This is a genomic window from Candidatus Magnetobacterium casense, assembly GCF_000714715.1.
Classification (GTDB): Bacteria; Nitrospirota; Thermodesulfovibrionia; order Thermodesulfovibrionales; family Magnetobacteriaceae; genus Magnetobacterium; species Magnetobacterium casense.
The window spans coordinates 1-57,671 of the sequence record NZ_JMFO01000005.1 but is presented as its reverse complement, the minus strand read 5'-3'; the positions used below and the strand labels follow the sequence as shown (position 1 = coordinate 57,671).

At 49.1% G+C, this 57,671-nt stretch carries 55 protein-coding genes, 1 tRNA gene and 1 pseudogene (1 of these 57 running past the window's edge); 48 read left to right on the top strand and 9 right to left on the bottom strand.

The annotated features are described in order from the left end of the window. Nucleotides 1-390 carry the end of an aminotransferase class I/II-fold pyridoxal phosphate-dependent enzyme gene (locus Mcas_RS04155; protein ID WP_052566866.1) on the top strand. The gene continues 810 nt to the left of window position 1, outside the view, so only the last 390 of its 1,200 coding nucleotides appear in the window; its start codon lies off the left edge, out of view; the stop codon is at nucleotides 388-390. 43 nt (nucleotides 391-433) lie between these two features. Here the strand turns inward: Mcas_RS04155 and Mcas_RS04150 are convergent, their stop codons facing one another. Continuing rightward, a complete protein-coding gene (locus tag Mcas_RS04150) occupies nucleotides 434-1,183 on the bottom strand; it encodes a Crp/Fnr family transcriptional regulator (protein ID WP_040334253.1) in 750 nt (249 codons plus the stop codon). 378 nt (nucleotides 1,184-1,561) lie between these two features. Here Mcas_RS04150 and Mcas_RS16240 point away from each other — a divergent pair, with 378 nt between their 5' ends. Further along, a complete protein-coding gene (locus tag Mcas_RS16240) occupies nucleotides 1,562-3,610 on the top strand; it encodes a putative bifunctional diguanylate cyclase/phosphodiesterase (RefSeq protein WP_052566839.1) in 2,049 nt (682 codons plus the stop codon). 247 nt (nucleotides 3,611-3,857) lie between these two features. Here Mcas_RS16240 and Mcas_RS04140 read toward each other — a convergent pair whose 3' ends face one another. Continuing rightward, nucleotides 3,858-5,168 (bottom strand): GGDEF domain-containing response regulator, encoded by a 1,311-nt coding sequence (locus Mcas_RS04140; RefSeq protein ID WP_040334252.1) that lies wholly within the window; start codon nucleotides 5,166-5,168, stop codon nucleotides 3,858-3,860. 49 nt (nucleotides 5,169-5,217) lie between these two features. Beyond that, nucleotides 5,218-7,572: a glycosyltransferase gene (locus Mcas_RS16235; protein WP_052566838.1), complete on the bottom strand. Its 2,355-nt coding sequence runs from the start codon at nucleotides 7,570-7,572 to the stop codon at nucleotides 5,218-5,220. A 166-nt stretch (nucleotides 7,573-7,738) separates the two neighbouring features. Between Mcas_RS16235 and Mcas_RS04130 the strand changes: the two genes are divergently transcribed. The 3 genes from Mcas_RS04130 (at nucleotide 7,739) to Mcas_RS04120 (ending at nucleotide 9,622) form a co-directional block, all read left to right on the top strand. After that, nucleotides 7,739-8,503, top strand: a complete 765-nt coding sequence (locus Mcas_RS04130; protein WP_052566837.1) for an FkbM family methyltransferase — start codon at nucleotides 7,739-7,741, stop codon at nucleotides 8,501-8,503. A gap of 104 nt (nucleotides 8,504-8,607) precedes the next feature. Further along, nucleotides 8,608-9,117 carry an LPS export ABC transporter periplasmic protein LptC gene (lptC, locus tag Mcas_RS04125; RefSeq protein ID WP_040334251.1) on the top strand — a complete coding sequence of 170 codons (510 nt, stop codon included), beginning with the start codon at nucleotides 8,608-8,610 and terminating at the stop codon, nucleotides 9,115-9,117. Beyond that, nucleotides 9,104-9,622: an LptA/OstA family protein gene (locus Mcas_RS04120; RefSeq protein ID WP_162176253.1), complete on the top strand. Its 519-nt coding sequence runs from the start codon at nucleotides 9,104-9,106 to the stop codon at nucleotides 9,620-9,622. The genes lptC and Mcas_RS04120 overlap by 14 nt, the downstream gene beginning before the upstream one ends. A gap of 132 nt (nucleotides 9,623-9,754) precedes the next feature. Here Mcas_RS04120 and Mcas_RS04115 read toward each other — a convergent pair whose 3' ends face one another. Continuing rightward, entirely contained in the window at nucleotides 9,755-10,726 is a 972-nt protein-coding gene (locus Mcas_RS04115) for an RpnC/YadD family protein (protein WP_040334249.1), read from the bottom strand. 156 nt (nucleotides 10,727-10,882) lie between these two features. Here Mcas_RS04115 and Mcas_RS04110 point away from each other — a divergent pair, with 156 nt between their 5' ends. The 20 genes from Mcas_RS04110 (at nucleotide 10,883) to Mcas_RS04015 (ending at nucleotide 31,073) form a co-directional block, all read left to right on the top strand. After that, nucleotides 10,883-11,590, top strand: a complete 708-nt coding sequence (locus Mcas_RS04110; RefSeq protein WP_052566836.1) for a phosphatidylserine decarboxylase family protein — start codon at nucleotides 10,883-10,885, stop codon at nucleotides 11,588-11,590. Beyond that, the gene (pssA, locus tag Mcas_RS04105; RefSeq protein WP_040334248.1) at nucleotides 11,587-12,330 is read left to right on the top strand and encodes a CDP-diacylglycerol--serine O-phosphatidyltransferase; all 744 of its coding nucleotides are present in this window, start codon (nucleotides 11,587-11,589) and stop codon (nucleotides 12,328-12,330) included. Before Mcas_RS04110 ends, pssA begins: the two co-directional genes overlap by 4 nt. After that, nucleotides 12,327-13,859 carry a 2-isopropylmalate synthase gene (locus Mcas_RS04100; protein ID WP_040334247.1) on the top strand — a complete coding sequence of 511 codons (1,533 nt, stop codon included), beginning with the start codon at nucleotides 12,327-12,329 and terminating at the stop codon, nucleotides 13,857-13,859. The genes pssA and Mcas_RS04100 overlap by 4 nt, the downstream gene beginning before the upstream one ends. Nucleotides 13,860-14,175: 316 nt before the next feature. After that, entirely contained in the window at nucleotides 14,176-15,192 is a 1,017-nt protein-coding gene (locus Mcas_RS04095; RefSeq protein WP_040334246.1) for a sigma-54 interaction domain-containing protein, read from the top strand. Nucleotides 15,193-15,213: 21 nt separating this feature from the next. Beyond that, nucleotides 15,214-16,128 (top strand): DNA-methyltransferase, encoded by a 915-nt coding sequence (locus Mcas_RS04090; RefSeq protein ID WP_040334245.1) that lies wholly within the window; start codon nucleotides 15,214-15,216, stop codon nucleotides 16,126-16,128. 212 nt (nucleotides 16,129-16,340) lie between these two features. Then, entirely contained in the window at nucleotides 16,341-18,176 is a 1,836-nt protein-coding gene (locus Mcas_RS04085) for a tetratricopeptide repeat protein (protein ID WP_040334244.1), read from the top strand. Beyond that, complete coding sequence (locus tag Mcas_RS04080) at nucleotides 18,176-19,363, top strand: two-component system sensor histidine kinase NtrB (protein ID WP_040334243.1); 1,188 nt, start codon at nucleotides 18,176-18,178, stop codon at nucleotides 19,361-19,363. The genes Mcas_RS04085 and Mcas_RS04080 overlap by 1 nt, the downstream gene beginning before the upstream one ends. After that, the gene (locus tag Mcas_RS04075) at nucleotides 19,344-20,663 is read left to right on the top strand and encodes a sigma-54-dependent transcriptional regulator (RefSeq protein WP_235203271.1); all 1,320 of its coding nucleotides are present in this window, start codon (nucleotides 19,344-19,346) and stop codon (nucleotides 20,661-20,663) included. The genes Mcas_RS04080 and Mcas_RS04075 overlap by 20 nt, the downstream gene beginning before the upstream one ends. Before the next feature lie 242 nt (nucleotides 20,664-20,905). Then, nucleotides 20,906-21,280 (top strand): flagellar basal body rod protein FlgB, encoded by a 375-nt coding sequence (flgB, locus tag Mcas_RS04070; protein WP_040334241.1) that lies wholly within the window; start codon nucleotides 20,906-20,908, stop codon nucleotides 21,278-21,280. Beyond that, on the top strand, nucleotides 21,280-21,693 hold the full coding sequence (gene flgC / locus Mcas_RS04065; protein WP_040334240.1) for a flagellar basal body rod protein FlgC: 414 nt from the start codon (nucleotides 21,280-21,282) through the stop codon (nucleotides 21,691-21,693). Before flgB ends, flgC begins: the two co-directional genes overlap by 1 nt. Next, the gene (fliE, locus tag Mcas_RS04060; RefSeq protein WP_040334239.1) at nucleotides 21,693-21,983 is read left to right on the top strand and encodes a flagellar hook-basal body complex protein FliE; all 291 of its coding nucleotides are present in this window, start codon (nucleotides 21,693-21,695) and stop codon (nucleotides 21,981-21,983) included. The genes flgC and fliE overlap by 1 nt, the downstream gene beginning before the upstream one ends. Before the next feature lie 258 nt (nucleotides 21,984-22,241). Continuing rightward, nucleotides 22,242-23,855 carry a flagellar basal-body MS-ring/collar protein FliF gene (gene fliF / locus Mcas_RS04055; RefSeq protein ID WP_052566835.1) on the top strand — a complete coding sequence of 538 codons (1,614 nt, stop codon included), beginning with the start codon at nucleotides 22,242-22,244 and terminating at the stop codon, nucleotides 23,853-23,855. Between the two features lies 1 nt (nucleotide 23,856). Next, a complete protein-coding gene (gene fliG / locus Mcas_RS04050) occupies nucleotides 23,857-24,840 on the top strand; it encodes a flagellar motor switch protein FliG (RefSeq protein WP_040334238.1) in 984 nt (327 codons plus the stop codon). Continuing rightward, nucleotides 24,833-25,600 (top strand): FliH/SctL family protein, encoded by a 768-nt coding sequence (locus Mcas_RS04045; protein WP_040334237.1) that lies wholly within the window; start codon nucleotides 24,833-24,835, stop codon nucleotides 25,598-25,600. The genes fliG and Mcas_RS04045 overlap by 8 nt, the downstream gene beginning before the upstream one ends. Beyond that, complete coding sequence (locus Mcas_RS04040; protein WP_040334236.1) at nucleotides 25,587-26,903, top strand: FliI/YscN family ATPase; 1,317 nt, start codon at nucleotides 25,587-25,589, stop codon at nucleotides 26,901-26,903. Before Mcas_RS04045 ends, Mcas_RS04040 begins: the two co-directional genes overlap by 14 nt. A 4-nt stretch (nucleotides 26,904-26,907) precedes the next feature. After that, entirely contained in the window at nucleotides 26,908-27,348 is a 441-nt protein-coding gene (gene fliJ / locus Mcas_RS04035; protein ID WP_156033114.1) for a flagellar export protein FliJ, read from the top strand. Continuing rightward, nucleotides 27,317-27,889, top strand: coding sequence for a MotE family protein (locus Mcas_RS04030; protein WP_156033112.1), 573 nt, complete (start codon nucleotides 27,317-27,319; stop codon nucleotides 27,887-27,889). Before fliJ ends, Mcas_RS04030 begins: the two co-directional genes overlap by 32 nt. 215 nt (nucleotides 27,890-28,104) lie before the next feature. Then, the gene (locus Mcas_RS04025) at nucleotides 28,105-29,286 is read left to right on the top strand and encodes a flagellar hook-length control protein FliK (RefSeq protein WP_040334233.1); all 1,182 of its coding nucleotides are present in this window, start codon (nucleotides 28,105-28,107) and stop codon (nucleotides 29,284-29,286) included. A gap of 15 nt (nucleotides 29,287-29,301) precedes the next feature. Beyond that, nucleotides 29,302-29,733 (top strand): flagellar hook capping FlgD N-terminal domain-containing protein, encoded by a 432-nt coding sequence (locus tag Mcas_RS04020; RefSeq protein WP_040334232.1) that lies wholly within the window; start codon nucleotides 29,302-29,304, stop codon nucleotides 29,731-29,733. A gap of 26 nt (nucleotides 29,734-29,759) precedes the next feature. Further along, a complete protein-coding gene (locus Mcas_RS04015; protein ID WP_040334231.1) occupies nucleotides 29,760-31,073 on the top strand; it encodes a flagellar hook protein FlgE in 1,314 nt (437 codons plus the stop codon). A gap of 123 nt (nucleotides 31,074-31,196) precedes the next feature. Here Mcas_RS04015 and Mcas_RS04010 read toward each other — a convergent pair whose 3' ends face one another. Next, nucleotides 31,197-31,490, bottom strand: coding sequence for a nucleotidyltransferase family protein (locus Mcas_RS04010; RefSeq protein ID WP_040334230.1), 294 nt, complete (start codon nucleotides 31,488-31,490; stop codon nucleotides 31,197-31,199). 115 nt (nucleotides 31,491-31,605) lie between these two features. Here Mcas_RS04010 and Mcas_RS04005 point away from each other — a divergent pair, with 115 nt between their 5' ends. Next, nucleotides 31,606-32,361 (top strand): YdcF family protein, encoded by a 756-nt coding sequence (locus tag Mcas_RS04005; RefSeq protein ID WP_081853593.1) that lies wholly within the window; start codon nucleotides 31,606-31,608, stop codon nucleotides 32,359-32,361. A 170-nt stretch (nucleotides 32,362-32,531) separates the two neighbouring features. After that, a complete protein-coding gene (locus Mcas_RS04000; protein ID WP_040334228.1) occupies nucleotides 32,532-33,566 on the top strand; it encodes a glycosyltransferase family 2 protein in 1,035 nt (344 codons plus the stop codon). On the opposite strand, the gene Mcas_RS03995 is transcribed toward Mcas_RS04000, so the two are convergent. Continuing rightward, on the bottom strand, nucleotides 33,567-34,232 hold the full coding sequence (locus Mcas_RS03995) for a hypothetical protein (RefSeq protein ID WP_040334227.1): 666 nt from the start codon (nucleotides 34,230-34,232) through the stop codon (nucleotides 33,567-33,569). A 92-nt stretch (nucleotides 34,233-34,324) separates the two neighbouring features. Then, entirely contained in the window at nucleotides 34,325-35,338 is a 1,014-nt protein-coding gene (locus Mcas_RS03990) for an Rpn family recombination-promoting nuclease/putative transposase (RefSeq protein WP_052566834.1), read from the bottom strand. Between the two features lie 269 nt (nucleotides 35,339-35,607). On the opposite strand from Mcas_RS03990, the gene Mcas_RS03985 reads away from it, so the two are divergent. The 10 genes from Mcas_RS03985 to proB all read left to right on the top strand — a co-directional run bounded on the left by Mcas_RS03985 (nucleotide 35,608) and on the right by proB (nucleotide 48,198). Further along, complete coding sequence (locus tag Mcas_RS03985; RefSeq protein WP_040334226.1) at nucleotides 35,608-36,894, top strand: thiolase family protein; 1,287 nt, start codon at nucleotides 35,608-35,610, stop codon at nucleotides 36,892-36,894. Between the two features lie 220 nt (nucleotides 36,895-37,114). Continuing rightward, nucleotides 37,115-37,438: a hypothetical protein gene (locus Mcas_RS03980; RefSeq protein WP_162176252.1), complete on the top strand. Its 324-nt coding sequence runs from the start codon at nucleotides 37,115-37,117 to the stop codon at nucleotides 37,436-37,438. A gap of 155 nt (nucleotides 37,439-37,593) precedes the next feature. After that, the gene (locus Mcas_RS16230) at nucleotides 37,594-39,186 is read left to right on the top strand and encodes a lytic transglycosylase domain-containing protein (protein ID WP_081853592.1); all 1,593 of its coding nucleotides are present in this window, start codon (nucleotides 37,594-37,596) and stop codon (nucleotides 39,184-39,186) included. Between the two features lie 14 nt (nucleotides 39,187-39,200). Continuing rightward, nucleotides 39,201-40,625, top strand: a complete 1,425-nt coding sequence (locus tag Mcas_RS03970) for a hypothetical protein (RefSeq protein ID WP_040334224.1) — start codon at nucleotides 39,201-39,203, stop codon at nucleotides 40,623-40,625. 95 nt (nucleotides 40,626-40,720) lie between these two features. Continuing rightward, on the top strand, nucleotides 40,721-43,042 hold the full coding sequence (locus tag Mcas_RS03965) for an acetate/propionate family kinase (RefSeq protein ID WP_040334223.1): 2,322 nt from the start codon (nucleotides 40,721-40,723) through the stop codon (nucleotides 43,040-43,042). A 191-nt stretch (nucleotides 43,043-43,233) separates the two neighbouring features. Continuing rightward, nucleotides 43,234-43,887, top strand: a complete 654-nt coding sequence (locus tag Mcas_RS03960; protein ID WP_156033110.1) for a cobalamin B12-binding domain-containing protein — start codon at nucleotides 43,234-43,236, stop codon at nucleotides 43,885-43,887. Nucleotides 43,888-43,907: 20 nt separating this feature from the next. Continuing rightward, nucleotides 43,908-44,948, top strand: coding sequence for a uroporphyrinogen decarboxylase family protein (locus Mcas_RS03955; protein WP_200873625.1), 1,041 nt, complete (start codon nucleotides 43,908-43,910; stop codon nucleotides 44,946-44,948). A 42-nt stretch (nucleotides 44,949-44,990) separates the two neighbouring features. Then, a complete protein-coding gene (locus Mcas_RS16225; protein ID WP_235203275.1) occupies nucleotides 44,991-46,652 on the top strand; it encodes a sensor histidine kinase in 1,662 nt (553 codons plus the stop codon). Nucleotides 46,653-46,810: 158 nt separating this feature from the next. Further along, complete coding sequence (locus Mcas_RS03945; protein WP_040334222.1) at nucleotides 46,811-47,041, top strand: DUF2442 domain-containing protein; 231 nt, start codon at nucleotides 46,811-46,813, stop codon at nucleotides 47,039-47,041. Between the two features lie 62 nt (nucleotides 47,042-47,103). Next, nucleotides 47,104-48,198 (top strand): glutamate 5-kinase, encoded by a 1,095-nt coding sequence (gene proB / locus Mcas_RS03940; protein ID WP_235203270.1) that lies wholly within the window; start codon nucleotides 47,104-47,106, stop codon nucleotides 48,196-48,198. Here proB and exbB read toward each other — a convergent pair. Beyond that, on the bottom strand, nucleotides 48,188-48,628 hold the full coding sequence (exbB, locus tag Mcas_RS03935) for a TonB-system energizer ExbB (RefSeq protein WP_040334220.1): 441 nt from the start codon (nucleotides 48,626-48,628) through the stop codon (nucleotides 48,188-48,190). The genes proB and exbB overlap by 11 nt on opposite strands. 446 nt (nucleotides 48,629-49,074) lie before the next feature. On the opposite strand from exbB, the gene tig reads away from it, so the two are divergent. From tig to Mcas_RS17390, 10 genes are all read left to right on the top strand, one after another. Beyond that, entirely contained in the window at nucleotides 49,075-50,322 is a 1,248-nt protein-coding gene (tig, locus tag Mcas_RS03925; protein WP_040334218.1) for a trigger factor, read from the top strand. Between the two features lie 3 nt (nucleotides 50,323-50,325). After that, a complete protein-coding gene (gene clpP, locus Mcas_RS03920) occupies nucleotides 50,326-50,922 on the top strand; it encodes an ATP-dependent Clp endopeptidase proteolytic subunit ClpP (RefSeq protein ID WP_040334217.1) in 597 nt (198 codons plus the stop codon). A gap of 73 nt (nucleotides 50,923-50,995) precedes the next feature. Next, on the top strand, nucleotides 50,996-52,231 hold the full coding sequence (gene clpX, locus Mcas_RS03915) for an ATP-dependent Clp protease ATP-binding subunit ClpX (RefSeq protein ID WP_040334216.1): 1,236 nt from the start codon (nucleotides 50,996-50,998) through the stop codon (nucleotides 52,229-52,231). Between the two features lie 26 nt (nucleotides 52,232-52,257). Next, nucleotides 52,258-52,752: a type II secretion system protein gene (locus Mcas_RS03910; protein WP_162176251.1), complete on the top strand. Its 495-nt coding sequence runs from the start codon at nucleotides 52,258-52,260 to the stop codon at nucleotides 52,750-52,752. A gap of 14 nt (nucleotides 52,753-52,766) precedes the next feature. Continuing rightward, a complete protein-coding gene (locus Mcas_RS03905) occupies nucleotides 52,767-53,444 on the top strand; it encodes a hypothetical protein (RefSeq protein ID WP_040334214.1) in 678 nt (225 codons plus the stop codon). Then, on the top strand, nucleotides 53,441-53,971 hold the full coding sequence (locus Mcas_RS03900) for a Uma2 family endonuclease (protein ID WP_162176250.1): 531 nt from the start codon (nucleotides 53,441-53,443) through the stop codon (nucleotides 53,969-53,971). The genes Mcas_RS03905 and Mcas_RS03900 overlap by 4 nt, the downstream gene beginning before the upstream one ends. Nucleotides 53,972-54,002: 31 nt before the next feature. Then, on the top strand, nucleotides 54,003-54,647 hold the full coding sequence (locus Mcas_RS03895; protein ID WP_040334212.1) for a hypothetical protein: 645 nt from the start codon (nucleotides 54,003-54,005) through the stop codon (nucleotides 54,645-54,647). Continuing rightward, on the top strand, nucleotides 54,648-55,883 hold the full coding sequence (locus tag Mcas_RS03890) for an MFS transporter (RefSeq protein ID WP_040334211.1): 1,236 nt from the start codon (nucleotides 54,648-54,650) through the stop codon (nucleotides 55,881-55,883). Nucleotides 55,884-55,982: 99 nt separating this feature from the next. Next, nucleotides 55,983-56,070 (top strand) — tRNA-Leu (locus Mcas_RS03885). 30 nt (nucleotides 56,071-56,100) lie between these two features. Beyond that, nucleotides 56,101-56,238 (top strand): hypothetical protein, encoded by a 138-nt coding sequence (locus Mcas_RS17390; protein ID WP_156033108.1) that lies wholly within the window; start codon nucleotides 56,101-56,103, stop codon nucleotides 56,236-56,238. A gap of 384 nt (nucleotides 56,239-56,622) precedes the next feature. Here Mcas_RS17390 and Mcas_RS03875 read toward each other — a convergent pair whose 3' ends face one another. Continuing rightward, entirely contained in the window at nucleotides 56,623-57,132 is a 510-nt protein-coding gene (locus Mcas_RS03875; RefSeq protein WP_040334209.1) for a DDE-type integrase/transposase/recombinase, read from the bottom strand. A gap of 202 nt (nucleotides 57,133-57,334) precedes the next feature. On the opposite strand from Mcas_RS03875, the pseudogene Mcas_RS03870 reads away from it, so the two are divergent. Then, nucleotides 57,335-57,671, top strand: a pseudogene (locus Mcas_RS03870) (ISAzo13 family transposase); the annotation flags it as partial.

Below are 57,671 nucleotides of genomic sequence, written 5' to 3'. Positions count from 1 at the left end.
AGGGCACTCATATTCAGCGCCAGCCCCACACCGTCCTCCGTGGCCTCGGTCATTGCTGCCCTGGATGTCATAGAGAACGAGCCGGAGAGACTCACCGCCCTGCTGAAGAACACACAAAAGATGCTCCACGGCTTCAGGGCTATGGGGTTTAAGACAGGTCCCACGCAGTCGCCAATTATACCGGTCATCGTCGGCAACGACGAGTTGGCATTTAAGATGACAATGATGCTCCACGAAAAGGGGGTCTTTGTCAACGTCGTTGTCAGTCCGGCAGTCCCCCCCGGTAGCGCCATGATCAGGACCAGTTACATGGCCACACACACCGAACAACAACTCGACTTCGTCCTGGATGCCTTCCATCAAACAGGAAAGATGCTCAATATCGTGTAATAACCCCTCACGTGGCTGTGCTCCACACTGAAGGCGTTTAACACTACTTCAGAGCCTCAATAATAAGCTGCTTGTTTACCTTAAATTCTCTCGACGTGGAGTCAAGGACTATGTTCTGCTTCCTTAACCTAGACATCGTCCGCGAAACCACTTCTCGGACAGTCCCTATCATCGAGGCCATCTCCTGATGAGTCAGCGACAGGGTGACAATGTTACTGTCGGGGTCTTTGTCGTTGGCCGCATTGAGCAGGATCATCAGTACCCGCTTGACCACATCCTTAAATGTCAGACTCTCGATAATACCCGACAGATGCTTCACCCGATCGCAAATGGTACTCAACACCCGTGTCCCCATCGGGGTAAGGCCGGCATAGATGTTCTCGTGAAAGGATTCTGTCGGAATCAGCACCAACGAAGTATCTTCAAGGGCTATGGCATTTACCATGTTCTTTCTGTCGGCATATATCGGGGCACAACAAAAATAATCCCCGGCCCTCATTATCCGGATCACTATCTCTCTGCCTTCCTCGGAGGTCTTAAATAGCTTTATGTGGCCCGATTCCACGACAAAAACAAACCTTATCTCATCCCCCTCCCAGAATAAATAGTCATTCCTGCAACAATTTTTCCGTACAGCCTTACTCTCTATCGAGGAAAGCTCATCCGCCGAAAAGGCTGCCAAACACGGTAAACACTGTAAGCTGTTGTCATGGCCTTCTGCCTTTGTACCCTTGCCACGTCTTGTCTTACCGCTAGCGTGGCCCTTAATTTCCTTCGCCGTATCCTTCTGCATGTCGTCAACCTAATCTTGAAGTTTTTTGTTTATAACAATATAATCTTTATAACTCAATACTAAATGCTTTGTCACTATTTTGTCAATGAGATTTTATTAAACGGTGTGGCAGGTATAAAAAATGTCTATGACATCTGTCACATCAAACAGTGTTGCTGATAGTACATTAGGGGCAACGTAAGGATTTTCAGAAAACCGAAAGAGTAAATGTCTTATAGTGCTTCATCAAGAGTCTACTATAAAGATTACATTTGACTTTGCTGTATCGATTATGATATTATACTAGCATCATAGTGAGTTGGTGGATATACTTATAGAAAAGCTACACGGTAAGAGGTATACGGTAAAGATATATTAAGATGGCTTATATACGGGTAAATGACAATTAAGAGATTCATAATAGGCCGACTGTCTATTATTGTTGCCATATATACGCTGTATATATCGTTTAGCATTTTTTATAACTTCCACAGACTGACGATGCAAACCATCAGGGAGAAGTCCCTCGTTACCGCCTCGACGATCAAGGCTGGTCTGACGGCACACATGAACAGCGGTACGATGGACAAGAAGGACTACTTTCTCCAGGAGATCAGCTACCTCAAGGGGATCGACAAGCTGTGGATAACACGGGTGCAAGACATCGGCCTGGGCGACGTGAAAAATGTCTCACTCGATTCTATAGACGAGGTAGCCATTAAGACCAATAAAACACAGTTTATCGATTACAACGTCAATGGCGCTAAACGCTTCAGGGTTGCAGTTCCATACATAGCCTCCAATGCGGGTAATCTCAAGTGCCTCAACTGTCACCACGTCAGGGCAGAGACCACCATAGGCATCCTGAATATGGAGATGGATATCAGTGAGTTCAGGGACAACAACGTCCAATTTATAGTCTTTACGATAGTCTCTTTCCTTGTGGTTGCGATACTGACCACGATGATTCTAATCAGCTCGCTTCAGCGGACGGTGGCAAGACCCCTGCGGGCCCTTATCGGGATGTTTGGAGAAGCGGTCAGGGAGTACAAGGAGATCGACCCCGAGGAGTTTGAACTGCAGGAACACAGGGTTATCATCAAGGAAATGAACCACATCCTGTATGAGATAAAGGACAGAGACGACGACATTCGAACCTTGAACACCTTCCTGGAAAACGCGGTGACACAGCGAACTCAGGAACTGCAACAAAAGGCCATCACTGACAGCCTCACGGGGCTTTACAACAGAAACCGACTCATAGAAGACCTCCAAAAAAATGCGGATGCAGAAAAGTCAGTCCTGCTTATCAACATTGACGATTTTTCGCAGATAAACAACGTCTACGGTATGCGTATCGGCGACATGGTCTTAAAAATGGTGGCTGACATACTCAAGAAACTCACACCCGATAATGCCTCTCTGTACAGGATATCCGGCGATGAGTTTCTCATGATGCTCATCTCTCCACAGGGTAATCAACCACGCCAGTTAGCCAACACATTGAAGGACTACGTCAACAACAACAACATAAACATCGTCGGCGAGGAACTCTACATCAAAATAACCTTCACGATAGGGCTTGATACCAACGTGGATGTGGTGGTGGTAAGGCACGCCACGGTTGCCTTTATGGAGGCCAGGGAGCATGGAAAGAACAGGGTACAGGTTTACTCTCCAGATTCCCTGACAGAACAACGCTACAAGAACAACCTCTACTGGGCCAACGAACTGAAAAAGGCCATCGAACGACAGGACATCATCCCCTACTTCCAGGCCATAATCGATAACTCCACTGGCAAGCCCGGCAAGTTTGAGGCGCTGGTGAGGATGAAGGACAGCACGGGGGCAATTATTTCGCCCATCTATTTCCTCGAACCCGCCAGAAGGACAGGCATCTTTACCAGTATCACCAAGGTCATGATAGACAAGACCTTTGAGTACTTCAAGGACAAGCCATACGAGTTTTCGATAAACATCACCGACTTTGACTTCAAGGAGGGGTTTCTGCTGGACTACATGGAGCAGCGGCTACGGCAGCACAACATACCTCCTAATCGGGTTGTGCTGGAGATACTTGAGGGTATCAGCATGAAGGGTACAAAGGACACGATAGATCAGATAGGCGAACTCTCTGCAATGGGCTTTAAGATCGCCATCGATGACTTTGGCACCGAGTACTCAAACTTCAGTCGCCTCCTGGAGCTTCACGCCGACTACATAAAAATCGACGGCAGCTTCATAAAAGGTCTTGTCAAGGACAAAAACAGCCGCAAGATAGTCAAATCCATAACCGACTTTGCCCACAGCATAGACACCAAGGTCATCGCCGAGTACGTTCACTGCAAGGAGGTCCAGGAGATCGTCCTTGAACTGGGCATCGACTACTCACAGGGCTACTACTTCTCCGAGCCCGTCAGGGATATCACCAGGATTACGACAACATAAAGTATCTTCGTATCCTCTTTAAAAAGCATGGTAAAATTAATTTTACGGCTTAAAGACATGGATTCCAGCTTTCGCTGGAATGACAATTACAGGCGTTTTCCAAGTGTGTCATTCCTGGCTTGACCAGGAATCCAGGATGCGTAAAGGTATAGTTACCATGAAATATAAAGAGGATACGTATCTTCTTATATTGCATGGTAAAGATAAAGAAGGAGGGCGGCGGAGGTTTTACACGTAGACTCTATAGTTAAAAGCAGACCCTGTTTCTGCCGGAGCGTTTGGCCTCATAGAGAAGTGCATCAGCGCGGTTTAAAAACTCTTCTTCTGTTTCGCCCTCTGTATATGTTACTACACCGAAGCTGCTTGTAATTCTTATATCGCATATGAGTTGGCTTTCAATGCTCACTCGCAAACGTTGCGCTACCTTAACAGCGGTATCCAATTTTATATTCGGCATCAGAATCACAAACTCTTCCCCGCCCCATCTTGCCAGTACATCCTGGGTACGAATTTGTTCGGATATGAGTTTGGCAAGTCCCTTTAAGGTGCAGTCTCCCAACAGGTGTCCATACTTATCGTTGACTGCCTTGAAATGATCTATATCAAAAAAAATCAAGGAAACAGGAGACTCACTGCACTGTCTGTTTGTTATGTGCATCGACAATGTGTTGTTAAAGTATCTCTTGTTATACACACCTGTCAACTCATCGGTGATGTTTGTAATCTCAAGCTCTTTTCTCTTGCTTTCATAATTTTCCACGTCGGTTAAGGAAAAGATGTATATTTCACTTTCAGGAATGTGGGCATACTTTAAAATATATGCCCCGGATAAATTGTTACAATCAGCCGTCTTTACGGAAACCATGAGCTCTTCTTCTTTGTGCCCTTTCAGGTAATTGATTAAGCTGATATACTCTGAAGAAGGATTACTGTCAGTATCCACGGCACCGGCATCTATATTTCTGGATAAAATGTCATCGGGATATTTATACTTGTCGGTAAATTCACTTATGGACCCGCAACTCAGAAAAGTAAGGAAGGTAGAGTTTGCAAACTCCACCTTTCCATTTCTTGTCGTAAAGATAAAGTTTGGCAGTGAATTGAGTATAAACCCTATCAGTTTGCTCTTTTCGTATAGCTCTCGTTTTTGCAGAGAAATGTTTACAAGTTTTACCATTATGTCAACGAGTTTGTGTGGGTCTATGGGTTTTTTTATGAAGCTGTCTATGTTGACATCTATGGCCTTAAGAAAAAACTCCTCATCATTAAAAGCGGTGGTGACTATTATCTTGGTATCATCGCGTATTGCTTTAATATGTTTGGCCATCTCAATGCCATCCATCTTAGGCATTCGTATGTCGGTAACTACAATGTCCGGACTTTGCGTTTTAAAAATATCAAGCCCCTGCTGACCATCAAAGGCATTAAATACTATTTTTACACGTTTTCTTAAAAATGCAGAGAGAATCCTGTTTATGTCCTCATTGTCTTCAACATACAGAAGCGTTACATCTTTCAGGATATCTTCGGCATCAGAATCTGTTATTTCAGAACGCATCGAAACATTATAACAGTATGAATTAACCGTGTCAAGTCCGTTTTATGCACTATGCACCCGTTTTTACCGTAAGCCATTTGAGCGCCCAGAACGTGTGTATGTTTCGCCAGAAGTCCTGCCTGTCCTTCAAGCCCAGACTTAGCAGGAAGGGACGTATCTGGTCTGCATACATGGAGGCAATCACAATAAATGGACGCCTGTTGCCCCGGAGCATATCCTGTATGTGTGATGGCTTGTGGATGCGCAATCCGTCGATGGTCTTGCCACACTTGCCCGGGTCGCCGTCTATGAAGCCCTCTGCCGGGATGGCTGAGTTGCGTAGCATGTTCAGAGTCAACTGCCCCGCCTGACCTGCACCCCAGATGTACAGAGGTCGCTTGTTAAAGAGGTTATTGGCCGTAACCGTCTGCTTTAATCTGTTGAGATAGCGTTGTTGGTAATACAGACGTATCTCAAGGTGTTCCTGTGCGGGTAGTTGCCCCTTGCGGGAGAGGGCATCGGGGGTGACCCAGTACAGACCGGTAACCTCGGGTAGGTGGTGTATTTCGTATTTTTCACCCAGACGCAACCAGAAATCCTGGTCTCCAAGTGCCTCGTACCGTGCATCGAAATATCCGATGTCGTCGTGGACGTCCCTGCGCCACATGGGATGCGGGCCTATCATGCAGTTGTACAGGAGGTCTTCGTAGCAGAACTCGGGCCACCTGTAGACGTCATGGCAGTGGTGGACATCAAAGGTCTGGTGGGGCACCTCGGTGAGGTAAGAGTCTCCGTAGACGAGCATACAGTTTGGGGTGTCGTTGAGATAGGCGGCCAAAATCCCAAAGGCGTCACGTCGCAGACGGTCGTTTGTGCTGAAGGTGGTGATGTATTGCCCCCGTGCTATTTGTATTGCCATGTTCCACGCTGCGTAGACGCCGATCCGGCTGCCGGTTCTGATGTATGTGATATTGGTGCAGCGGCGCTGATACTCCTGCACTATTGCCTGCTCGTTCTGCGGGGATGCGGCATCTACGACAATGATCTCCGTGTTGGAGGCGATGCTCTGTCCCTGGAGGTCTTCCAGAGACTCGCACATAAACTCCTCAGAGTTGTACGTGGAAACCAGCACGCTGACAAGCGGAGCAGTTCCTCCTTTAATCCCCCTCCCTTTATGGGAGGGTTGGGATGGGTTGCCGACAGCAGGATAGTTGATAACCTCAACGTTACTCAGTGTAAGGTAGCTGTCCGACCACCTCCACCGTGGCCGGATAAATTGCTCCACGCTGTTGCCATTGCAAGTGAAATCCGTGCCTCGTGCGCTGTCAACGACAATCCCCGGCCCTGGCGTACCTGTCGTGGACAAGGCTATTTTCATGGCATGTACAACGGCCTCCGGCGATATATCGCTGATACAGTAAGTGCGTTGATACTTGCACTGCCAGTTGCACCCGTAGCACTCCAGGGGCAGACACACGGCGGTCGTTAAGGGGCTGTAGGGGATAAAGCGTCCAAAGTGTCCGCCGCCAAGCACTACCACGTTTGTAACCCCCAGGGCAGAGGCCATGTGTGCCCCGGAGGAGTCCGCTCCGAGGTAGATGCGGCTCCTGCCGATTATGGCAGCGCTCTGACGGATTGTTGTCTTACCTGTAAGGTCATGGCAGGAGGGCAATTTTGCTCTTATGGCACCGGCTGCATCGGAGGCGTCCCTGCCCCCGACAATCACGCAGTGGTAGTCAGTAAAGCGCCCAAGTACCTCTGCATAGCCGTTATATATGTTGTGGCGGTTTTGTGCCCAGGGAAAAAGCGCTATAGTCATTTGCGGGTTTAACGAATTTTCCTCAAAGAAGCTACGGGCAAATGCCTCGTCCTCCCGGGAGAGCCACAGGAGCGGTTTGAGGACATCCCCGGTGGTATCAATACCAATCCCTCGTAAGAACTCCCCGTGTCTGTCCATTTCGGTGCGTTGCTGGCAGCAGGAGTAGATCAGCCTTGTGTATAGCGGGTTGTTGGTCTGTCTCAGTTGCAGGGTCATGCCGTTGGCGAAGTCGCCGTTGAAGGCAATACGTTGCGTGGCCATGCTGCCGATGGCGAGTGTGTCGGTAATGGGTTCCCGCGAAAAGACCGGATTCAATGTTATATCTGCTTTAAGAAGGCGCAGTTTTTTGAGCAGGGCGTTTCGATATTCGTCGTTGGTGTAGGCCATCTCCTTGTCAAACGTAATAACGTCGTCGATCTCCGGGCAATGGTCATAGAGTTCGGCAACATGCCCCTGGCAGAGAACTGTTATGGCGTGGTCGGGGAACCTCTTTCTTATTTCGGGCAACATCGACGAGGCAAGGATATTGTCGCCTATGGAGTCCGTTCGTACCCAGAGTAAGGTCATCTTTTTGCCAGCACTGTTGTTTTCTTGCATCATTGTCATATGCTTGTATAAATCCTTCTTACATTGCCTGAACTATGCTTAAGTATGACACATCGTTAGACTCTGGTTCAACATAGAAAAAAATACCGTACTTGACATCAACTGTCTTGCAACTGGTAAAATAGTGTCACCGCAGTTGCGGTAAGCCTACGTTAAAGGAAAAAAGATGGAACACGTACAAAAAATAGATACTAACGCCTCAGAAGATGAATTGAACCAGGCTGTTTTTTTGCTCCACCACGATGATGGTATGTTGCGGATGGAGCGTGACAATCGAAACATGAAAGCGCTCATGGACAATATACTAAGGAACGACTCCAACTGCATTGATGTTGGTGCACACGCCGGTGAGGTCTTAAACTGGATAGTCCAACGCTCTCCTGAAGGGGAGCACTATGCCTTTGAGCCACTGCCACAGTTCATCCCGCAGTTAAAGGCCGGATTTCCACGCGTTAACGTCCACCAGTGCGCCCTGAGTAACAGCGTGGGCACCGGTAAGTTTTGCCACTTCGTTAATATCCCGGGCTGGAGTGGTCTTAAACCACAACCATGCCCGATTGAGCCGGTCTCCGAGCAGATCGAGGTGGAGGTCAACATGCTGGATAACATAATCCCGCAGGCATTACCAATAAGGCTCATTAAAATCGACGTGGAGGGCGGAGAGTACGGCGTCATAGACGGCGCCAAAAAGACGATCAAACGCTGCCGGCCATACATCATCTTTGAACATGCCAAGGTGCACACCTTTGGTTATGGCACAACCCCTCAGATGCTCCACGACCTCATCGTAGGGGAATGCGGACTGGCCATCTTCAGTCTCGATGGCAGCGGCCCCCATTCAAAGGATACATTCGTGTCAAAGTACGAAGAGGCATTTGTAACGAGATACAGGAAACATACCGAAACAAACTTTTTGGCAAGGCCTATATAGGTATCCTCTTCATATTTCATGACAACTATACTGTTACGCATCCTGGATTCCTGGTTAAGCCAAGCAATGATTGCCAATACTTTGGATTCATGATAAAATTAAATATGACCAGGATTTACCTGATACTGTTTTTGATAAGCTCGGTGCTGCTTTTTGTCGTGATAGCGGCGATACAATCCGGCAACCAGGACAAAATCGCACTGTCTTCAACGGACTCATACATGGAGGGTGTGACCGTTGCGCACAGCGTCAACAACTCCGTCAAGTGGCATGCTACCGTCAGAAAGGTGCATTTGACGGAAAACCAAAAAAAAGCTGAAATGCAAGGGATAGCCATCAAACTTACCGACGGGGGTGTTACAATCAACGCACCTGAGGGCCTCTACGACGTTGGCGGCAACAGGGTCAACCTCGGCGGCGAAGTTGTGGCTTTGAGCAAGGATTATGAGATAAAATCCCGCAACGTGACCTGGGATTTTAACAAACAAGCACTGACCTCGGATGCCGGGGTTACACTGAAGGGCAGCCGTGTGACCCTAAAGGCGGCTTCTTTCAGGGCAGACAAAGGAGAATTGATTGAGCTCTATGGTGGAGTCATGGTTGTTATTAATTAGGCGGTTGATTTTTTTAACGATTGTTGCCTGCATAGCCTTGCCGTGTGCAGGCCTGAAAATACAATTGAAGGCAACGGCATTTGCAGAGACAACAACGAAGGACCGACTCATGCAGGGAGATAAAAACGTCCCGCTGATAATCACAAGCAAAAATCTCGTTGCTGATACAAAGAAAAAGACGGCCATCTTTACCGGTTCGGTCAAGGCGGTAAAGGGTGATACCACATTTTACGCCGACAAGATGGTGGTGTACTACGCCGATGGCGAAAAGAAGGTTGACCGTATAGATGCCACCGGCAACATAAAATTGGTCAAGGATGACAGCATCATAACGTCCGAAAGGGCCATCTACTCAGCCGGGGATGAAAGCGTAGTATTCACTGGCAGTCCCGAGGCCAGGGATAGCAAAAACCTTATCACCGGGACAAAGATGACCTACTTTCTGAAAGAGGAATACTCTGTCGTTGAAAACAGCAGCGTCTACATAAAAGACAAGGATAAATGAACACTCAAATAAACAAACAGACAAAAATTTCTATTCTGGAGGATGCGTAGAACAGGGCGTGCCAAGTAACTAGAGCATCTACTAAGGAAGGAAGAGGGGGGAGGGCAGGACGATTTGCCCTCTCCTGCTTCTTTAGAGCAGCCCTTCAATCTCCCTGATGTCCTGCGCAGTTATCAACGCATCAGTTATTGCATATAGCTTCGACTCATCTTTATACATTCTGATCTTCGGCATAAGGGATAAACCTCTTTCGCCAAATTTTCTCCTCAACAAAGTCTCAATCATATTATGCATACCTTCTACCCGACCTTCTACCCGGCCTTCTACCCGGCCTTCTACCCGGCCTTCTACCCGGCCTTCTACCCGGCCTTCTACCCGACCTTCTACCCGGCCTTCTACCCGGCCATTCTCTATGCCCTTCTGCACTCCTTGCATGAACCTTATATCCGTCTCCAGGTCGTATACTATCGGCATTTTATCCACCTCCTCTATTATGATCTTTTGCATGTCCCTCAACTTTGAAAAGACCTCTATTTCCTTTATATACATCGACAGGTCCAGGCCTCCGATGACACTCGCCACCAGCTCCTTTAATATCTCCCTTGCGAATGATCGCTCGCTGCGAGCCCCTCTGTCACACAATATCGAGATCGCTATCTCCTGAGGCACGCCGGAGTATAGAAATCGCTCACAGGAGACAGTCCTGATATCGATCAGTTCGTATTCGTAGTGAACATGGACAACGGGCATATCCAAGACGTTGTTCATAGCCATCTTGTCCTTGCCGATGAAGACAACGTACTGCTTTATTATGACCTCGTGCACCGAATAGAGATGGACAAAGTACCGCAGCATCCTCTTTAGCATCTTCGGATCATTGATACTCTGAATCTCAGCGTGTGCGATAAAGAACGGTTCATCACGGTTTTCCACCTTGATGACAAAATCCGCCTCCCGCTCGTCCGTTAGTTGCGTTATGACGTTGAGCTTGCTGATCTTATCGGCCTTAATCCCCAAGACCTTTTCTATAAGGGGTTGCTCGATCTTTTCAAGCAGCTCCTTCATGAGCTTGTCGTAGCTCCCTGGCCCTGTCGGTGTATCCATAACTTTATTATACTATACGGAGGCTAAAAACTGCTATAATGAAATGACACCCCTGGATATATCCGGGGCAGTTGACAACAGATTCATCCTTGTGATACAGTAAGGTGGTTGTTTGATTTTTTTGATATATATAGCAAAGGGGTGTATGGATAGATTATGAAGTTTGCTCCGGAAGGGATACCGTTTTTCATAGCCGCGTTGATCCTGACGCTGGTTGTGTATTGGTTCACACGACACTGGGTTACGGGTTTGCCGGTGATGATACTGTTTTTTATGTTTTTCTTCTTTCGCGACCCAGACCGTGTCACCCCCTCACAAGCAGACGCCATCATAGCCCCCGCAGACGGCAAGGTCATAGTGATAAAGCAGACATTTGAAAAGGACTACCTCAAGCGAGAGGTGTTGCAGTTTAGCATATTCATGTCGCCGCTGAATGTGCATGTAAATCGCGCCCCCTTTGACGGCACCGTTGTCAGCGTCAAACACACCAGCGGGAGCTTTCACAAGGCGTATCTGGATGAGGCCTCCAGCAATAACGAAAACATAGCCATGGTCATGGCCACGCCCATGGGAGACATCCTGGTCAGACAGGTGGCGGGTTCCGTGGCGCGCAGGGCCGTTTGTCGCGTCAACCCCGGCGACGTCCTCAAAAAAGGACAACGCTTTGGGATCATCAAGTTCAGCTCCAGGGTGGACCTCTATCTGCCTCCGGAGGCACAGATTACGGCACAGGTGGGCGATAAACTCAAGGCCGGTGAGACCGTCATTGGCCGCTACAACGCTGCACCCAACACCACGAAAGACAATCAAGGCCAACCCTCAGACCAAACTCCAGGCCAAACCCCACAACAAACGCCGTCATGAAAAAAGGCGTCTACATCCTGCCAAACGCCCTGACGCTCTGTGGCATGTGCTGTGGCTTCTACGCCATTGTGGCCTCAATGAAGGGACAGTACGTCGATGCCGGAACGGCTATAATCATTGCGAATATATTTGACGGCCTCGATGGCTGGGTCGCCAGACTGACAAACAGTGCGTCGAAGTTTGGCATAGAGCTTGACTCGTTGTCAGACCTCGTGGCATTTGGCGTAGCCCCGGCAGTGGTGGCCTATGACTGGGCACTAAAACCCCTGGGACGGATCGGATGGGCCGTGGCATTTCTCTATGTCTGTTGCGGGGCGCTGAGACTTGCCAGATACAACGTGCAGATGGTCTCAACGGAAAAAAAGTACTTCACCGGTATGCCAATACCTGCCGCCGCTACAATACTGGTAACTTTTATCATCTTCCACGAATACCACTTTGAAAGGGCAAATGTCAACAACATCCTGGTTGCCGTTATTACATTTGTGCTGTCGATCTTTATGATAAGCACGCTCAGATTTCACGGCCTAAAGGAGCTTGACCTCAAAAAGAGAAAGCCGTTTCCGTTTCTGGTGCTGTTGATAATCATGATCACCATTATTATAATGAATCCGCCAGTTACGTTGTTTGTCTTTGGCTTTTTGTATATGGCTGTTGGTATAATAGAGAACATATATCTGCTGTATACCCGTAAGAGTCGGGCAGTGAATCTAACAACGAAAGGTGATAACAGGCAATGAGACACGTCAGAGTCTTTGACACAACCCTCAGGGATGGCGAACAGTCCCCAGGGGCAAGCATGAACTTGAAGCAAAAACTCCAGATTGCCAGACAACTGGCCAATCTCAAGGTCGATATCATAGAGGCTGGTTTCCCCATAACCTCCCAGGGGGACTTTGAGGCCGTCAAGGTCATCGCCGAGGAACTGGACACCGTCACGGTGGCCGGTCTTGCACGGGCACGCATTGAAGACATAGACAGGGTGGCAGAGGCCATCAAAAACGCCAAAAGAACCGGCAGAATACACATAGTCATAGCAACATCGGATATTCACCTCAGGTTTAAACTCAAGATGACTCGTGACGAGGTCCTGGACGCCGCCATCAGGGCCGTAAGACACGCCCGTCAGTACACCGATGACATAGAGTTCTCCGCCGAAGACGCCACGCGCTCAGACTGGGACTTCCTGTGCAGAGTCACCGAGGATGTCATAAATGCTGGCGCTACCACGGTCAATATCCCCGACACGGTGGGCTATACGACCCCCTTTGAGTACGGCGAACTCATCGAGTATCTGATGAACAGCGTCCCAAACATAGATAAATGTACCGTCTCCGTCCACTGCCACAACGACCTGGGCCTGGCCGTGGCCAACTCCCTGGCGGCCATATACAAGGGGGCCGGGCAGGTGGAGTGTACCATAAACGGTATCGGTGAACGGGCCGGCAATGCCTCCCTGGAGGAAATCGTCATGGCCCTCAAGACACGCCCAAAGTTATTCGAAGCCGACACCAATGTCGTCACACGGGAGATTTATAATACCAGCTTGATGGTATCCAAAAACACCGGAATGATCGTTCAACCTAACAAGGCAATAGTTGGAGCCAACGCCTTTGCCCATGAATCCGGCATACATCAGGACGGATTCCTCAAGGAGCGTTCCACGTATGAGATACTCAGACCCGAGGACGTCGGCATCCCGGGCAGCAAGCTCGTCCTGGGCAAACACTCCGGCAGACACGCCTTTAAGGACAGGTTGAGGCAACTGGGCTTCTTTCACCTGACGGATGACGAGCTGAATCAAACCTTTGAACGCTTCAAGGCACTGGCAGACCAAAAAAAGTGCATCTTTGATGAAGACATCGTATCGTTGATCAGCGAAGAAATATCAAAGACAGACCACGTCTACAACCTTGTCTCTTTGCGGATAACTTGTGGCACCGAAGACAAGCCGATTGCGCAGATAACCATAACTAAATTAGGCCAGGAGCTTAAAATCGAAAGCACCGGAGACGGCCCCGTGGACGCAACCTATAATGCAATCATTCAACTGACAGAAACAAAGAGCCAACTGCTCAAATATGAGGTCAAAAGTATCACCGGTGGCACAGATGCCCAGGCAGAGGTCTTCGTGACCCTTGAAGAGGGAGGCAGAACGGTTAGAGGAGCCGGCTCCCATACGGATACCATTGTGGCCTCGGCAAAGGCATACCTGGACGCCATCAATAAACTCGAAGGTAAACACAGAGTCATACGGCAAGGGGTCTGATTTTATCAGGATCGGCAGTCATAATTAACCCCTAAGATAAAGAAAGAAGAAAGGGGTGGCTCCGCTTCTTTTTCGCTCCAGGAGGGGTCAGCGACCCCCGGCTCAATGCACTCCTGGCCCCTTTAGAACCCCCCGCAAGGGGAGGGGCGAGGCGCCCCGGCCAGAAAGAAGTCCCCTTGACCCCTTCTTACCTTGTTGACAGTGATTTGATTATACACAACTTCCAAACTGTCACGTTTAATAAAAAAAACACTAACAGATAAGTCAAGTTATTGACATAAACAAAAAAATATATTTATAATATTCATGAGCAAAAATGGAGCAGACAAAAGACAGGCATTATCTCAATAAACTCCTTGGGCAATCGCCTCAGATGAAACAGTTGCATGCGACTATAGAGAAGGTTACGAACTCGGACTCTACGGTACTCATCTGCGGAGAGAGCGGCACGGGTAAGGAGCTTGTGGCAAAGGCGATTCACTACTGCAGCAACCGTGCGGAGAGTTCGTTTGTCCCTGTAAACTGCGGAGCTATCCCCAGTGAACTGTTGGAGTCCGAGCTGTTTGGCCACGAAAAAGGCGCCTTCACCGGGGCAATCAATACCCGCAAGGGACGCTTTGAACTTGCCGACAGCGGCACTATTCTGCTTGATGAGATCGGGGAACTGCACCCGACCCTCCAGGTGAAACTGTTGCGGATCATCCAGGAGCGTGAGTTCGAGCGGGTGGGCGGGATAAAGACCCTCAAGGTAGACGTCAGAATACTGGCCGCCACAAACAAGAACCTTGAGGTCGCCACCAAAAACGGCGACTTCCGTGAAGACCTCTTCTACCGCCTCAACGTGATCCCTGTCTTTCTGCCGCCACTGCGACAGAGAAAGGAGGACCTCCCACTGCTGATAGAGCACTTTATGACGGGCTTTTGCTGCAAACAATGCAAAGAGCCATTAAAGATATCCCCGGAGGCAATGAACCTCATGATGAAATACCACTGGCCAGGCAATGTCAGGGAACTTGAAACACTCATAGAGCGTTGCGTCATCCTCGACGACACCGGAGTGGTTGAGGTTAAAGACCTGCCTGAGCGATTCCTCCAGTCAAAGCCGCCCCAGACCACCACTGCGGAGTCTCTGATGCAACTGCCCCTGGAGGGCATAGACCTCAACGCGATCCTGGACGAAATCGAAAACAACTTCATCACTCAGGCCCTGCAGCGTGCCGGTGGCGTAAAGAGCAAGGCAGCCGGAATGCTCGGCCTTAACAGAACCACGTTCCTGGAAAAACTCAAAAAGCGCCGAATCGAATTCAAAGACAAAGACCTCTTTAGCGCATAAGCAGCCGGTTTGATTAAATCAATGCCTGAACAGATCGAAACTCCCAAGAAACACAAGCGCATTGGCACGAAGACAAGCTCCTTCGGAATACCAGGGAGGGTGAACCATGATTCTTCGGAGTTCTACGACAGCAAACTGTATGGGGACAAGCAAATCTCTGAACCGGTCAGGGTCATTGAAAATACGATTGCACCAGATAAGCTTGACAAAATATATTGCAAATCAAGCGAAACGATGGATGAAATCCCCGACGGCAGTGTCCACCTGATGGTTACTTCACCACCGTATAATGTGAAAAAAGAATACGATGAAGACCTGTCACTTGAAGAATACAGGGCGTTATTAAAAAAAGTGTTCAGGGAAACATACAAAAAGCTGGTGACAGGCGGCAGGGCATGTATCAATGTTGCCAACCTGGGGAGAAAGCCCTACATTCCCCTGCACTGTTATATCATTGAGGATATGATCGACATCGGTTTCCTGATGAGGGGCGAAATCATCTGGAATAAGGCATCAAGCGCAAGCGCCTCAACGGCCTGGGGAAGTTGGTTGTCTGCCGCTAACCCTGTACTAAGAGACATCCACGAGTATATTTTGATTTTTTCCAAGGAGTCGTTTTCCAGAAAAAAATGGAATAAGGAAAATACAATAATGAAGGAAGAATTCTTAGAGTTGACCAAAAGCCTCTGGACATTCCCCGCCGTCTCTGCAAGGAGCATCGGACACCCGGCCCCATTCCCCGAAGAACTACCACGTAGACTGATGCAACTCTATACCTTCAGCAAAGATGTAGTCCTGGACCCGTTCTGTGGCAGCGGCACTGCCTGTATTGCCGCACTGAAAAATGGCAGACACTATATCGGATACGACATAGAACCGACCTATGTGAATTTAGCAAACCAAAGGATAGGAGCATGTGCAAAAGTCTTGATATAGATGCAGTGTTGAGCATGATGGGGTCAAGGGGGCTGGCCCCCTTGCAGGGGGTTCTAAAGGGGGGCGGAGCCGCCCCTTTTTTTCTCTTAGTGTCAGAGGATTGACGCCTGACGGAAAAATTTTCCCGTTGGCAAGCCGTATAATTGATGCCCGTATGTGGCATAGTTTTTGAATCTAACGAAACGAGATAACTATAAATGAGGATGGCTAAAATGAATAGACACAGACTATTATCGTTGCTTTTAGTGTTGACACTGCTGCTGTCAAACACCGTGGCAGAGGCCCTGAACATCGCCGACATTTTAACGACCGAGGAGCTTAAAAAGGCTTGGGTGCTGCTTGAGATGAAGGAGTACAACTCGGCAGTGGATATGCTCAGTGGCTGCTATGACAACTCAAAGGGTCAGGCAGACCTCGTAGCGTCGTGCAACTTCATATACGCCAAGATACTGGAGGCAAAACAGGAAACGGCCAAGGCCGTCGATCGCTACAGAAAGGCCTACCAATATGCCGCCAACGTCAAGATAAAGGAAGAAGCCCTTATGAGACGCTCCGAGCTTAACCTGCAAAAGAACTTCAACAACGACGCCAAGTTGGGGTTTCAGACGTTCATAAATAACTACCCCAACTCCAGGCAGATTAACAAGGCATACATCGGGCTTGCAAAGAGCCTGTCTGCGCTTGGCAAGCCGGCAGAAGCCCTTGAGGCACTTGACAAGTCCGGCAGCAATAGCAGCGAAGTGCTCTTTGAAAAGGCCAACACACTCCAACGCCTTGGCAGAGTCAAGGAAGCCGGAGACATATACACAACGGCCATGCTCAAGGACCCCGGATATATCAAGAAAAACAACGATGAAACCCTCTACAATTATGCCGAAAACATGCTGGCTTCCGGAGACGCCAAAAAGGCACGTGCGGCATTTGCAACCATCCGGGACCCCGAGTTGCGTGACAAGGCCACGCTTGGATTTGCCAAGGTGGCGCTGAAGGAATCAAAGCCCGATGTGGCTGCGGAGTATCTAAAAAAACTCACCAACAGCAAGGACAAAGAGGTCAGGCAAGAGGCCGTGCTTAACCTGTCCAAGGTTCAGTTGCAGAGTGGCAAGACGGATGAGGTCAAGAAAAACCTCAAGACTCTCAAAGGAATGGGGCTCAGGGAAAACGCCAAAGATGAACTGGCATCACTGCAAATAGACCTCGACGTCAAGGAAAAAAAGTACAAGGATGCGGCAGCCTCCATCAAGAAACTCTACGCCAAGGAACCCGGTTCCAAGACGATGCTTGACAGGATGGAGGGGGTCATGTCCGAGGCCATGCAGGGCGACAACGACCAGTTCGTAGACCTGTGGCTCACCTACGGCGCGATGCTCCTGGATAAGTCGCGGGAGCCGTTTATATTGAAAGCCAAGGATGCCCTCAAAGATACGGGTAAACCCTACGTGGACGTCCTGACGTGGATATCCAAAAACTCCTCAGACACGGAAAGGCACAAGGCCCTGGGTGAACTGACGGAGATATACTCGGACGCCGGCGACAAGGCATCTGCGGTCAGGTCTCTGGCGGAGATGAAAAGCCTCAAGGTTCCAGGCGATGATCTCCTGCGAACCGAGGCACGCATAAACTTTACCAACCGTGACTACGGTGAGGCACTCAAGACCCTCATGCTCATAAAACAGTTCAACAAGGAAGACGTAGAACTTATACGTGACTCTATGCTGATGTCGCCCAAGAACGAAACAGCCGTGCTATCCTACGAAAAGGCCCTCAAGGACTCCGGCGGAGGCACAACCGAAGACTACCTCGCCATTGCCGACGCCTTCTACGACCTTGGCAACACGGAAGGCGCAACCGGCTACTACAAAAAGGCCCTTGCCGCAGAGCCGGCAAACCAATGGGCATCCTATCGACTCGGTGTCATTTTGTCCCCCAAGGAGTCTGAACCCATACTGAAGAACCTCAGCCTTGGCGCCTCCAATATCAGCCGACTCTCCAAGGCAGCCCTGAAGGAACAGCAGATCAACAAGCGCATCGCCGAAGGGAAACTCTGATGGAAGACATCAGTAGCTTAAACGAGGCATTCCAGAGCTTTACGATAGCCTCCAAGAGCCTTGAGCAAATATATGAGAGGCTCCAGGAAAAGGTGCATTACCTCACAATCGAGCTTGAGGATAAGAACAAACAACTGCAACAGGCCCTCTGCGACACCCAGGAGGCCAAGGACAACCTCCGTGGCATACTCGAGAGTCTCCGGGAGGCCATCATAGTGCTGGATACCAATGAACACGTGACGATGTTTAACCGTGCGGCTGAAAAGATGCTCTGCATGAGCACACGGGACGTCGTCGGCAAACCGTTTGATTCCCTGAACCTCGTCATAGAAAAGGATGGCACAGATATCTGGCTCACCGCCGGTGGCAACCGGTACAACGTGGTCATCTCACGCTCCAACATCCTTGACGTCCAGGGGGCTACGCGCGGTGTGGTCATACTGCTGCAGGATATCACCCGGATCAGGGAGCTGGAGTCCCAGCAGGAACGCAACAAAAGACTCATAGCCATGGGCGAAATGGCCGCCCAAATAGTCCACGAAATCCGAAGCCCGCTGTGCAGCATCGAACTCTACGCCAGTATGCTCGAAAACGAACTCGGCGAAACACCCAACTCCAACCTCGCACGGGGTATCTCCATGGGCATCAGGAGCCTCAATAACATCCTGACAAATATGATATTTTTTGCAAAACCACATAAACCAAAATTCTACGAAGTAAATCTAAGCGACGTCATAGATGAATCGCTGTTTATGCTGATGCCGCTGATTGAGTCACGTGGCGTCTCCATTGACAGACACAGCGGAGATGGCGACATGATATCGGGAGATGGCGAGCTGCTCAAACAGGTCTTTATGAACATAATAATAAACGCCGTCCAGGTAACGCCCGACGGAGGCACCGTCAAGGTCATAGAAAGGGCCAACGATACACACGCCTTTGTCGAAATCATTGACGAGGGCGAAGGGATAAAACACGAAAACCTCGAGAGGATATTTGACCCCTTCTTCAGCACCAAGGAAAAGGGCACCGGACTTGGACTGGCCATAGCATCAAAGATACTGCTGGTGCACGATGGCACGATAAAGGTAAAAAGCGAGATTGGCAAGGGCAGTTGTTTCCAGCTCTGTCTGCCACTCTGCGAGCAACGAGATTTAGGAGGTAGCTTTGGAAGCAACGATGGCTAAACCGATACTGTTAGTTGATGATGACCCTCAGATGAGGGATGCGCTCAAGGAGGCAATCCAGCGCCTTGGGCACAGCACGGTGGTCGCCGAAAACGGCCAGGATGCCCTGACCAGGTTGGGCAACACGCCATTTGCCATGGTGGTAACGGACATGCAGATGCCCAAGATGGATGGTCTGTCTTTTCTCAAAGAGCTGAGAAAGCGGGTCGGCAAACTTCCAGTGCTTGTAATAACGGGCTTTGGTACCGTGGAAAATGCCGTCGAAGTCATGAAGGAGGGTGCGACGGACTACCTGATGAAGCCGTTCTCTTTTGACAAACTCACCAGGAAAGTACATACCATCATGGAGGGTCTCACGGGTAGTCGCGAGATCGTCAGCACCAATGCCAAGATGAGACGCATCTTGCAGATAGCCAGTGAGATATCCACCAGCGATACCACAGTGCTGATCTACGGCGAAAGCGGCACGGGTAAAGAACTGATCGCCCGACACATACACAGACACAGCCACAGAAAGGATAAACCCTTTGTTGCCGTAAACTGTGCCGCCATCCCTGACAACCTCATGGAGTCCGAACTCTTCGGACACGAAAAAGGCTCCTTCACCGGGGCAACCGAACGAAAGATCGGAAAGTTCGAGCTGGCCAACGACGGCACCATACTCCTGGATGAGATCGGTGAGATGTCCATGGGGTTGCAGGCCAAGCTCCTGAGGGTGCTGCAGGAGAAGGAGATCGACAGGGTCGGGGGCCGACACACCATCCCGATAAACATCCGCGTCCTGGCCACAACCAACCGGGACCTGTACAAGGAATCCACCGAAGGCAACTTCAGGGAAGACCTGTATTACAGACTGAGCGTTTTTCCCATACACGTCCCACCGCTGAGGGAGAGGGCGGACGATATCATCCCCCTGAGCGAGCACTTCATAAAGAAGTTCTCTGCCCTCCTGGGCAAGGAACTCAAGGGGCTTAACAGGGATGCCGCCGCCTTCCTTGAGGCCAAACAGTGGCGTGGCAATATCCGTGAACTCGAAAACGTCATCCACCGGGCAGTGCTACTGTCCAAGGGCGAGTTTATCACCACGGACGACTTCATGTGCGACACCGACGCCCCCGTTGCAACGATGGCGGTGGACAACTCCGCCAAGGGAATCAAGGAAATGGAAAAAGACCTGATCCTGAAAACCCTCAAGGACGTCAGTGGCAACAAGACCAAGGCTGCCAAAATATTGGGTGTCAGCGTCAGAACTATCAGAAATAAACTCAACGAATACGGGAAGTTTTTTCCCGATGCATAAAAAATATAGTTGGTTTTTTGACACTAAGTTTGTGTCAGACACAAAAAAAGCCGATGTGTCACCGAAAAAAAAAACACAACACGAGTTCGTTTTTTATGTTATTATATAGTTACTTAGACACTGGCAGGTAAATAATAACATTAGATAACGGGTAGGTTGTTTTCAGGAACAGACGCAATGGTACGGCACTTGCATTATAGAGCGTGTGCAGTGTAGAGAAGAAAAAAACTAAGGAGGCCTTTATGGATAAAGGTGTTGATGTATCAGAGAGATTGTTAGGGATGACATCAGTCAGGCACAAGGTAATATCGTCAAACCTGGCCAACTCCGATACGCCTGGATATAAGGCGCGGGATATTAAATTCAGTGCGTTCTTTGATGACGAAAAACTAAAGATGGAGACCACAAGCGATCTCCACTTTAAATCGGGTCAGAGCGCCGGCAAGGGCAACATGACGGTAGAGGAAACTACGGCCAAATGGGGAGACAAAAACAACGTGGAATTGGATGTAGAGGTGGCCAAGATGACGGAAAACGCCCTGCTTAATCAGGCGGCGGGTAAACTGGTATCGTCCAAGTTCCGCATGTACAAGTCCGCAATGAAGAGGGGGCAATAATGGATACATTTGGTGTATTCAATGTAAGTGCCTCTGCGCTCGTTGCACAACGCCAGCGGATGAACTCCATAGCCTCCAACGTGGCAAACATACACACGACAAGGACACAGGAAGGCGGTCCGTACAAGCGACAGGACGTGGTCTTTGAGGTCCTGCCCATAGGCAAGGTCGAGGAACAGGCAATGGGCGTACAGGTGTCGAAGGTGCTGCAGGATGAAAATCCGCCCATGAAGGTCTATAACCCCTCGCACCCCGATGCAGATGAGGATGGCTACATCTCACTGCCTAACGTAAACGTGGTGGAAGAAATGGTCAACATGATGACGGCGGCACGTGCATATGAGGCCAACGTATCGGCCTTTAATATATCAAAGGGAATGTTCTTGAAGACTTTAGAAATAGGGAGGTATTGATGTCTGAATTTAAAATATTGGGTTCAAGCGTGGGACAGGATGTCCAACAAACACCGACGGACAGGAAGGACGCAGCCGGAGGGTTTGACACGGCACTGAAAAATGCCTTTATCGAAGTGGATGCTATACAGAAAGAGGCCGATAAGGCCATCGAGGCCCTGGCTACCGGCGGGGATGTCACCCAGGCAGTCCTTGCAATGGAAAAGGCCGATATGTCGTTCCAGTTGATGCTGGAGGTACGCAACAAACTCCTCAACGCCTACGACGAGGTGATGAGGATGCAGGTATAGGGGGCATACAATACATCCCGGCACCAGCCGAGGCCCCTGAAAACGTTGCTCTCCTGGTGTTGGTAAAGGGTGTGCTGGTGTATGGGTGTGCCATATCGCCCCGGTTGTGCGTGGCATATGGCATGGACAGATGTTTATATAACGTTGTAGTTTTTATATCAGGTGTTTGGCTGGTGCATATGCAGAGTAAGTTTATGTATTGCAATAATGTTGTCTTTTTTTACGGTTTTAAATCCATAGTATAGGAGCAGAGGTTGTATGGCAAATATTTTTGATATAGTAAAGGGATGGTCTACGAGGAAAAAGATAATCCTCATATCCTCTGTAGTGATGGCAATCGCTTCATTGATCTTAATAATTTCGTGGTCTCAGGCGCCCACCTACCAGGTGCTGTTTGCCAATCTGTCCGAGGCCGATGCCGGCAGCATAGTTAATAAATTACAGGAACTAAAAGAACCCTATAAACTGACCTCCAACACCATCCTTGTGCAAACCGACAGGGTGTACGACCTGCGCCTCAAGCTGGCCGCCCAGGGACTGCCACAGGGAGGAGGGGTCGGCTTTGAGGTATTTGACAAGACCAACTTCCAGGTGACGGACTTTATGCAAAAGCTGAACTATCGCAGGGCGCTGGAGGGCGAACTCTCACGCACTATCCTGTCGCTGACGGAGATAGACCGTGCACGTGTGCATCTGGCAATTCCTGAGAAGTCTTTATTCATAAAAGAGCAGGAACCCCCCACTGCCTCCATCCTGGTAGCCCTCAAACATGGCAGGGTATTGTCGCAGAGTCAGATACAGGGCATAGTGCATCTGGTCTCCAGCAGCGTTGAGGGGCTCAATCCCAAAAATGTAACAATAGTAGACAACAGCGGCGACCTGCTGACAAAACCCGTCGATGATGCCATCGGATTGACGGCCACACAGCTTGAATACCAAAAGAAGTTCGAAAAAGACGTCGAAATCCGAATCAAAGACATCCTCGAGCCCGTCATAGGCAAGTCCAGGGTCAGGGCACGTGTGACGGCAGATATAGACTTTTCACGCACCGACAAGACCGAAGAAAAGTTTGACCCCGAGGGCCAGGTGGCCAGGAGCGAACAGACGGTGAAAGAGAAATCAACAACAATGGGCCCTGGCGGTGTCCCCGGTGTGCAGTCCAACCTCCCCGGCAAGGCCACGGCACAGGCCCAAGGGTCACAAACACAGTCCCAAAAACAGAGCGAAACCATAAACTACGAAATAACCAAGGTGACAAATCATACACAGGGACAGTTTGGAAACGTCAAAAAATTGTCAGCCGCCGTCCTGGTTGATGGCGTATACACCGCAACCACAAAGGACGCCAAGGGTGCACCGGTTGCCAAAGAGGTAAAGTACACCGCCCGCACGGACGATGAAATCAAAAGATACGAAGAACTCGTAAAAAAGGCCATCGGCTTTACCCTGGAGCGTGGCGACCAGGTGGCAGTTATCAATATGCAGTTTGAGCCGGATACCAAAGAGGTTATCCCTCCACCAAAAAGAGACTACGTCCAGGATGGCATTCTGGTAGCCAAGTACCTGGCCCCTCTGGTCGTTGCCCTGCTGTTCCTGCTTTTTGTAGTGAGGCCAATCATAAAGACGCTGACAACCCCCCCGGCACCGTCAAAGGCTGCAGCGCTGCCATATCCCAAGACTGTTGCCGAACTCGAACGGGAAATGAAGAAAAAAGAAGAACAGGCCAAGGCCGAGGAATGGAACATATCCCTGCCACCATCTGATGAGTTGCCGATCAAGCGGCAAATGAATGAGTGGTCACAGTGGGTCATGTCCAATCCCGCATCAGCCGCTCAGATAGTAAAAGAATGGATAGAAGGCGAGGAGGCATAATATGTCAATCTCAGGACATGAAAAGGCGGCCATCTTTCTCACTGCAATAGGCGAAGACGCAGCCGCAGAGATAATGAAAAACCTTGATATCAAGGAAATAGGAAAGATCAGCTCCGTGATGAGCAGAACCCCTTCCGTCAAGGAAGAAGATATAAAAAAGGTCTTTATAGAGGCCGCAAAAAAAATCCAAAAGGGTGAAATATTCTTCTCCGGAGCCAATTACCTCAAACAGATGCTGACCAAGGGACTGGAGGAGAAGACCGCCAAGAGGTTCCTGGAAAAAGCAGCCGTTGAAATCACCCTGGAGTCCTTAAAGAAGGTTGATGCCAAAAAGCTGACCAACTTCCTGCTGACCGAACACCCGCAGACAATAGCCCTGATCCTAAGCCTCCTGGACCCCGGTCAGGCGGCAGTAGTGTTGGGTTCACTGCCAAAGTCGCTCAAGGTCGATGTCACCATGCGAATGGCAACCACCGAGGGTATCCCCATTGATGCCATCGAGGAAATAGAAGACGTCCTCAAGAGTGAGCTTGACCTCGAACGTGGTGCCGGCATAAAGGTCGGAGGGGTTAAAAAGGTTGCTCAAATCCTCAACCAGACCGATAAGTCAACCGAAGAACTCATTCTCGACAACATCGAAAGCCACGATTATGAACTGGCCGACTCCATCCGACAACTGATGTTTGTCTTCGAAGACCTCGTAAGACTCGACGCCAGAGGCATTCAGATGGTCCTCAAGGAAATCAGCACGGAAGACCTATCGTTGGCCCTGAAAACTGCCTCCGAAGGACTTAAAGACAAGATATTCAAAAACATGTCCAAGAGGGCGGCCGAAATCCTCAAAGAAGACATGGATGTGCGTGGCCCCGTGAAGATATCCGAGGTCGAAAAGGCACAGCAAAACATAATCAAGAAGGCACGAGAACTCGGCGAAGAAGGCAAGATCATGCTGCCTGGCAGCGGTGAGGAAGAAAGGCTTGTATAGAGGCAGACTCATAAAAGGTATGGAAATAGCACCCTACAAAATGCCGACACTTGAACCTAATTCAAGGAAACCCGTAAAACGCAATCCCTTTGACTCTGCGCTGCCCGAATCCGTACCACCGTCAAGTTCAGCTCCGGCCATTGACGTCAACAACAATGGCGACGAAACCCACGCCGAAAAAGTCCCGGACATCGCACAGATCAAGCGCGACATAGAGCACATGCACCAGGAGGCCATACAAAAAGCCACCGCAGAAGCCGCCCGCATAAAACAGGACGCCTACCAAAAGGGACTGGAAGAAGGCGAAAAAACGGGTATGAAAAACGCACACGATAAGACAATATCCATGCTCGAACAAATAGCAAAAGTCATAGAGGAAGTAAAGACCTTCAGAACCAGATCAATAGATGGCCTGCAACCACAAGTGGTAGAGCTGGCAATCAGTATCGCCCGGAAAATTATCGGCGAAGAATTCTCCGCAAAGCCTGAGATAATTGTCTCCGTGGTCAGGGAGGCCCTGACGCGGATCGATAAGGCAGGACATGTCACAATCAAAGTCAACCCGGCCGTGTATGACCTGTTCATGCAACACAAGGACAGCCTCATAGATATCTACCCCGATGTCGGTATTGAGGTTGACCCGATGGCCTCACAAAGAGGCCCGATTGTCGTAGGAACAACCGAAGAAATCATCACCGATATTGAAGAACTGCTAAACAATGCTGTTGAAGATATGAGGGATAACGTTGTCCTCCATTGACCTCTCCCCCTATATAAAGGCCGTCAAGGAAGCCAACCCGTTGAGGGTTTATGGCAGAGTGGTTGAGATTACGGGAATGATCATCAAGTCTGCCGGCCTCAAGGCAAGCGTGGGCGAGGCCTGCAAGATATATTCCGATAGTCAGCCTCCTATAAACGCCGAGGTCGTTGGCTTTAAGGATGGCAAGGAGCTGCTCATGGCCACGGGTGACATCTCGTGGATCAAGCCCGGCAGCAGGGTCTTTCCGCTGGGACGCAAGGTCTCCATCAAGGTCGGACAAGGACTCATCGGTAGGGTAATCAATGAATCCGGCGTGCCCATCGACGGAAAAGGACCAATCAACGGCATCAACTATCCCATCTTTGAGGTGCCCTCCAATCCCCTGTCAAGGGAAAGGATCAGGGACGTCATAGACCTGGGGGTATCCGCCATTAATGGACTTCTGACCTGTGGCAAGGGCCAGAGAATCGGGATCATGTCTGCCGCCGGCGTGGGCAAAAGCGTCCTGATGGGGATGATTGCCAAGTACACAAAGGCCGATGTCAACGTCATAGCACTCGTTGGCGAACGCAGCAGGGAGGTCAGGGAGTTCATCGAACGTGACCTCGGACAGGAAGGCATGGAACGCTCTGTGGTAGTGGTCTCCACCTCCGAACAATCACCCGTGGCAAAGGTAAAAGGCGCCTTTGTGGCCACCGCTATTGCATCATACTTCCGGAGCATACAAAAAGACTGTCTGCTCTTTATGGATTCCCTCACCAGGGTGGCAATGGCGCAGAGGGAGATCGGTCTTGCCGTGGGAGAACCACCGGCTTCCAAGGGCTACACTCCGTCCGTCTTTGCACTGCTACCAAAACTCCTGGAGAGAGCCGGCACGACAGGCGGTAAGGGCAGTGTCACAGGCATATACACAGTCCTGGTTGAGGGCGACGACATCGCAGACCCCGTGGCGGATGCCGTGATGTCAATACTCGATGGACACATCATACTGTCAAGGGCACTCGCAATGGAAAACCACTACCCCGCTATCGACGTGCTACGCTCCATTAGCAGAATCATGACCGATATCATCGACGACGAGCATAAAATGTTCGCCGGTAAGTTCGTAGAGACCCTGGCCACATACAAACGCTTCGAGGACATGATCAACCTCGGCGCATACAAAGAAGGCTCAAACCCAAAGGTTGACTACGCCATTGCCATGCTAGAGGTGCTCAACAAGTACGTAACACAGCAGATGAACGAAAAGTGTGACTTCAATACCAGCATTGCAAACCTCCGCAAACTATTCACAGGACAATAAGTACATGGCAAACGTTAAGACCCTCGGAAGGTTACAGCAGATAAGACAGTACAAAAAAGATGAGTTGGAAGCAGAGTTTAAAAAGGTCCTCATTGCCCTGATGCAACAGGAGGATGTTCTCAACACCCTGTACGTAAACCTTACCAATCTGACCGTACAGATGAATGAAAAACAGACCAGAGGCTTTCGCAACGCCTATGAGTTGTCACTGTTTTACGATTACATGGAAACCTTGAACAAGCTGATTCAAAAACAACAAGAGCTGGTACGTCAGATGACGGTAGTGTTTGAAGAGAAAAAGGCCGAATTGCTTGAGGCATATAAAGAAGTTAAAATCGTTGAAAAACTAAAAAACAAGGTGATTGCTGACAATGACAAGGCAGCCGCACGCCAGGAACAAAAGGAGTTGGACTATGTATATCTTTCCAGATTACCGAGATATTAGTCGCCGGGGTATCTGTGTAACGTTGATTGCCATTGTGTTGTTTGTCCACTGCCTCAGTGTTGATGTTGTTGGCGCACAGAATGGCTCCAGTAGCAGCGCCAGTCATGCAGACGATGCCAAAAAGACAAAAGGAAATGAGCCACCACCCCCTAAGGCCGAACCCAAGGTCAGTCAATCGGAGCTTGTACGAAAAGAAATAGAGCTGAAACGTAAGGAAGAAAGGCTACAGGCGCTTAAGGCAGACATTGACACGAGAATCGAAAAGTATGAAAAACTCCTGAGTCAACTTGAGGAAGCACTCAACAAGATAAAGGACCTCAACACCGAAAAGATAAAAAAGCTGGTCCAGACCTACGAGGCGATGCCGCCCGAGGAGGCCGCCGTGCAACTGTCCGAAATGGAGGAGGAGTTGGCCGTTACGATCCTTTCAAAGATGAAAAGCAAGAAGGCCGGAGCTGCCCTTGCCCTGATAGAGCCGCAGAAGGCGGCAGTGTTGTCCAAAAAGATGTCCAGGACTGTGAATAATTTTCCCGGTAACTGAAAACTTTTCTTGTAGTATACCCCTTTTGTTCCCCACTGTAGTAAAGAAAAACCTTTAAGAATCAAATACTTGCTCATTGGTACAAGACTTGCTATTCAATGGGCATGAATGACATACAAGCCATAACAGTAACAAGCTCAGGCGCTGCGAAACCATCGCAACTTGCACCTTCCACCGATGGAAAATCAGACCAGCAGGGAGGTATATTTAATATAATGCTGGCTAACATGATGGGTTCCCCTGCCAAGAGCGAAACCAACAACGACAACGCACTGATCGCCGATGGCACTATGGTTGTCAACTATGCAAGTCTTATGGGCATGGGTAGCACCATGCCGGCAACTACCGTGGACAAGTCTACCGGTAATCTCTCTGCAGACGATCAACAGAGTGCGAACCGGCAAAATGCTACGGGGCTAATCCAATTGGATATCAGCAACCTCCTGCAGCTTGGCAAAGCCGTTGCCCCCAATGCCCAGGCTGATGCCTCCACTGAAGGAGATGAACAACCTGCTGCTGCAACAACCGATACCGCCAATATACTTAAACAACAACTCGCTGCACTTGTCAGCAAATCAGGTCAGGCAACAAAGGAACCCTCTGCCACAATTGAGTCATCCACCACGGCAGATACCACACAAGCGAATGCGCTTCATCCCACACTGAGCAAAGATGCGCTTGACAATACTTTAAACAAATTGCTGTTTGGCAATAAACCCCAGACTGAAAATGCGCTCAACAACCTTTTGACTCCCGGCAATGGCGCTCAAAGCGGTGATGGGACAAGTATTTTTACCAAAATTGTTGCAGCAGCAGCCAATGCGGACAACGATGGTCAATTGGGGCAATCGTTGGAGCAGTCTCCGGGACACTCCAGGGATGCTCAGGGCTTGAGTCAGCTTGATACGGACAGTTCATCTCTGAGCAGTGTGCACGCCAACACACCAAAGTCGTCATTTCATGCAGTTACAGGCAACGAATCGGTAGCAAAATCGCAAAGACTCCTGCAGATAAACGATACAACCTTCAGTGTGCTGAGAAAGAGCGATAACTCACTTGAAATCAGAGTGGAGCCCGACGGCATCGGAAAACTCGACATCGGTCTGAGCGTGGACAAGGGTGTGGTTCATGCCCAGATAAGCGCTACAGACCCTGCCGGTAAGGAGCTGCTCGAAAAGAATCTTCGCCATATCCTTGATGCGCTTGCAAAGGAGGGTATCAGTGTCGGAGGCTTTTCGGTGTCCCTTAAGGACAGACGTGAAGAGTTATCCAAGGATGGTAAGGATACGCAAAATGGCGATGCCGCTGAAAGTGCCGCAGTTGAGGCGAAAAGCTCCGGTAAACCGACTCCGGTGAATTATTACAAGAATAATGGTAAAATAAATATATTCGCATAAGTAAGGAGAGACACTATGACTGTAACGACAGACAACACATATACATCCAGTGCATCATCGGGTGCATCGAGTGCATCGGCAAGCTCTTCGACATCAACCAACGAACTGGGCAAGGACGATTTCCTGAAGCTCTTCACCTCGCAGTTGAAGTACCAGGACCCGCTCAACCCCATGGATAGCACGAGCTTTACGACGCAACTGGCGCAGTTCAGCTCACTTGAGCAACTGTACAACATAAACAGCAACATCAAGACACTCACGCAGTACGAAAATTCACTCAACAACGTAATGGCCGTGAGTATGATAGGCAAATCCGTCACAACTACGGATAACACGACGGCATTGGTCTCAGGCATATCTTTTGACAACGGTGTGACATACCTGTCGTTGGACAACGGGGAAAAGATCATGATGAGCAACGTGACCGAAATAAGCGCTAAAAAATAAGACACGACTTTCAGGAGGTACTACATATGATAACAGCGCTATGGACAGCAGTAAGCGGTATGAGCGCTAATGGTACGACGCTTAGTGTTGTTGGCGACAACATCGCAAACATGAATACTACGGCGTTTAAGTCAAACAGGGCAACCTTCAGCGACGTATTAAGTGCAACGATATCCGGTGCGTCCTCATCAAACGCAGTGGGACGCGGCACACAACTGGAAGCTATAACGCCATTACTTACGCAGGGCAGTTTAATCTCAACCGGCAATCCTCTGGACCTGGCCATAGATGGCAACGGATACTTTATGGTCAAGGACAGCAATGGTACCTACTATACCCGTGCGGGGAACTTTTCCCTGGACAAGGACGGCTACCTCGTTACGGCTGCCGGAATGAAGGTGCAGGGGTACATGAATACAGGCACAGGCACAACCGGAAGCCTGGGCGACATACGGGCAGACTCCTCGGCAAACGTAGCAAAGGCTACAACCACTGTCAACCTCAATATAAATCTCAACTCAACGGCCAGCAATGTAACGGCTGCCTTTACCCTCGATGGCAACGGGGATGGCATAAAGAACGATCCAGCTAACTATAACTTCTCCTCTACCGTAACCGTATACGATTCCCATGGTGCCTCACACGAGGTTACGGCCTACTACGCAAAGTCGGGGGCAAACTCGTGGAAGGTATACTATGCCACAGAGGCGGTATCAAACCCAGGTACCCTGGTGCTGGCCACGGCATCATCGCCCCAGATTCTTACGTTTAACACCAGCGGTGTACTCGTCAGTGATGGCGTCTCAGGTGCAAGCAATGAGCCGGCCATAAAGTTCAACTTTGGCAGTGATGTGGTAAGTACACAGAATATCAAGTTTGACTATGGCACATCCCTGAGTCAGGGAGGTACGGGGTTACGTTCTTCATCTCAACTGGCAGATGCCTCGCAGGTGCTCACTGCCTCGCAGGATGGCAATGCCTCCGGTGTGATGAAGGGGTTGAGCATTGACGAGGCCGGCGTAATCTATGGCGTGTTCACAAACGGACAGAACAAGGTGCTGGGGACGATGGCCCTTACAAAGTTTGCCGCACCAGATAAGCTCGCAAAGATGGGGCAGAATCTGCTCCGTGAATCCAACACCTCAGGGCAGCCTGTAACGGGCACGCCAAAGACCAGTGGCATGGGACGAGTATTGTCAGGCTCCCTCGAACAGAGCAACGTAGACCTTGCTGCGGAGTTTGTAACGATGATTTCGGCTCAACGCGCATTCCAAGCCAACTCAAGGACAGTTACCACCGTCGATGACATGATGCAGGAAGTCCTCGCACTCAAGCGATAAGTAAAACAAAAAAATAGACGGCTCCACTCCCCTTAATATCCCCCCTGCGCAAGGGGGTGGGGCACCCAGGACTCGGAGAAGCCACCTTGACCCCCTAAAAATGCTACCTAATAATGTAGAAGGTTATATCGTAATTGCCTCTTTAAATATGGTGTCTTTAAGCTCAGGACGGACTGAATTTTTAGGAATCAGATCAACCCTTGTTCTCAGGAGTTTAGTCAGGTATTGTTCTGCCCCAACTAGATGCAGCAGACCAATAGGCCCATCAAACTCTGCCAATAAATCTACGTCGCTTTTTTTTCTCTGCTCGTTTCTGGCATATGAACCAAAGACGGCTAATTCTTTAATCTTATGCTCAACCCTTAATTCATCCCTGTGCTTATTTATAACCCTTTTAATCTCGTCTAACGTAGTCATTATACCACGCCCCTTTCTTTATTGGTCAAGTATATCACGGCCATAGAGTCTCTGTCAATGATTTTTAAAAGAGGATACAACTTTTTCCTCGTTTGGTGTAAAATATCCGACAGATATGCTCTTAGACAAAATTTTAATGAGCCTGATTAATCCGCTTCTGTACGTTTTTGTAGGGTTGATGGCGCTGCTGTTGTCAAAACAGAGACGCAAGCCGTTGGTATTTTTGCTGATACTGTATTTGTATGTCATAAGCATCCCCTATACAACCAACCAGTTCTTTGCAAGGTACTGGCACGTCAACGACACCTACGCCCCATCCGTCACCTACGACGCCGTGGTTGTAATGGCCGGCGTGACGGATGCAAACCTGTATGTTGCCAATCACTTTCCGCCTTATGTGCCCGATAGTCATGTCTTTTATACAAACGGGATCGAACGCATATGGGCCGGCATATACTTTGTCAAAAACGGGTTTGCAAAAAAGCTGCTCTTTGCCCAGTGGAAGACGAAAACCTACAACGAGGCCGACGTCGTAAGGAGATATGCCTTAAGTCTTGGTTTGAAAGAGCAACAGATACAGCTCTATGGAGAGGTTAGCAAGACCATTGACGAGGCAAGAGGCATCAGGGCATTAAATGACAAACATGCCATCAAAAAACTGCTGCTCGTTACCTCCGAGTCACACATGCGCAGGACCCTGGCCATGTTCAGAAAGCAGGGGCTTGACCCCGACGTGTTCTCTACCAACAGGCATGGCACACACGTAGACCTCTCGTCCTTCCTGCCAACGGCCACGGCCCTGGAGCATTTCTATCACTGCCTCTACGAGCCGGCCGGCTATGCCTTTTACTACTTCAAGGGTGAGCTGTAGGGGTACATTTATTGGGTACATAAATTTTTCGTGGGTAACAAGCGATAACCCGGAAAGGGGAAACATATCCGGGGGCAATTTATGTTATAATCAAAACTTATGAATGACGTAATCATTATCCCATGGAGGGCGGCTTTGGGTGCTGGTACGACTAATCCCGGCAGAGACGCATGAGTGCAAAAGACACGCTGATAATCATGTGTTCGCCCAACCTGCGCCTTATGAGTGCCAAGCGTGCCATTGGCAGCCTCAAGGCCACTGATCTCAGTCGTGCCGAGCTTGTATTGATCGACAACTGCTACGACAAGGGGTTTTCGCATCCGGTGATATTGAACAAGATGCTCAAGTTGGCCGCAAGACGCAACAAAAACATCCTCCTGCTCGATGACGACACAGAGGTCTACGACTACCACTGGCTGCAACGCATGTATGACGTATCGGAGAGACTCAACGCCGCAGTCGTTGGCTGCGTAAACATATTTGAGGATGGCACAATAAACAACGCCGGACACTTCATAGACGCCGACGGATTCTATGAGTCAATGAGCGACTTTATGCACGACGACAGTGAAATCATCGACAACGCCGTCTACGTACCCACCCTCTGTAGCGCCGTCATGCTCATACGGGACTGCGAGTCTTTCTACTTTGACACCAAATACATCAAGGAGACTCACGATCTTGACCTCTGCATCCAGGCCTGGTATACTGGCAAGCGCGTAGCCTGCGCACTCGATCTCAAGGTCATACACCACCACGGCTACATAGCCAAAAACAACCCTGACTACAACTCGGTCTACTACCACGATTGCGCACACTTCTCCAAGAAATGGTCAGACTTCATGCCCTACCTCACCGACGTACCACAACTGAGACAGTACAAAAAACACGGCGAAAAAAACACCTGGACACATTACTACTTCCGTGCAACGCGCATGAAGCTGACAGACAGCCAACGCGCCATTGAGATGTTCACCAGGATCGCACGCGATTGCTACAACGAACGCACACGCGCCAATGCCTGCTTCCACCTGTATCAGATTACGGGTGAGCAGTCGTTTTTGGAGCAGTGTCTGCAGGCAAACCCCTGCCACCGGGCAGCCGCACAACAGTTGAACAGCCTCACGGGGGTCACCCACCATCCACTGCGCACCTGCAGATACAACATGTTCAACTGCAAGCGGTGTTATCTTAGGTCGGTATAATCAGAGGTCGGCAGAACGGCCCATTTTTGATGGCAATTCGTTTTTTATAAACTCCCCCCACTTGGTCTTGACATACTGCAACTGCCGCAGTGGATCGCCAAGGTTGGTTGCGCTGACATCCAAAGCCGCCGCCACTACACCGCCCTTGAGCCACTGTTGCATACAGATGTCGAGGTATATGTGGTCTGAGTTGTTGTAGTCAGGGTCGAAGTGGATCGCATTGGGGTTCATGAGCAGGAGCATTGGGCCGGCCACGGCGCAAGTATAGGCATATTGGCTGGGTGTAGGGTTGGCAATACCCGTATAGTTTATGATATCCATTTCTATATTGAATTCCACCCCGTAGTAGGCATTAGCAGCGTCCTTGTATTTATGCACGCATCCAACCACCTGCGTTGCGGAGTTGTTTGAGCACTGGAACAGCTTGTACATCCACCGGCTATCATTGACCAGTACCGTGTCCTTGAGCAAGATGACAGGCCGTCCCTCGCAGTAATCCGTTATATCCTCGTAGAGGTCTGCCTGCACAAACGTGGGATTACCGCCATTATCGTATATGATCAGTTCCGCCATCGACAGGTCGGTTGCCTTTAAGCCCTCGATGCACCGCCTGGTCGTGGGGTGGTACATGTCCTCCGTCCACAGAATAATAAACACATCCTTCATCTCTTCTATAGATTATAGCACACATTTACAGGAAAAAAAAGAAAGGGGCGACTCCCAAAAATTGGTTCTTTCTCAATATGACAGTATCGGCTCTACATTTTATGTCTCAGATATCCCCACAGTTCATCCAGCGACGTAGACTTCTTTAAAAGCCCTTTGAACTCATCTAATTGTTCTATGTTTTCAAGTCTTCTAACGTTGTCCATAAGAGCAGTTCCTTTGTCACCGTATTTAATATCGAGTACCATTTCTATTCCTTTTATCAACCCCTTACGCTCACCCTCGATCAATCCTTCGATCTTGCCTTTTATAATTCCTTTACGTTCACCCTCGAGCTGTCCTTTAATAAGGGCTTTCTCTTCTGCAATAAGGGCTTTCTCTTCTGCAGATTTTACTGCAGATTCTACTGCATATTCTATTGCGCTTTTGTCAATCTGCCTTCTTATCTGCCAATATTCATATACCTCAAAATCTTCTTTGTTCCAAGTACTCTTGTTTGCTATCTCATAGGCATCTTTTATCTCTACGAAATCCGCACACTTGGGTACCATTTCCAGAGAAGAGGCATTTTTTATGAAATACACCCACTTTTCTATTATACTCTCTACCTCATCCTCTTTCTTTTTGAATTTGGGCAGCTCTATAAAATAAAACTCAAAGTCCTCCAACTCTTGTTTAAATGTTGCAGCGTTTAATATTAAATGTCGTGTTAAATAATTATCACCCTCAAATATATTAAAATCCACTATCCCTATGTATATAACCTGATTTAGCGCGGGATAATCATCCCCTCTACCTAATTGATTAATGTATGCCTTGCTTGTATAATAAAGCACCCTTTTAGCAAAGCCCTTCTCCCTTTGCACCTGTATCTCTATTATGAATGTTACCCCCCTCTTGTCTACTGCCCTTATATCTAATATAGTGTACTTCAACTCATCTATCTTTGGTGCCTGATAAGGGCTAAGTAGCGTTATTTCACCAATCTCCCTATCCCCGGTCAGGCCTAATACGGCATTCAAAAAAGATATCAGTATTTCCTTTTTAGTTTCATTGCCAAATATCCTCTTAAAGGCTATATCACTCTTTACATCTACAAATCTCATAGTCTTATTCTACCACAACCACAGATATTTTGTAACCAGGGCAACAGGGTGCGTAAATTTTTCGGTAGTCCTGCCCCCTCCCTTGATGTCCATATGTGATGGGAGCGATTCCGCTCAGGGCAATCGCATTTGACCGTTGACGCGCCATTGTTTCACACCCAATTATCATGGCTGAAAAAAACTGTGTCATTTCAGGATAACAACTTTTTTTTGCTTTCTCTGGTTGTGATATGGCAAAATATTGGTAAATTTTATTAGGAGGTTGACCTTTGAAAGAAGTAGTAATAGTTAGTGGTGTCAGGACTGCGGTGGGGGCCTTTGGTGGAGCTCTCAAGGATGTGTCGGCAATAGACCTTGGGGCGTTGGTCATCAAGGAGACATTGAAGAAGGTAGGTCTGAGGCCGGTGGCCGATGAGGCGTTGAAGGAGTTTGCCCCTGACAAGTTGAAGGACCAGGGGATGATTGAACTTGAGAAGAGGTATCACGACTATGACACTGCCCTCAGTCCCGTGTCAATAGACGAGGTCGTGATGGGCAATGTTGTCCAGGCCGGGCAGGGTCAGAATCCTGCCAGACAGGCAACCATCAGAAGCGGTATCCCCAAGGAGACACCGGCGGCAACGATCAACAAGGTCTGTTCCTCCGGACTGAGGTCTATAGCGATGGGGGCACAGAGCATCATGCTGGGTGAGGCCGATGTGGTCGTCGCCGGGGGCATGGAGAGCATGAGCAACATCCCGTTTACGTTACCGTCGGCACGCTGGGGCTACAGGATGGCGCTGACCGGGGTGGCCGATGTCATCGACCTGATGGTCTATGATGGCCTGTATGAGATATTCTATGGCTATCACATGGGGATCACGGCAGAGAACATCGTACAGCTCTACGGCATATCCAGGGAGGAGCAGGACCAGCTCAGTGTGCTCAGTCACACCAGGGCACGTCAGGCAATAGTCGATGGCACGTTTAAGGAGGAGATTGTACCCGTCGTCATCAAGGGACGCAAGGAGGACATCATCGTGGATACCGATGAACGCCCAATGGATACCTCCATGGATAAACTGGCAAAGATGAAGCCCGCATTTAAGAAGGATGGCTCCGTCACCGCCGGTAACGCCTCCGGTATCAACGACGGAGCGGCGGCAGTGCTGTTGATGAGTGCAGACAAGGCAAAGGCAATGGGGCTGGAGCCGTATGTCAAGATAAAGGGTTTTGCTACGGGCGCCATAGACCCTGCATACATGGGCTTAGGTCCCATACCGGCAGTGAGAAAGCTGTTAAAGCAAAACGGTCTCAGCGTTGGAGACATCGATTGCTGGGAGGTCAACGAGGCCTTTGCCGCCCAGGCACTTGCCTGTATAAAGGAGCTGGGACTGGCCAGCGATAAGCCAAATGAACTGGGCAGTGGTATCTCACTTGGACATCCTATCGGATGCACGGGGGCCAGACAGGTCGTTACCGGTATGCGGCAGATGAAACGCAAGGGATACAAGAGGGGCATCGTAACCATGTGCATCGGTGGTGGCATGGGCTATGCCATGCTGATGGAACGATAGCAGGAAAAACTCCCCGGGTATAGAGGGGGACGGCCTTTGTGCTGCCCCCCTCTATACCCGCTTACGACTTAAGGATGGTAAGATTATGTCATACGCATACGTAAATGATTTTCTCTATTATGTAATAAGACCTGACGAAAAGAGAGGCAATAATGTACTTGTATATTGTTCCGGGGTTAACGTCAGTCGTTTTCTTCCGCTGACAGCGGGCAGGCATCGGTTGGGTCAAAATCCGGCCGTCAAGGGGTTACAGTCGTCAAACCTTGAGGTGCGGTCTTTTGTGCTCTCCAGGGGGGCCACTTTGCGCTCTGTCAGGGGCGATGACTGTAGCGGAATTGTCACCGGCAATGACCTGTGGAACTCGGAGCTGTTTCTAATAGAGAATGCCCCGGTATCATTGCCCTCCGAGGTCGTTCGATTTGCCGTGTTAAATCTACTGGGGATCGTGCTGCCTGCATGTCTGCCAAATGTCAAACTACCCCCGCTGCCCCAGGAGTTCCCCACGCCTGAGCAGTTGCAGGACTATCTGCAGTCGCTGCCTTAAGGCAAAGAGGGAAGGCATCCTGACTGAAAAAACCCGTATAATTTCGGTATGCCTAATAGCCTTGTAATATCAGCCACTTGGTTATTTCAAAAAAAATTTTTATTTTCCGTATCAAGGGGACTTGACAAGTCTATTTTATTTGTGTATAATTCTTCATGCGGATAGTCAGGTTAATAGTAATAGCGATAATAGCAGCGACATTAATGCTGCCCATTAATGGACATGCGCTGTTTTATGGTGCAGAGAAGAAGGAAGAAAACAAGACAACCAACGGCTTGCCTTACGAAAAGATACCGCACCGCACAATCAAAGAAAACTCCCCCGTATCACAACACAGCAACAGCGTCCAGATAGAACACTCGGTCAATATTAATGCCGCCGATTCACCAGCGGATGCCGATGGCACTGACATGGGAGCGATGTTCAGAAGACTCGGCAACGATCCCCCTGAAGACAGTGGCCTGATAATCGGCAGGTTGACCGACACACCGCAAGATATGACTCTGCTGACAACGGCACTGCCCACTCTGGGAGCGTCCGATATCAGCGCCGAAGGACATCACAGCCTTGACGGCAAGGCCAGGGCGGTTGTAGAGGAATACCTGGTGTATTTCTCAAAGAAAGTAAAATCGACATTTTCGCAGTGGCTGACCCGTGGTTCCAGATACGTGCCTGTGATGAAACAGGTGCTGCAAGAGCACAACGTCCCCGGAGACCTCGTTTATCTACCCTTAATCGAAAGCGGTTTCAATCTCTTTGCACGTTCAAATTCTCATGCGGTTGGCCCCTGGCAACTGATGGCCTCAACGGCAAAGCGTTTGAATCTTAAGATCAACTACTGGGTAGACGAGAGACACGACCCCATAAAATCAACCATGGCGGCCTCACGATACCTGAAATTCCTGTTTGAGAAGTTTGGCTCCTGGGACCTCGCAATTGCCGCATACAACGCCGGAGAACTCAACATAGAAAATGCCCTGAGACGCTCAAACACAACCTCCTTCTGGAAGCTGTTTGGCAGCACGCACATACCTAAAGAGACCAGACAGTTTGTGCCAAAATTCCTTGCAGCCCGCGAGATAGGACAGACCCCCGATAAGTACGGCCTTGACGACGTGGATGTGCGAACCCCGTTTACGTTCGATGTGGTGGTCATCTCCCCGCCGGCCACCCTGGAATTTGTCGCCAAAGCGGCAGGCACCACCGTTGAGAAGATACGTGAACTAAACCCCGAAATCAGACAATGGTGCATCCCCCCTTACATGCAGAAATACCGCCTGAGAATACCCGTGGGCAAAAAAGACTCCTTCCTCGCAGCCTATAACGCCGCCAGTGATGGCGAAAGATACCCCCTGGGCAGCTACACAACCGTAAAAGGCGATACCCTCTCCACAATCGCACGCAAGGCAAGGGTACAGGCAGACATCCTCCGAGACCTCAACCGCTTGTCATCAAATGGCACATTAAACCCTGGTATGGTTATCTACCTGCCACCCAACACAACCATCACCAAGATCGATGATAAACATCAGACGGATAAAATACACGCCAAACATAAGAACCTCAAAAAGACACAGTTAAACGCAAAGACACCAACGCATAAATCAAAAATTAACGCAAAAACAACTGTGCAGAAGACGAAAATTAAAGCAAAAACAAAAAATCCTGCATCCGGGAAAATCGTAAAAATACACAACAAAACGACCATCCAGACCAAGACCTCAGCCAAGCAACACAAACGCACATAAGGAGTCACCACCGAATGAGTAGCATAGCAGTTGTCTCTGTAATGGCAACACCGGTGCTTAGTCCTTTCTGGATACTTGCTGCCGGGGCTGGAGCCGCTGTGGCGGCGTCTCGTTTTGCGCTGGATGTTTACGCCGACTACAAAGACGCAAAAAAAAGCACTCAAAGGGCCGCCTTTGTTGCCTCCCTGCGCGACAACCTGAAAAACACGGTAGCCGAATTTAAAAGCGACATAGACAACCTGCACGCGGATAACAGTGACCACCTGCTGGAAAAATTAAGCCAGATAGAGGCCTTTGACCGCACCCTCCAACTTGCCAACACCCAACAGGCCGTGCAGGAGGCAGTCATAAAGTTTGGTCAACATTACGGCGCCCTCAAGGCTGAGATAGAGGCCATAAAGGTCGAACAACGACAGACCCGAAAGACCGAAGCCCAAAAGACCGAATCAATAAATGCCGCAACAACGGAGCTTACAGGGCATCACCCCACCCCTGTCACTGCCGCCACCATCGATACCGCACAGCAGACAGAACAACGCCACATGCGACAGGCTGAGACCACCCCCATAGGTGGAAAGGGTGAACGTGAGGAAATCGTTGCAGAAGCATGGCTGTTTTACAATCGCATAAGGGACATCGATCCGGACTACGTCAGCGAGCTTACCCCGTTGGCAAACGAACTTGACGACTGTCCGTATTCCCAGCGCCTGCAACTGATCAGGACAACCATGAAGCTGCACTATGGCAAGGTAAAGGCCCTTGCGGCAGAGACAAACTCCTTCAGGGATATGCTTGAAAAGCTCCTCGGATATGCCTCACAGTACGACGGCGCCGCCGAGGTCTCTCCAACGATAGAGACATTATTTTCGCAAAAGTATATCAACAGGCAACAGTACGACAACGGCGTTGCACAGCTAACGGAGTTTGTTGCAAAAGCTGAGGAACGCATCGCACGACAGAGGCTTATCCGTAAACTCAAGGACAACATCGAGTCCCTGGGCTATGCCATTGCTGCCGGCGATGATGCCGCTTCCCCGGACGTTGAGTCATTGACATCAGACCTGCTCCTGAAAATAGACAACGGACAGGTCGTCTATATCGATACGCAATGGCAGGATTACAAGGTCATGCTAAAACTCAATCAGAATGCAGAGCTTACCACCAGGTTGGTCAAACTTGTGCAGAGTCAACAGCAGACACAGGACGTCCCGACCAATCAGAGGCAGCGTGACATGGAAATAGCCAGGAAGTGGTGTGAGGACTACGACAAGTTTCTGGAAAAATTCCGGCAAGAACATCTCTCCCTGGGCCTCAGACTCCGCAAAGAACCACAGGAACAAGACATCCTCTACATCGTAGACAATCGGCAACAGATCGACAAACACAGACAAGAAAAAACAGACAGTTCTGCACACAACACAGTGAGAACAGCCGACTGAACTCTCACTCCGTTGACGGCTTAAAAATTGAGAACCGTTATCTCTGCAGAACTGCCAAATCTTAAGTTGTAACAACTAAGGAGGTACCGAGCGCAATGGAGCTACCGAACTTTCTCTCATCGGTGAAACAATTTGAACCACTCAATAAGGAAGAGATACAAACGCTGGTGTCAGCGGCAACAGTGCAGGAGTACACGGACGGCCAGGAGATAAAGAAAAAGGGTGAACCCAGTAGAGCACTCTGGGTCGTCTACGACGGCAAGGCCAACGTGGTTTTAACGGAGGCCAATGGGGAAAGAAAGGTCATCGCAACCCTCACACGGGGTGATATATTTGGCGAGATGTCGCTGATGAGCGGTGAACCATCCGAAGCCGATATCGTGGCCCATGGCGGGTGCAAGGTCATAAGGCTCAACAGAGAGCTCTGCTCTGACGTGATCATGAAAAACCCCAAGACCCTGACCATTATAGCCCAAACCATCACCAGACGCCTGATCCAGAGGGAACGGGAAAACCTGGAAAAACCTGACGTCACCACCGCCCTGCAGCACAACACCGACCCCTATGACCTCGAGTTCTCCTCTGCCATAGAGCCGATAAAGGTGCTGGTAATAAACAGCCGCATAGCATCACTGAAGTATGCATTGTTTGATACCAAGTACAGCATCCCCCTGATGGATGGCCTCATTGACAAGTTTGATACGCCCAATTGCAGCCACACCGTCTACACAGCCGGCAGCAAGCACGAAATCACAACGGATGCCAGGACAACGGCAGAGGCCATAAAGTCAATGGTAACCGCCCTGCTGGACCATAAATACGGTATGATTAAACACATCGACGAAATAAAAGCGGTCGGACACCGTGTTGTCCACGGTGGGGCTAATTTCTTTAACTCCGTGGTGATTGACGATAAAGTGAGGGAGGTCATCAGACAGTGCTCACAACTAGCCCCCCTGCATAACCCATACAATCTGGCAGGGATTGAGGAGATGATAAAACTCCTGCCCCAGGCCAGGCATGTTGCGGTTTTTGATACAGCCTTCCACCGAAACATGCCCGAACACGCTTACAAGTATGCCCTGTCCAAGAGCCTGAACGAAGATGAAACAATCCGTCGTTATGGTTTTCATGGCATAAATCACCGCTACGTGACCTTCAAGGCTGCAACGTACCTCAAACGTCCTGTCAAGGACCTCAAGATCATCTCCTGTCACCTCGGGCATGGCGCTTCGCTGTGTGCCATAGACCACGGGCGAAGCATTGATACCTCGATGGGTATGACGCCCCTGGAGGGGTTGATGATGGGCACCAGGTGCGGAGACGTAGACCCCGGCGTCATTATATATCTGATGAAACTGGGTTTTACGGCCGATGAACTCTCAAAGATACTCAACGTGGAAAGTGGTCTCAAGGGGGTCAGTGGGGTCAGCAACTGCATGAAGGACGTCCTGGATGCCGCCGAGGAGGGTAACAAGCGTGCCAAGGATGCCATCGGGATGTACTGCTATCGTATAAAGAAGTACATTGGCGCCTACATAGCCGCACTCGGTGGACTGGACGTGCTCATCTTTACCGGCGGCATTGGTGAGAACTCCACAGAGGTGCGGGCCAGGGTCTGCCAGGGGTTGCAGCCGTTTGGGATCAGTCTCTATGAGGAGGCCAATCGTCAGAACAGGTCATTCCTCAAACAGGTGGAGGAGATAACCGCACCGGGGTCAAATATACGGGTGCTTGTCATCAAGTCCAATGAAAATATGATGATAGCCCGCGAAACCCTCCATGCCATGGGCAGGCTGCGCTCAACCAACGTAGAGGAGTACAGGCGTCGGCCAATCCCCATCAACGTATCCGCCCACCACGTGCATGTCAACCAGGCTGCCTTTGAGGTGCTCTTTGGTCCGGGCAGGACGCTGAACCCGAGGTCCCCGCTGAGTCAACCCGGTCAGTATGCAAGCGAGGAAACGGTCAACCTCATTGGCCCAAAGGGCAGGGTGGAAAAGGTCAGAATCCTGGGACCGTTCCGAAAGGAGTGTCAGGTTGAGATCGCACGCACGGAGGAGTTCAAGCTCGGCATTGACGCCCCCGTCAGGGACTCCGGTGACATAGAGGGCACGCCAGGGATAATACTTGAGGGTGAGGTCGGACAACTAAAAATCGACAAAGGGGTCATCTGTGCCCGCCGACACGTACACATGTCCCCAGAGGATGCCCTGGGCTACGGTCTCAGGGATAGAGACGTCATCCTGGTCAAGGTGCAGAGCAAACGAGAACTGATCTTTGGCGATGTCCTGGTCAGGGTCAGCCCTGATTTCAAACTCGACATGCACATAGACACCGACGAGGGAAACGCCGTCGAACACGTCACGGGTGTTGTCGGATACATCGAAGGCATCCAATCACGGGCATACATGTAGGCAAAAGAAAGAAGGAGGGCGGTTTATGGCAGGGGTGCCTCACCCCCTCTGCCCCCTCCTCAGACCTCCCCTGCAAGGGGGCCAGTCCCCCACTGAGCCGGGGGTCGCTGACCCCTTGACCCCATTTTACCATGCTTTTTTAGAAGATACCTTCTGTGGACAAATTAATGCTTTAATGCTAAAATACTCACATGGGTAGTGTATCGATAAACATATATGCCGAGCACATGGTGCAGGCGCTTTTATCCGTTGACAAGCTACGGGCTAAGGAGGTTTTAAGGGAGGCTCGTGAGCAATATCAGCCTTCTGAGGTTGTTGAAGGGATGATCGTGCCTTCTTTGGAGCGGATTGGTAATGACTGGGTGACTGGTGAAGTGTCTCTGTCACAGGTGTACATGAGCGGGAAGATATGTAATGAGATACTTGGAGATATAATGCCGGATAACTGCATAGTCAGAGAGGGGCAGTTAAATATTGCCATAGCGGTATTAGAGGATTTTCATACGCTTGGCAAGCAGATAGTGAAGGGGTTTTTGCAGGCGTCTGGTTTTGAGATTGTTGATTATGGCATGGGGGTCTCAGTTGATGACCTTGTAGAGCGTACCGTCAGGGACAAGGTTGATGTTCTTTTGATTTCGGTGCTTATGTTACCGTCGGCGCTAAGGGTGAAGGAGGTAAGAAGGGGCTTGCGGCAGAGGCAGTCATGTGCGATAATTGTTGTTGGCGGTGCGCCATTTAACTTTGATAAAGGGTTGTATAAAGAGGTTGGAGCGGACTATATGGGCAGGACGGTATCAGATGCCATCAGCATTGTAAATACGATAGAAAATAAGAGGGTGAGATAGTGTCCCTACAGATGACGTCAATGCAGAGGGTTTTGACTGCGCTTGGACATAAGGAGCCTGACCGTGTGCCTCTTTTTCTGTTATTCACGATGCACGGCGCAAAAGAATTGGGAATGTCTATGCGGGAATATTTCTCCAAGGCTGAAAATGTTGCCGAAGGACAGGTACGGGTGTGCAGGAAGTTCTCAAATGACTGTGTGTATGGGTTTTTCTATGCACCGATAGAGATAGAGGCATGGGGAGGTGAGGCAGTCTTCAGGGACGATGGCCCACCTAACGCGGGTATGCCTTTTATAAAGAAATTCGAGGATATACGTGGATTGATACCGCCAGAGGTGAAACAGAGCAGGTGTCTGCTCAGGGCACTGGAGGCCCAAAGGATGATGAGGGAAAAGGTGGGGGGTGATATCCCAATTATCGGCACCGTGATGTCGCCATTTTCTATCGCTGTAATGCAAATGGGTTTTGACAAGTACATTGAGCTGATATATGAACATAAGGAGCTATTTGAGCGCCTGATGAGAGTAAACGAGGAGTTCTGTGTGCAATGGGCAAACGCTCAGGCAGATGCGGGATGTACGGCTATCTGTTACTTTGATCCTGTGTCTTCAACAACGATCATAGACAGGGATTTATACCTGAAGACAGGCTACAATATAGCAAAGAGGACATTGTCCAGAATAAAGGCTCCGACGGCAACCCATTTTGCCGCAGGAAGATGTTATACTATTTTAGATGATATAATACAAACAGGTACATCAGTAATTGGTGTGAGTGCATTGGAAGACATGGGAAAAATAAAAAATGCCTGCAAAGGAAACATAACTATCATGGGAAATCTCAATGGAGTAGAGATGCGGCGATGGTCACAAGAGGACACAACCAGGATCGTAAAGGAGGCCATTGCAAAGGCAGGCAAGGGAGGCGGCTTTATACTGTCTGACAATCACGGGGAGATACCGCTGCAGGTGTCCGACGACGTATTGTATGCAATAGCTGACGCCGTAAAAGAATGGGGTCGTTATCCGCTGAAATGGCTGCAAGACGGTGACAGCAACTGACAGACACCAAGCACATCATAAGTATCAATGCTATAGTTGAAGATGCAGGAGGGACGTAGTATAAGCGAACAGGATAAGAGGCTTGCCGATTATGCCATGGTCTTTGACGTTGTAGGTCTTATTGCATCATACGCATCAGAGGATGTTGCCATTGAAAACATAATACATCTGCTGAGAAATCTCTTTGCGCCTTCAAGTATAATCTATGTCTCCATTGTTGACGGTCAGCCTTCGGAGATAATGACGTTCCCTGAAAAGGGCGATTACGAAGCGACGGTAAGTGACTTAACCGGAAATTTCGATGCTGACTATGACTGGACGGTATCGGGCAAGGGGTTCAGGTTCAAGATTAAAGGTAAGGATAATGTTGGTACGGATAGCGTTCTTGGATTAATGGAGATCGACGGGATTTTATTTCCCGATTACAGAAGTCATTATCTCAATCTGGCCCTTACCATTGCAAGCACACTTGGTCTTGCAATATCCAATTCACGTGCATATCAGTCGCTTTTAAGTGCAAATAAACAAATAAAAGAGTCTCATGACAGGCTGCTCAAGATACTTGAAAACATGGAGGCAATCGTCTATGTTGCCGACGTGCAGACATACGAGATCATATTTGTCAACCGTTACTTGAAAGAAGCCATAGGCAGCGATGACATAATAAACAAACTATGTTGGAATACAATTCAAACAGGGCAGGATGGACCATGCAGTTTTTGCAGCAATAACAAATTGTTTGACGAAAATGGTGAGCCGGCAGGCATATATACCTGGGAATTGCAAAACACCATTAATAAAAAATGGTACTATATGCAGGACAGGGCTATACGATGGGTAGACGGGCGGATTGTACGTCTTGAGATAGCCACCGATATAACAAAGAGAAAAACTCTGGAGAAACAACTGGAACAACTCAACGCTCATCTTGAGGAACAGGTCAGAAACAAGATAGACGAAATAAGACATAAGGAGCAGATGCTGATACAGCAATCCAAGATGGCGGCAATGGGCGAGATGATAGGAGTGATAGCACATCAATGGAAACAGCCATTAAACGCCATATCTCTAATAATACAGGATATCGCAGATACATATGACTACGGAGAGCTTAATCAGGAATATATCGATAACATTATCGAGGCATCAAAAGCCCAGATCAGTTTTATGACAAAGACGATAGACGACTTCAGGAACTTTTTTAAGCCAACCAAGAACAAGAGCGTGTTTAGCGTTGTCAGGTCGATCAAAGATATACTTTCAATGTTTACAGATGTGTTTAAGAAAGACGGTATTTCAATAAAGCTATCTTACGATAATGACAATGAACTGCAATGCACCGGCTATCCAAATGAATTCAAGCAGGTGATTCTTAATTTGATAAGCAATTCCAAGGATGCCATATTAACAAGACGCAGCAAGGACACCAAGACATATTTGGAAGGAACTATCAGAATATCTGTACAGAAAGATAAAAACAATGGCGTTTCTATAATAATAACCGATAACGGCGGTGGTATCCCTGAAGACATAAAAGACAGAATCTTTGAAGCATACTTTACAACCAAGCCCTCAGATGTTGGCACGGGCATAGGTCTGTACATGTCTAAGACAATAATAGAGAACAACATGTGTGGCAGACTTACGGTGAGAAACATAACCGAAGGAGCAGAATTTAAGATAACAATGAATTGTCTGGCATAGACTTAGGCAATGCTGCAGGGGGTGACTGGCTGTTAATTATCATAAGAAGTAATATATTTTAGTCATTTATTACCATTAATATGACATTGTCAAATTATGATTGAGAATTATGGGGTCAATAATACACTCATTTCTTTTGACTCTGAAGGAGTAACTTTATGCACGAAGTAAAGAATGCGCAGTATGTTAAGGGATATGTATTGGAGCTTGAGTTTGAAGATGGTAAAAAGAAACTTATAGACTTTGAGAAGTATCTATATTGGGAGGTCTTTGTTCCTTTAAAAGACGTTGATACATTCAGGGGATTCAAGGTTGACAGACAGCTCGGTACAATCACTTGGGAAACGGGGGCGGATTTTTGTCCGGACACCCTTTATGCCTATATGTAGGTGATTATTGTGGTTTATGAATTGTTTAAGAGAGACAATGTCTCTGCTTGCCGGAAATTAACGTGAATATACTGGTAATAAAGATTGGAAGTAACATAATAACGGACGAGGGAGGTCTGAGCCAGTCGAGAATAAATGCCCTGGCGTCGGACATATCTGCGCTCCACAGCACGGGTTATGCCACCGTAGTGGTGTCTTCCGGGGCGGTGGCTGCGGGCAGGAGCAAGTTGGGGATCAGGGGGCGCATACAGGATATCAACCTCAAGCAGGCTGCGGCGGCTGTGGGTCAGAGTTCGTTGGTGCTGGCCTACGAGCGGGCTTTTGGTGCACACGGCAAGAAGGTGGCACAGGTGTTGTTGACGCGGGATGTGTTTTCAGACCGCAAGCGATACATAAACGGCAAGAACACGCTTGTCACGCTCCTGAGCCTGGACGTCATCCCGATCATCAACGAAAACGACACGGTCTCAATAGACGAGCTGAAGTTTGGCGACAATGACAGTCTGGCTGCGCTTGTGGCCTCGATGCTGGATGCCGGGCGGCTGATAATCCTCTCGGACGTTGACGGCCTCTACACCGACGATCCCAGGAAAAACGCTCAGGCTGTCCTGATCCCCACGGTGACGGAAATAACGCCGGAGCTGGAGGCCCTGGCCAAGGGGGCAGGTTCAATATCGGGTACGGGCGGGATGTACTCCAAGCTCACTGCCGCAAAGATGGCTACCCGATGCGGGATCGTCGTCAACATCGTAAACGGCAGGAGGTCTGACCTGTTGAGTAGCGTCTTAAACGGCAGGGTTGCTGGGACGGAGTTTACCCCCACAGTCAAGCGGTATGCCGCACGCAAGGGGTGGATAGCCACGGGCATACGTGCAGCCGGCACGCTGTTTCTGGATGCCGGGGCGGTCAAGGCCCTCACCTGCGCAGGCAAGAGCCTCCTGCCGTCGGGAATAACGTCGCTGGAGGGCGAATTTGAGCGCGGAGATGCCCTCTACTGCGTCAATCCCGAGGGCGGGCGCATAGCCAAAGGACTCGTAAACTACTCCCACAAGGAACTGCAAACCATCATCGGCCTCAAAACCGATCAGATACAGACCGTCCTGGGGTACAAGTACTCCGACGAGGTCATACACCGAGATAACATGATCATACTCTGACTCTCTCTCTTGCATTGCGTATTTCCCATTGCATCAGAATGACCTTGACCCTTCTCAGGAGGCAGTTATAGAAGGTGACCGAAGGGATTGCCACGACAAGCCCTATGGCGGTTGCCTTAAGCGCCAGAGCCAGACCGACCATGATCTTGCTGCTATCCATAAAGCCCTCCTTGCCTATCGTGTAGAAGGTCAACATTATGCCAAGCACTGTCCCCAGTAGCCCTATGTATGGGGCATTGCTGCCGATGGTGGCTATTATGTGGAGCTTCCTGGTCAATTCTATCTCCAACTCACGCTTGTCACTAAATGCCTCTGTCTTTATATGTTGGTACAGCAGGGTCTTCTCAATGGCTATTGCCACCGATATAACGCTCATCACTACCAAAAGCCCCATGACACCATAATCTATTGCAACACCAAGCCACTGCATTGCCTATTCCTCCACCCTGGATTGCCTCTTAAGCAACGCCATAACCGCTATTACAATCCCAAACCCCGCATAGGCATGTTCAGTACCTCCTGTTTTAATTTATAGGCCAAATTTCCCAGTCCCGCAAGATGTAGCAACTTTCTGAGATAATTCTCCATTTCCCTGGGCGACAGCAGGGAAAACTTGCCAAGAATCCTCCTGATGGTAGAATCTATATCTTTGGTTTTGCACAGAATAGCCAGCGCGTTATCCTTTAATGCTATATCAAACTTCTGGAGCATTACATTATGATAACACCCCCTGAGTGTCTCTGTCAATAGGGCGAATTGCCTCGTAAGAGGGTATCGGCTGTGAGAACAATTTAGCCATGTATTGAAAAATACCTCTGCAATATTTTACACTAAGAGAAATAACAATAGTCACGAACAATTTTTTTAGGAGGATGGATGAATAGCCTTGTAGAGGACATTTCGGTTACAAGAAAGAGGATAACAATTGAGGCCACGGCAGCAGAGGTGGAGGCAGAGGTACAAAAGTCGCTGGAACAGGTCAAGAGTAAGGCGAAACTGTCAGGATTCAGGCCCGGCAAGGCCCCTATGTCCTTGATAGAAAAGAAATACAGACGGGACGTGGAGACCGAAGTGTTAGAGAGGCTTATCCCTGATTACTACGTAAATACGATAAAGTCACAGGGTTTGTCTCCGCTGACGCCACCCGTACTTGAGAGCAAGGACTACCGGAGCAAGGGGGACTTGAAGTTCGTATGCTATGTGGAGGTGCGTCCGGCAATCGAGGGCCTTGTCTATGAGGGCTTGCCCATTGAGCCTGTTGTTACACAGGTCAGCGACGAGGATGTTGAAATGCAGGTGAAGGCAATTGCCAGTAACCGCTCAACCTACAGCCCGGTTGACAGACCCATACAGGTTGATGACCTTGTGATGGTTGATATGGAGGACGTTAAAACCGGCAAGAAGTACGGGGAACAATATTATAAGGTTGGCCCTCAGGCCGCTGCCGACGATATCTCCATGGCCCTGGTAGGCAAGAGCAAGAATGATATGGCCGAAGTACACACAACGCTGCCTGCTAACTTTCCCGTCAACGACCTGGCAGGAAAGGTTGCCGATGTACGCATAACAATAAAGGACGTCAAGGAGTTGCTCACCACTGCAATTGACGACGAACTGGCAAAAGAGCTTGGCGTTGACACCCTCGATGAGCTCAGGGGCAAGGTCAGAGAGACACTGGAGAAACTTGCACAGGACAACATCATAAAGCGGCAAAAAGCGGCATTGATTAAGTCAATGGTGGAGAAGTATGACTTTGAGCTGCCCGAAATTGCACTGAAAGCAGAAATCGATATCATAGTGCAACAGGCAAAGACACAACAAAACTTGAAAGACCTGTCTGATGAGGAGTTAAGCCAAAGATTCAATGATGACGCAGTAAGAAGCCTCAAGACTAAGCTGCTCATCGAAACAATCGGCGAAAAGGAAAACATCACCGTCAACGAAGCAGACATGATGCAGAGAATCAAAGAGATCGCATACACATCGTCAATGACACCGGAGGCGTTACTACAGTACTATAACTCCGTGGAGGGTTCCTTAGAGATGCTTAGGTACACGCTTTTCCGGGAGAAGGTCGCCGACCTGATATATTCCAGGGCCAAAACGGTCGAAGGGGGACAATAACACATGGTTTTCATTCCTATGGTAATAGAGCAGACGGGCAGGACCGAACGTGCCTATGACATATACTCGCGCTTGCTCAAGGATCGGATAATCTTTCTCGGTTCGGCAATAGAGGACAACGTTGCCAACAGCGTCATAGCACAGATACTGTTCCTTCAGACGGAGGACCCTGAAAAAGACATACACCTGTACATAAACTCCCCCGGTGGGGTTGTGACGTCAGGGATGGCCATCTATGACACGATGCAGTATGTAAAGCCCGACATAGCCACATACTGCACGGGTCAGGCTGCCAGCATGGGGGCATTGCTGTTGGCCGCCGGTGCCAAGGGTAAGCGTTTCGCACTGCCACACTCCAGAATCCTGATACATCAGCCAATGGGAGGCTTCCAGGGACAGGCCACGGATATCGAAATCCATGCCCGGGAAATCCTTAAAATGAAGGAAACCCTCAACAACATCCTGGCCAGCCATACCGGACAACCACTGGAAAAAATCCAGATAGACACCGACAGGGACTATTTCATGTCGGCCCCCGACGCACAACACTATGGTATCGTGGACGAAGTGATATCGGCCATAAAGGATACCGGTAAATGACCCCAGTGTGCATTTGGCCTCAACGTGTGTTATCATATTATAAACAATTAAATTTCTGATAGAGAGGGACTCAATGGCAAAGAAGAAGGATGAACAGACTAAATGTTCATTTTGTGGAAAAAATCAGGTTGAGGTAAAAAAACTCATTGCCGGTCCATCCGTATATATATGCGACGAGTGCATAGACCTCTGTAATGATATCATCGCAGAGGAGATGAAGATCAGCTTCCCACAGAGAGAACCAAAGGGGGTGCAAACCCCGGTAAAGATACACGGCTTTCTCAACGACTATGTAATTGGTCAGGAACGGGCCAAAAAGGTGATCTCCGTAGCCGTGCACAATCATTACAAGAGGATATACAGGCAGACGGAAACCGAAGTGGAACTGCAAAAGAGCAATATCATCCTGATTGGTCCAACGGGAACGGGCAAGACCCTCCTGGCACAGACACTGGCGCGGTACCTCGACGTCCCCTTTACCATAGCCGATGCCACAACCCTCACGGAGGCCGGGTACGTGGGCGAGGACGTCGAAAACATCATCCTCAAACTCCTGCAGGCGTCCAACTACGACATCGAACGCACTCAGAAGGGTATCGTCTACATCGACGAAATAGACAAGATCAGCCGTAAGTCCGACAACCCCTCCATCACCCGTGACGTCTCCGGTGAGGGCGTGCAGCAGGCACTACTGAAAATCATCGAAGGTACCATAGCAAACGTCCCGCCACAAGGGGGAAGAAAGCATCCGCATCAGGACTACCTCCAGGTAGACACCACAAATATACTGTTTATCTGCGGTGGGGCCTTCAACGGCCTCGATGAACTGATCGGACAGCGGGTTGGAAAACGCACCGTTGGCTTTGGCGCCGAACTCTACACCAGAAGCCACAGGGAAAACATCCTGTCACAGGTAACGCCAGAAGACCTCACCAAGTATGGACTCATCCCCGAACTTGTCGGCAGATTGCCCGTCATCGCCACGCTCGAAGCACTCGATGAGGACGCCCTTATGCAGATTCTGGTAGAGCCTAAAAACGCACTGACAAAACAGTATGAACAACTGCTGTCCTTTGACAATGTGAGGCTGCTCTTTAAAGAAGAGGCATTGCGTGCCATTGCCAAAAAGGCCATCAGCAAGAAAACCGGCGCAAGGGGCCTGCGGGCAATCCTTGAAGAGGTCATGCTCGATGTCATGTACGAAATCCCCTCCCAGGAGGGCATCAAGGAGTGTATAGTAAAGGAGGAAACGATATTGCACAATGAAAAACCGATCCTTATATATCAACAGCAGGCTGAAACTGCATAGGTGGAGCGATGGTTATTAGGATGACGATGAAAGATAACAAGGGATTCTCTCTCTTAGAGCTCTTGGTTGTAATCGCTATAATCAGCCTCATTTTATCAATAGCCGTGGCGGCATTTTTGGGTATCAGGGACAGGTCAAGGATGACTGTGTTTTTGCGTGCCGCTAAGGAGGCAAGAGGCGATCTGCAATCCTGGCTTGACTCAGCCTATAGCCCTTCCGGCAAAATTACAACAACAACAAGTGTAGATTGTCAGGACGTTAATGCCGGTGAGTTGTTAAAAGATGGTGTCGCAACAAAATATGCCTATTGCAGAAATTCAGTGCTAAGGGAAGAATCGCCATGGAAACAAGGCACACCATTGTGGGTGGTAGTCACTGACGTAGCAGGTATTTCGGCATATACAGGACAAATTGTCATGGTGCAAAAACAAACCACCTCTACCACCTGGGCAACATCCGTAAGCGTATACGCAATTGGTCTTGATGGCGCGACGCTGTATAACGATACAGCAAAGTATTAATGTAAGGAGGCAGTGTGAGCAAGGAATCACCAGAGAGGGTGCCAGAGAGAACACCAGAGAAGGTGCCAGAGAAAGCACAAGACAAGCCGGCACCAGAGAGGACACAAAGAATGCCGGACAAAAGACAGTCGGACAGATGGCCATCAAAGGCGGACTATTCAACGCAGAAAAAGTATATCGCACTGACGCAAACGATCCTGACAATGGAAAACCGTCTGACGTGGACTGAATTTGCCTATATGTCTCTGAACATAGGCATATTGTTTTTTACCATAGCCTTGCTGGCTTATGCCACGGGCAAGACGGATGTGCATATAATATATATATCAACGTTGTTTCTCATTGTCGTTGGTGAGTTTACGTGTCTGTACTGGATAATTTCATCGATGAAGATTCAAATGAAACTAAAACTGCGCTACTTTCAAGCACGATATATGGAGCGAAAACAGGGGTTGCGTGATGAGGCGTTTTTTACCGATGAGACGGTCTACTTTAACCCCGCTATTGGCTATGTGGAGAGCCCTGATAAGCGTGAACGTGTCGATTATCCCAAGGCGGGTGCTATCAGAATGGACGGCTTTGCCGGATCGGCTAAACCAAGGTATCTGTCATGGGCTATGGTCGCTGTGTTGTTTTTCATATACGTAGTGCTTATGGTGTTTATATTGCTTCAAATGTTCAAGGTGCTATGATGACAGTCCTTGACGTGGAACCAGAGAGCGATATTGATCTGACCGAACTCATCGAAGGAGAAGAGATCGTGGGGCCAAGTCCTTTTAACAGACACCAGAGCGTTGTGGCTAATCTGTACGATGAGCTAAGGCGCTATGTTAAAGAAAATGACATAGGAATAGTGCCTTTTACGCCCCTTGATGTTATCTTTGAAGAGGGTGTCAACAGGCTCCAGCCGGATTTAATGTTCATCAAAAAAGAAAATCTGGCTATCGTGCAAGACTGGATAAGAGGGGTTCCGGACATGGTCGCAGAGGTCGTATCAAAGTCCTCAGTGGTCAGGGATACCATAACCAAGAAAGCTATCTACCAACGTTATAGGGTCCCAGAGTACTGGATTGTCATGCCTGAGTATGAGGCCATTGAGGTCTTTGCTATTGAACAGGGCGTATACGAACTATTCTCCTGTGCCGTGGGAAGCGGTTCCGTAAAATCAAAGATAATCCCCGGCTTGGAAATAGACGTCGCCGGCATATTTGTCGATTGAGCTATATGATGATAATGACCTGTACTTTCGTATGAAAATAAAACCAGATAGCTGGACAATCGTAATAGTTGGCAGTTGGAATCTGGCAACTTTTACCCCTGAGTGGTTGGTGGAGAATATCTTTTATGATACCGATATCCAGGTGGAGGTGGCATTGGGATACGGGATGCCTTTTCGGTTCAAGTCTCCCGGTGGGGGGTTTACGATCATACCGGAGCAGAATCGGATAACTCTGATGGCCTTAAAGGACGACGACCTGTCGCTATTGAAAATGGAAAAGGCTGCTTATAAACTGTTGGAACTGCTGTCATATACACCAGTGACGGCAATCGGATTCAACTTTGGTTTTGAAGACATATCGTTGTCTCAACTGCCTTTTAAATACGACTTTGAGGATTCCATGTTTTTTAATGCTCTGGGCTATCTGCTGACGTCGCAGACGATTAACAGAAGATTCATTGTAGACAACAGCATTCTCAATCTCTCCGTAACCATAAAACAAGACACCGTGTGGGTTGACTTCAATTTCCACTATGACCTCAACAATGCCGCAGACTATAAAACCAAGGTAACAAGAGGCATCGTGGATTCAAAACAAATTGTTACAGACCTACTCAGGGATGGTTATAAGTTAAACACCGACAGCATCAACGACGATAACGACAATCAGCAATAGATGAGAGACTTTCACAGTGGCAGCTTCACCAGTGGCATAGTTTCGGTGCCTGTGGTTGTTGCCGCACTGGGATACTTTGTCGATATCTATGACCTCATCCTCTTTGGGATTGTGAGGGTGCAGAGCCTTAAGGCCATCGGGGTGCAGGGGGCGGATATCATGAGCACGGGGATTTTCCTGCTCAACATGCAGATGGCCGGCATGCTCCTGGGAGGGGTGCTATGGGGCATCCTCGGAGACAAAAAGGGACGGGTCAAGATACTCTTCGGGTCAATCGTTGTGTACTCCATCGCCAATATAGCCAACGGGTTTGTCGAGTCTGTGGGGGGCTATGCGCTGTGGCGGTTTATTGCCGGTATCGGGTTGGCCGGGGAGCTGGGGGCCGGTGTGACACTTGTGCTGGAGACCCTGCCCAGGCATTTGCGTGGCTACGGGACGATGATTGTCGCTACCGTTGGGGTATCGGGCGCTATCCTGGGCAACTACATAGCGAAGACCTTTGATTGGAGGGTGGCGTATTTCATTGGTGGTGCCCTGGGCATGGCGTTGCTTGTCATGAGGCTTGGTGTGTACGAATCCGGAATGTATAAACAGATAGAGTCAAGCTATATCAGCAAGGGCAACTTCTTTTTCCTGTTTACCGACCGACGGCGTTTTTTCAAGTACATCAAGGCCATCATGATCGGTCTGCCGATATGGTTCTGCGTGGGAATCTTGATCATCCTGTCGCCGGAGTTTGCGATGGCCATGAATATCATAGGAGTGGTTAGTGCCGGCGAGGCCGTGATGGCGTGTTATATGGGGCTTGTCCTGGGAGACCTTGCAAGCGGGGCGTTGAGTCAGTTTCTGCGCAGTCGGAAAAAGGTCGTGTTGTTGTTCCTGGGGCTTTCAACTATTGCCGTAGGGGGGTATTTTATGCTTGGCGGGGTGGGAGTTTCGGTGTTTTATACGTTTTGTGGGTTCATAGGTTTTGCCGTGGGGTATTGGGCGGTATTTATCACCACGGCAGCAGAGCAGTTTGGTACAAACATCAGGGCAACGGTGGCATCGACTGTTCCAAACTTCATCCGAGGCATGGTCATACCCATTACCGCCATCTTTCAGTTTGCAAAGCACTACACGGGCATCCTCAGTGCGGGGGCGATTGTTGGAGGACTGTGTCTGTTCATCGCATTTTATGCCAACTACCATCTCGAAGAAACCTTCGACAAAGACCTCGATTACGTCGAAGTGTAGGCGGGATAGCGGGCGTGTAATAATTTTTCGTGCTATTGACAGCACTTGTTACCATATGATACCCTATACAGGTGTGTGTATTAAGCTGTTGACACGGAAGCCGGAGTGGCGGAATGGGTAGACGCAAGGGACTTAAAATCCCTCGGGCATTATGTTCGTACCGGTTCAAGTCCGGTCTCCGGTACCAAAAATCAATGACTTACAGGTGTCACAGAGTATGGTAGCACCACAAACAACCGTGGTCATGCAGCCACCGCCATTGTTTGGTTTTGTAGGTACTTTGGTGGTCGTCCTCGTCGTGGAGGATCAACCCATAACGGTAGAGGTAGCTTCATTCTTAACAACTATAGCATAGTCAATCTACGATTTGCCAAACCGGCAGCCATCGCTGGTGTACGTTCTTTCCATTTCTTTCCTTCTTCGTTGGATGGTTCCCGTAGTGACCTATGATAGCAACAGGGGCTTGCCCCTGGCTTGAACAGGGGTTGTAGAGACATCCCACAAGATACATTCCTGCTGTGAGAATAAGTTCTTTATGGGCAATTGCTCTACCACGTCTGACCAACATATGTAACCAACCCCTGAATGTAGCATTGAGTCTTTCTATATAAGAGGTGTTGATTCCCCTGCCACCACATGTCGCAGTTAGTACTGCTAAAATTGCATCCAGCGTCCCTATTACCGCACGTGTGACAACTTTTGCTACATGTTTCTTCTCATATTTCTTGACCACCCCTGTTCAAGCCAGGGGCAGGCTCTGACCGAGTAACAAGCCCTGTTGCGGCTCTAAGTGAGGACGGCCTACTTTACCCCTGTTCAAGTCAGGGGCAGGCTCTGTGTGTATGGGGGTACGAAATACCTTCTTGAACGCAGTAACATAGCTTGACAATCCATCTACACAAACCAATATCGACAAACTCTTAGCACTGCTACGAATTTTTTCTACCAATGTAGTAATGAGCCTTGAATCTCTCCTCTCACTTATGGCACCACCCAACCACAAACGGGATGGTACTGCAATAGCCATTGCCATCCACACCTTGGTTAATACCATCTTCACCCATATCTCATCTGCCTGTACATGCTTAATATCTACCTTCCCTTGTTGAACTGTATGCTCATGTACCTTCTTACAGTGTTCTCCACTCTTCTGTAACCAACTCGATACTGTACGTTCATCAAGACCAAAAGCAATCACTATCGCTTGAGTAGGACAACCATGAGCTAAAAGAACTGAAACTATCGCCACAATCTCAGCCCTCTTCTGTAGTCTATAAAACGGTGTTCCTTTTGTCTCTGTAAAAGTTTTTCCGCACTCCGGGTAGCACCACAATCAACCGTGGTTGCCAGTATTTAAGCCACTTTTATCCCTTAGGATTTGTCCACAAATAACTTGTACAAATGGTGTCTAAATATGTTATGCTCAAAAAGTGCAAAGCGATACCGAACTTATGATACAAAGAAAATTTGAAGTACTCAAAGATGTTTTAGACGAACAAGGCAGACGAATGTGGGCTGCAGTGGAAGCCGAGGCATTGGGACGAGGAGGAGTTACTTCAGTTTCCAGATCTACTGGTCTTTCGCGGACAACGATATATGAAGGAATTAGACGTATTGCTGAATCAAAGGAAAAACCTTCAAAAGGGAAAAAGAAGATACGTTTACCTGGAGGTGGACGCAAGCCGGTTGTTGAAACAGACCCATCCGTGCTTGTAGATATTGAGGGGTTGGTAGATCCGGTTACCCGAGGAGACCCTGAGTCTCCATTACGGTGGACCTGTAAGAGTG

Excerpts from the sequence above, each read along its gene's own strand:
- Mcas_RS04150 (WP_040334253.1), bottom strand. The coding sequence starts at position 1,183 with ATGCAGAAGGATACGGCGAAGGAAATTAAGGGCCACGCTAGCGGTAAG.
- Mcas_RS16240 (WP_052566839.1), top strand. The coding sequence starts at position 1,562 with ATGACAATTAAGAGATTCATAATAGGCCGACTGTCTATTATTGTTGCC.
- Mcas_RS04140 (WP_040334252.1), bottom strand. The coding sequence starts at position 5,168 with ATGCGTTCTGAAATAACAGATTCTGATGCCGAAGATATCCTGAAAGAT.
- Mcas_RS16235 (WP_052566838.1), bottom strand. The coding sequence starts at position 7,572 with ATGACAATGATGCAAGAAAACAACAGTGCTGGCAAAAAGATGACCTTA.
- Mcas_RS04130 (WP_052566837.1), top strand. The coding sequence starts at position 7,739 with ATGGAACACGTACAAAAAATAGATACTAACGCCTCAGAAGATGAATTG.
- lptC (WP_040334251.1), top strand. The coding sequence starts at position 8,608 with ATGACCAGGATTTACCTGATACTGTTTTTGATAAGCTCGGTGCTGCTT.
- Mcas_RS04115 (WP_040334249.1), bottom strand. The coding sequence starts at position 10,726 with ATGGATACACCGACAGGGCCAGGGAGCTACGACAAGCTCATGAAGGAG.
- Mcas_RS04110 (WP_052566836.1), top strand. The coding sequence starts at position 10,883 with ATGAAGTTTGCTCCGGAAGGGATACCGTTTTTCATAGCCGCGTTGATC.
- pssA (WP_040334248.1), top strand. The coding sequence starts at position 11,587 with ATGAAAAAAGGCGTCTACATCCTGCCAAACGCCCTGACGCTCTGTGGC.
- Mcas_RS04100 (WP_040334247.1), top strand. The coding sequence starts at position 12,327 with ATGAGACACGTCAGAGTCTTTGACACAACCCTCAGGGATGGCGAACAG.
- Mcas_RS04095 (WP_040334246.1), top strand. The coding sequence starts at position 14,176 with ATGGAGCAGACAAAAGACAGGCATTATCTCAATAAACTCCTTGGGCAA.
- Mcas_RS04090 (WP_040334245.1), top strand. The coding sequence starts at position 15,214 with ATGCCTGAACAGATCGAAACTCCCAAGAAACACAAGCGCATTGGCACG.
- Mcas_RS04085 (WP_040334244.1), top strand. The coding sequence starts at position 16,341 with ATGAATAGACACAGACTATTATCGTTGCTTTTAGTGTTGACACTGCTG.
- Mcas_RS04080 (WP_040334243.1), top strand. The coding sequence starts at position 18,176 with ATGGAAGACATCAGTAGCTTAAACGAGGCATTCCAGAGCTTTACGATA.
- flgB (WP_040334241.1), top strand. The coding sequence starts at position 20,906 with ATGGATAAAGGTGTTGATGTATCAGAGAGATTGTTAGGGATGACATCA.
- flgC (WP_040334240.1), top strand. The coding sequence starts at position 21,280 with ATGGATACATTTGGTGTATTCAATGTAAGTGCCTCTGCGCTCGTTGCA.
- fliE (WP_040334239.1), top strand. The coding sequence starts at position 21,693 with ATGTCTGAATTTAAAATATTGGGTTCAAGCGTGGGACAGGATGTCCAA.
- fliF (WP_052566835.1), top strand. The coding sequence starts at position 22,242 with ATGGCAAATATTTTTGATATAGTAAAGGGATGGTCTACGAGGAAAAAG.
- fliG (WP_040334238.1), top strand. The coding sequence starts at position 23,857 with ATGTCAATCTCAGGACATGAAAAGGCGGCCATCTTTCTCACTGCAATA.
- fliJ (WP_156033114.1), top strand. The coding sequence starts at position 26,908 with ATGGCAAACGTTAAGACCCTCGGAAGGTTACAGCAGATAAGACAGTAC.
- Mcas_RS04030 (WP_156033112.1), top strand. The coding sequence starts at position 27,317 with ATGTATATCTTTCCAGATTACCGAGATATTAGTCGCCGGGGTATCTGT.
- Mcas_RS04025 (WP_040334233.1), top strand. The coding sequence starts at position 28,105 with ATGCTGGCTAACATGATGGGTTCCCCTGCCAAGAGCGAAACCAACAAC.
- Mcas_RS04020 (WP_040334232.1), top strand. The coding sequence starts at position 29,302 with ATGACTGTAACGACAGACAACACATATACATCCAGTGCATCATCGGGT.
- Mcas_RS04015 (WP_040334231.1), top strand. The coding sequence starts at position 29,760 with ATGATAACAGCGCTATGGACAGCAGTAAGCGGTATGAGCGCTAATGGT.
- Mcas_RS04010 (WP_040334230.1), bottom strand. The coding sequence starts at position 31,490 with ATGACTACGTTAGACGAGATTAAAAGGGTTATAAATAAGCACAGGGAT.
- Mcas_RS04005 (WP_081853593.1), top strand. The coding sequence starts at position 31,606 with ATGCTCTTAGACAAAATTTTAATGAGCCTGATTAATCCGCTTCTGTAC.
- Mcas_RS04000 (WP_040334228.1), top strand. The coding sequence starts at position 32,532 with ATGAGTGCAAAAGACACGCTGATAATCATGTGTTCGCCCAACCTGCGC.
- Mcas_RS03995 (WP_040334227.1), bottom strand. The coding sequence starts at position 34,232 with ATGAAGGATGTGTTTATTATTCTGTGGACGGAGGACATGTACCACCCC.
- Mcas_RS03990 (WP_052566834.1), bottom strand. The coding sequence starts at position 35,338 with ATGAGATTTGTAGATGTAAAGAGTGATATAGCCTTTAAGAGGATATTT.
- Mcas_RS16230 (WP_081853592.1), top strand. The coding sequence starts at position 37,594 with ATGCGGATAGTCAGGTTAATAGTAATAGCGATAATAGCAGCGACATTA.
- Mcas_RS03970 (WP_040334224.1), top strand. The coding sequence starts at position 39,201 with ATGAGTAGCATAGCAGTTGTCTCTGTAATGGCAACACCGGTGCTTAGT.
- Mcas_RS03965 (WP_040334223.1), top strand. The coding sequence starts at position 40,721 with ATGGAGCTACCGAACTTTCTCTCATCGGTGAAACAATTTGAACCACTC.
- Mcas_RS03960 (WP_156033110.1), top strand. The coding sequence starts at position 43,234 with ATGGGTAGTGTATCGATAAACATATATGCCGAGCACATGGTGCAGGCG.
- Mcas_RS03955 (WP_200873625.1), top strand. The coding sequence starts at position 43,908 with ATGCAGAGGGTTTTGACTGCGCTTGGACATAAGGAGCCTGACCGTGTG.
- Mcas_RS16225 (WP_235203275.1), top strand. The coding sequence starts at position 44,991 with ATGCAGGAGGGACGTAGTATAAGCGAACAGGATAAGAGGCTTGCCGAT.
- Mcas_RS03945 (WP_040334222.1), top strand. The coding sequence starts at position 46,811 with ATGCACGAAGTAAAGAATGCGCAGTATGTTAAGGGATATGTATTGGAG.
- exbB (WP_040334220.1), bottom strand. The coding sequence starts at position 48,628 with ATGCAGTGGCTTGGTGTTGCAATAGATTATGGTGTCATGGGGCTTTTG.
- tig (WP_040334218.1), top strand. The coding sequence starts at position 49,075 with ATGAATAGCCTTGTAGAGGACATTTCGGTTACAAGAAAGAGGATAACA.
- clpP (WP_040334217.1), top strand. The coding sequence starts at position 50,326 with ATGGTTTTCATTCCTATGGTAATAGAGCAGACGGGCAGGACCGAACGT.
- clpX (WP_040334216.1), top strand. The coding sequence starts at position 50,996 with ATGGCAAAGAAGAAGGATGAACAGACTAAATGTTCATTTTGTGGAAAA.
- Mcas_RS03910 (WP_162176251.1), top strand. The coding sequence starts at position 52,258 with ATGAAAGATAACAAGGGATTCTCTCTCTTAGAGCTCTTGGTTGTAATC.
- Mcas_RS03900 (WP_162176250.1), top strand. The coding sequence starts at position 53,441 with ATGATGACAGTCCTTGACGTGGAACCAGAGAGCGATATTGATCTGACC.
- Mcas_RS03895 (WP_040334212.1), top strand. The coding sequence starts at position 54,003 with ATGAAAATAAAACCAGATAGCTGGACAATCGTAATAGTTGGCAGTTGG.
- Mcas_RS03890 (WP_040334211.1), top strand. The coding sequence starts at position 54,648 with ATGAGAGACTTTCACAGTGGCAGCTTCACCAGTGGCATAGTTTCGGTG.
- Mcas_RS17390 (WP_156033108.1), top strand. The coding sequence starts at position 56,101 with ATGGTAGCACCACAAACAACCGTGGTCATGCAGCCACCGCCATTGTTT.